The sequence below is a fragment of the Pedobacter sp. GW822-FHT03F06 genome, from assembly GCF_058801365.1.
The window spans coordinates 1-57671 of the sequence record NZ_JBXANE010000015.1; the positions used below are offsets into that span (position 1 = coordinate 1).

42 protein-coding genes and 1 rRNA gene (1 of these 43 running past the window's edge) are annotated in these 57671 nt (G+C 38.7%); 12 read left to right on the plus strand and 31 right to left on the minus strand.

The window, feature by feature from the left end; translation table 11 throughout:
• The first annotated feature begins 76 nt into the window (after positions 1-76).
• Positions 77-188, plus strand: a 5S ribosomal RNA gene (rrf, locus tag AC1RJ8_RS21760).
• Positions 189-1013: 825 nt separating this feature from the next.
• Positions 1014-1994 (plus strand): acyl-ACP desaturase, encoded by a 981-nt coding sequence (locus AC1RJ8_RS21765; protein WP_440826554.1) that lies wholly within the window; start codon positions 1014-1016, stop codon positions 1992-1994.
• A 61-nt stretch (positions 1995-2055) separates the two neighbouring features.
• Here the strand turns inward: AC1RJ8_RS21765 and AC1RJ8_RS21770 are convergent, their stop codons facing one another.
• From AC1RJ8_RS21770 to AC1RJ8_RS21785, 4 genes are all read right to left on the minus strand, one after another.
• On the minus strand, positions 2056-5451 hold the full coding sequence (locus AC1RJ8_RS21770; RefSeq protein ID WP_492955638.1) for a methylmalonyl-CoA mutase family protein: 3396 nt from the start codon (positions 5449-5451) through the stop codon (positions 2056-2058).
• A 130-nt stretch (positions 5452-5581) separates the two neighbouring features.
• Positions 5582-5950: a VOC family protein gene (locus AC1RJ8_RS21775; protein ID WP_492955639.1), complete on the minus strand. Its 369-nt coding sequence runs from the start codon at positions 5948-5950 to the stop codon at positions 5582-5584.
• 114 nt (positions 5951-6064) lie between these two features.
• The gene (gene pafA, locus AC1RJ8_RS21780; RefSeq protein WP_492955640.1) at positions 6065-7723 is read right to left on the minus strand and encodes an alkaline phosphatase PafA; all 1659 of its coding nucleotides are present in this window, start codon (positions 7721-7723) and stop codon (positions 6065-6067) included.
• Positions 7724-7791: 68 nt separating this feature from the next.
• A complete protein-coding gene (locus AC1RJ8_RS21785; RefSeq protein WP_492955641.1) occupies positions 7792-9081 on the minus strand; it encodes a bifunctional folylpolyglutamate synthase/dihydrofolate synthase in 1290 nt (429 codons plus the stop codon).
• Positions 9082-9459: 378 nt separating this feature from the next.
• On the opposite strand from AC1RJ8_RS21785, the gene AC1RJ8_RS21790 reads away from it, so the two are divergent.
• Positions 9460-12141, plus strand: coding sequence for a T9SS type B sorting domain-containing protein (locus AC1RJ8_RS21790; RefSeq protein WP_492955642.1), 2682 nt, complete (start codon positions 9460-9462; stop codon positions 12139-12141).
• A 513-nt stretch (positions 12142-12654) separates the two neighbouring features.
• Here the strand turns inward: AC1RJ8_RS21790 and AC1RJ8_RS21795 are convergent.
• The 8 genes from AC1RJ8_RS21795 to AC1RJ8_RS21830 form a co-directional block, all read right to left on the minus strand.
• Entirely contained in the window at positions 12655-13494 is an 840-nt protein-coding gene (locus tag AC1RJ8_RS21795) for an energy transducer TonB (RefSeq protein ID WP_492955643.1), read from the minus strand.
• Positions 13494-13895 (minus strand): ExbD/TolR family protein, encoded by a 402-nt coding sequence (locus AC1RJ8_RS21800; protein ID WP_025144642.1) that lies wholly within the window; start codon positions 13893-13895, stop codon positions 13494-13496. Before AC1RJ8_RS21800 ends, AC1RJ8_RS21795 begins: the two co-directional genes overlap by 1 nt.
• The gene (locus AC1RJ8_RS21805) at positions 13895-14599 is read right to left on the minus strand and encodes a MotA/TolQ/ExbB proton channel family protein (RefSeq protein ID WP_029279915.1); all 705 of its coding nucleotides are present in this window, start codon (positions 14597-14599) and stop codon (positions 13895-13897) included. The genes AC1RJ8_RS21800 and AC1RJ8_RS21805 overlap by 1 nt, the downstream gene beginning before the upstream one ends.
• On the minus strand, positions 14599-16374 hold the full coding sequence (locus tag AC1RJ8_RS21810; protein WP_492955644.1) for an HU domain-containing protein: 1776 nt from the start codon (positions 16372-16374) through the stop codon (positions 14599-14601). The genes AC1RJ8_RS21805 and AC1RJ8_RS21810 overlap by 1 nt, the downstream gene beginning before the upstream one ends.
• Positions 16375-16822: 448 nt before the next feature.
• The gene (locus AC1RJ8_RS21815; protein WP_492955645.1) at positions 16823-18445 is read right to left on the minus strand and encodes a LamG-like jellyroll fold domain-containing protein; all 1623 of its coding nucleotides are present in this window, start codon (positions 18443-18445) and stop codon (positions 16823-16825) included.
• Positions 18446-18529: 84 nt separating this feature from the next.
• Positions 18530-20170: a SusD/RagB family nutrient-binding outer membrane lipoprotein gene (locus AC1RJ8_RS21820; RefSeq protein WP_492955646.1), complete on the minus strand. Its 1641-nt coding sequence runs from the start codon at positions 20168-20170 to the stop codon at positions 18530-18532.
• An 11-nt stretch (positions 20171-20181) separates the two neighbouring features.
• Positions 20182-23292 carry a SusC/RagA family TonB-linked outer membrane protein gene (locus AC1RJ8_RS21825; RefSeq protein WP_492955647.1) on the minus strand — a complete coding sequence of 1037 codons (3111 nt, stop codon included), beginning with the start codon at positions 23290-23292 and terminating at the stop codon, positions 20182-20184.
• Between the two features lie 132 nt (positions 23293-23424).
• The gene (locus tag AC1RJ8_RS21830; protein WP_492955648.1) at positions 23425-24321 is read right to left on the minus strand and encodes an ROK family protein; all 897 of its coding nucleotides are present in this window, start codon (positions 24319-24321) and stop codon (positions 23425-23427) included.
• Positions 24322-24471: 150 nt separating this feature from the next.
• On the opposite strand from AC1RJ8_RS21830, the gene AC1RJ8_RS21835 reads away from it, so the two are divergent.
• From AC1RJ8_RS21835 to AC1RJ8_RS21850, 4 genes are read left to right on the plus strand one after another with little or no spacing between them, the layout of a single operon-like run.
• Positions 24472-25113 (plus strand): RNA polymerase sigma-70 factor, encoded by a 642-nt coding sequence (locus AC1RJ8_RS21835; RefSeq protein WP_492955649.1) that lies wholly within the window; start codon positions 24472-24474, stop codon positions 25111-25113.
• Between the two features lie 46 nt (positions 25114-25159).
• On the plus strand, positions 25160-26173 hold the full coding sequence (locus tag AC1RJ8_RS21840) for a FecR family protein (protein ID WP_492955650.1): 1014 nt from the start codon (positions 25160-25162) through the stop codon (positions 26171-26173).
• Positions 26174-26205: 32 nt separating this feature from the next.
• A complete protein-coding gene (locus tag AC1RJ8_RS21845; RefSeq protein WP_492955651.1) occupies positions 26206-29307 on the plus strand; it encodes a SusC/RagA family TonB-linked outer membrane protein in 3102 nt (1033 codons plus the stop codon).
• Between the two features lie 3 nt (positions 29308-29310).
• Positions 29311-30912, plus strand: coding sequence for a SusD/RagB family nutrient-binding outer membrane lipoprotein (locus AC1RJ8_RS21850; protein WP_492955652.1), 1602 nt, complete (start codon positions 29311-29313; stop codon positions 30910-30912).
• Between the two features lie 71 nt (positions 30913-30983).
• Here the strand turns inward: AC1RJ8_RS21850 and AC1RJ8_RS21855 are convergent, their stop codons facing one another.
• The 7 genes from AC1RJ8_RS21855 to pyrR all read right to left on the minus strand — a co-directional run bounded on the left by AC1RJ8_RS21855 (position 30984) and on the right by pyrR (position 39878).
• Complete coding sequence (locus tag AC1RJ8_RS21855; protein ID WP_492955653.1) at positions 30984-31484, minus strand: hypothetical protein; 501 nt, start codon at positions 31482-31484, stop codon at positions 30984-30986.
• An 84-nt stretch (positions 31485-31568) separates the two neighbouring features.
• Complete coding sequence (locus AC1RJ8_RS21860; RefSeq protein ID WP_492955654.1) at positions 31569-32126, minus strand: hypothetical protein; 558 nt, start codon at positions 32124-32126, stop codon at positions 31569-31571.
• A gap of 26 nt (positions 32127-32152) precedes the next feature.
• A complete protein-coding gene (locus AC1RJ8_RS21865) occupies positions 32153-32860 on the minus strand; it encodes a DUF2071 domain-containing protein (RefSeq protein ID WP_492955655.1) in 708 nt (235 codons plus the stop codon).
• Positions 32861-33079: 219 nt separating this feature from the next.
• The gene (locus AC1RJ8_RS21870; RefSeq protein WP_492955656.1) at positions 33080-34777 is read right to left on the minus strand and encodes a TonB-dependent receptor; all 1698 of its coding nucleotides are present in this window, start codon (positions 34775-34777) and stop codon (positions 33080-33082) included.
• A 4-nt stretch (positions 34778-34781) separates the two neighbouring features.
• On the minus strand, positions 34782-37805 hold the full coding sequence (locus AC1RJ8_RS21875; RefSeq protein WP_492955657.1) for a tetratricopeptide repeat protein: 3024 nt from the start codon (positions 37803-37805) through the stop codon (positions 34782-34784).
• A gap of 592 nt (positions 37806-38397) precedes the next feature.
• Positions 38398-39327, minus strand: coding sequence for an aspartate carbamoyltransferase catalytic subunit (locus AC1RJ8_RS21880; RefSeq protein ID WP_029279355.1), 930 nt, complete (start codon positions 39325-39327; stop codon positions 38398-38400).
• Positions 39328-39329: 2 nt separating this feature from the next.
• The gene (gene pyrR / locus AC1RJ8_RS21885; protein WP_190326340.1) at positions 39330-39878 is read right to left on the minus strand and encodes a bifunctional pyr operon transcriptional regulator/uracil phosphoribosyltransferase PyrR; all 549 of its coding nucleotides are present in this window, start codon (positions 39876-39878) and stop codon (positions 39330-39332) included.
• Between the two features lie 361 nt (positions 39879-40239).
• Between pyrR and AC1RJ8_RS21890 the strand changes: the two genes are divergently transcribed.
• Positions 40240-40641: a thiol-disulfide oxidoreductase DCC family protein gene (locus AC1RJ8_RS21890; RefSeq protein ID WP_492955658.1), complete on the plus strand. Its 402-nt coding sequence runs from the start codon at positions 40240-40242 to the stop codon at positions 40639-40641.
• Here AC1RJ8_RS21890 and AC1RJ8_RS21895 read toward each other — a convergent pair.
• From AC1RJ8_RS21895 to AC1RJ8_RS21905, 3 genes are all read right to left on the minus strand, one after another.
• Positions 40638-40844 (minus strand): hypothetical protein, encoded by a 207-nt coding sequence (locus AC1RJ8_RS21895; RefSeq protein WP_492955659.1) that lies wholly within the window; start codon positions 40842-40844, stop codon positions 40638-40640. The genes AC1RJ8_RS21890 and AC1RJ8_RS21895 overlap by 4 nt on opposite strands.
• 317 nt (positions 40845-41161) lie before the next feature.
• Positions 41162-41536, minus strand: coding sequence for a DUF779 domain-containing protein (locus tag AC1RJ8_RS21900; RefSeq protein WP_190326337.1), 375 nt, complete (start codon positions 41534-41536; stop codon positions 41162-41164).
• 109 nt (positions 41537-41645) lie between these two features.
• Positions 41646-43151, minus strand: a complete 1506-nt coding sequence (locus AC1RJ8_RS21905) for an aldehyde dehydrogenase family protein (protein ID WP_492955660.1) — start codon at positions 43149-43151, stop codon at positions 41646-41648.
• 335 nt (positions 43152-43486) lie between these two features.
• Between AC1RJ8_RS21905 and AC1RJ8_RS21910 the strand changes: the two genes are divergently transcribed.
• Complete coding sequence (locus AC1RJ8_RS21910) at positions 43487-44413, plus strand: AraC family transcriptional regulator (RefSeq protein ID WP_492955661.1); 927 nt, start codon at positions 43487-43489, stop codon at positions 44411-44413.
• Here the strand turns inward: AC1RJ8_RS21910 and AC1RJ8_RS21915 are convergent.
• A complete protein-coding gene (locus AC1RJ8_RS21915) occupies positions 44410-46077 on the minus strand; it encodes a beta-N-acetylhexosaminidase (protein ID WP_492955662.1) in 1668 nt (555 codons plus the stop codon). The genes AC1RJ8_RS21910 and AC1RJ8_RS21915 overlap by 4 nt on opposite strands.
• A 79-nt stretch (positions 46078-46156) precedes the next feature.
• On the opposite strand from AC1RJ8_RS21915, the gene AC1RJ8_RS21920 reads away from it, so the two are divergent.
• Positions 46157-46288 carry a hypothetical protein gene (locus tag AC1RJ8_RS21920; RefSeq protein WP_492955663.1) on the plus strand — a complete coding sequence of 44 codons (132 nt, stop codon included), beginning with the start codon at positions 46157-46159 and terminating at the stop codon, positions 46286-46288.
• Between the two features lie 321 nt (positions 46289-46609).
• Here the strand turns inward: AC1RJ8_RS21920 and rpsA are convergent, their stop codons facing one another.
• The 6 genes from rpsA to cmk all read right to left on the minus strand — a co-directional run bounded on the left by rpsA (position 46610) and on the right by cmk (position 54613).
• Positions 46610-48544: a 30S ribosomal protein S1 gene (rpsA, locus tag AC1RJ8_RS21925; RefSeq protein ID WP_057933658.1), complete on the minus strand. Its 1935-nt coding sequence runs from the start codon at positions 48542-48544 to the stop codon at positions 46610-46612.
• 656 nt (positions 48545-49200) lie between these two features.
• Positions 49201-50181, minus strand: a complete 981-nt coding sequence (locus AC1RJ8_RS21930) for an SH3 domain-containing protein (RefSeq protein ID WP_492955664.1) — start codon at positions 50179-50181, stop codon at positions 49201-49203.
• Between the two features lie 140 nt (positions 50182-50321).
• Positions 50322-50978, minus strand: coding sequence for a signal peptidase I (lepB, locus tag AC1RJ8_RS21935; RefSeq protein ID WP_492955665.1), 657 nt, complete (start codon positions 50976-50978; stop codon positions 50322-50324).
• A 20-nt stretch (positions 50979-50998) separates the two neighbouring features.
• Entirely contained in the window at positions 50999-52501 is a 1503-nt protein-coding gene (locus AC1RJ8_RS21940; RefSeq protein ID WP_492955666.1) for a TPM domain-containing protein, read from the minus strand.
• Positions 52502-52561: 60 nt separating this feature from the next.
• Positions 52562-53392: a 3-keto-disaccharide hydrolase gene (locus tag AC1RJ8_RS21945; protein ID WP_492955667.1), complete on the minus strand. Its 831-nt coding sequence runs from the start codon at positions 53390-53392 to the stop codon at positions 52562-52564.
• Between the two features lie 540 nt (positions 53393-53932).
• Positions 53933-54613 carry a (d)CMP kinase gene (cmk, locus tag AC1RJ8_RS21950; protein ID WP_492955668.1) on the minus strand — a complete coding sequence of 227 codons (681 nt, stop codon included), beginning with the start codon at positions 54611-54613 and terminating at the stop codon, positions 53933-53935.
• A gap of 130 nt (positions 54614-54743) precedes the next feature.
• On the opposite strand from cmk, the gene AC1RJ8_RS21955 reads away from it, so the two are divergent.
• Together AC1RJ8_RS21955 and arfB are read left to right on the plus strand one after the other, a co-directional pair.
• A complete protein-coding gene (locus tag AC1RJ8_RS21955; RefSeq protein ID WP_492955669.1) occupies positions 54744-55268 on the plus strand; it encodes a ferritin in 525 nt (174 codons plus the stop codon).
• A 38-nt stretch (positions 55269-55306) separates the two neighbouring features.
• The gene (gene arfB / locus AC1RJ8_RS21960) at positions 55307-55717 is read left to right on the plus strand and encodes an alternative ribosome rescue aminoacyl-tRNA hydrolase ArfB (protein WP_492955670.1); all 411 of its coding nucleotides are present in this window, start codon (positions 55307-55309) and stop codon (positions 55715-55717) included.
• A gap of 67 nt (positions 55718-55784) precedes the next feature.
• On the opposite strand, the gene AC1RJ8_RS21965 is transcribed toward arfB, so the two are convergent.
• Both AC1RJ8_RS21965 and lon read right to left on the minus strand, forming a co-directional pair.
• A complete protein-coding gene (locus AC1RJ8_RS21965; protein ID WP_492955671.1) occupies positions 55785-56735 on the minus strand; it encodes a lipid A deacylase LpxR family protein in 951 nt (316 codons plus the stop codon).
• Positions 56736-56819: 84 nt separating this feature from the next.
• On the minus strand, positions 56820-57671 hold the final stretch of the coding sequence (gene lon, locus AC1RJ8_RS21970) for an endopeptidase La (protein ID WP_492955672.1). It continues 1620 nt past the right edge of the window; only the last 852 of its 2472 coding nucleotides appear in the window; its start codon lies off the right edge, out of view; the stop codon is at positions 56820-56822.

Below are 57671 nucleotides of genomic sequence, written 5' to 3' on the forward strand. Positions count from 1 at the left end.
AAGGCCGAAGGTGGAAAGGCGGAAGGCAACCCTCCCTCCCTTAAACCCTCGCTCCCTCAACCTTATTTAAAAATATTTAGGTGCCTATATCGGTGGTGTCCACCTCTTCCCATTCCGAACAGAGAAGTTAAGCCCACCAGAGCCGATGGTACTGCGGTAACACGTGGGAGAGTAGGTCGGTGCCAGATCTTAAAAGAAACCCTTTAACAGCAATGTTGAAGGGTTTTCTTGGTTTATAGCCATTCGGTTCCTGCCGTTATTTTTTTACCGTTAAGCAGTTGAGAAAAGTCGGGCTATAGCTTTGCCCTGGTTTTCTTAATGGCCTTAATTCCTTAATGGTGGAAAACTGTAACGGGGCTTATTACTACCGTTTTAAGGAGTTCAGAAAAGTTAAGGGCCTGTTTACGCAGATTACGCTGATCTCCGCTGAGTTTTACACTACTGGCCCAGGTTCAATAGCCCTGATGGCAGCGGAAATCGTTTTGGGCATAGGTAGCTTGTTTATCATAAGGGGTTTCCCAAAAGGATTGCAGCGGATAGCAGGACGGAACCCGACCTACGTTTTACTGCTATTGCGCTCCAGATCGTTAAAATATCAATCATCTGATAGTAAGGAGGAGTTAAGGTTTTGTTCCCGCAGATTACGCTGATCTCCGCTGAATTTTACACTACTGGCCCAGGTTCAATAGCCCTGATGGCAGCGGAAATCCCTTTTGGGCAGCGGTAGATTGTTTATCCAAGGGGTTTCCCAAAAGGATTGCAGCGGACAGCAGGGCGGAACCCAACCTACATTTTACTGCTATTGCGCTCCAGATTATAAAAATAATAACCCATGAGTAAACACTTTACATTTCTTCCTTAAACAATTTGTATACAATAAATAAAACCATATGTGTCAATGTTGATAATTTCAGCACTATTTAAAACTGATTTAGCGCTAAATATGTTAATATCATAAGGTTTGCCACAATATTTGGTTATCTTTGCTTTTAACAAAAATATAAGTATAAGTAATGAGTTTTTTTGCAGATAAAAGAAGAGAAGTAATGTTGCATATTGAAAAATATATGCTGGAGTCGATGGGAACTTATTTGAAACCGATCGATACCAATTGGCAACCTTCTGATTTTTTACCAGATTCTACTAGTGAAACATTTTATCAAGATGTAAGAATTCTAAGGGATAATGCAAAAGACCTTTCTTACGATTTAGTAGCCGTTTTAATTGGCGATACCATTACCGAGGAAGCTTTACCAACATACGAATCGTGGTTAGCCATGGTTGATGGACATAGCAGAGACGAAGAAGGTGGCTGGATGAAATGGGTTCGCCATTGGACTGCAGAGGAAAACCGTCATGGTGACTTACTAAATAAATATTTATACCTATCAGGTCGTGTTGATATGCGCCAAATGGAAATTTCAACACAATATCTTATTGCTGATGGTTTCGATATTGGCACTGGACATGATCCATACCGTAACTTTATCTATACCTCTTTTCAAGAACTGGCTACCAATGTATCGCACAGACGGGTAGCTTCTTTGGCTAAAAAAGACGGCGATACGTTATTGTCTAGAATGTGTGGTGTAATTGCATCAGACGAGGCCAGACACGCAAAAGCTTATAAAGATTTCATGAACCGTATTTTTGAGGTAGATCCTAATGAAGCAATGTTGGCTTTTGAAGATATGATGCGCAAGAAAATCGTGATGCCGGCTCATTTCTTACGTGAAGTTGGTTTAAAAATTGGCCAAACATTTGGCCACTTTACAGATGCTGCACAACGTTTAGGGGTATATACTGCGATTGACTATGTTGAAATTATGCAACAATTGATTGAAGACTGGAAAATTGAGGGCATGCGCGATTTAAATGAAGCTGGTGAAAAAGCCCGCGATTACATTATGGCTTTACCTTCACGTTTACTACGTGTTGCCGAGCGAATGAAAAACCCTACTATAGATTATAAATTTACCTGGATTGCTGGTTAGATATTTGAATCTTTAATTAAAATTATAGTGAGCCCTTATCAATTTGATAAAGGCTTTTTTATTACATGTTTCTTCTGTATTGGCCGCCAACTTCGTAAAGTGCTTTACTGATCTGGCCTAATGAACATATTTTACAAACCTCCATGAGCTGTTCAAAAATATTGTCGCCGGCAATAGCCGATTTTTGAAGCTGTTTTAAGAGATCTGCTGCACGGTCTGCATTACGATCCTGGAACTTTTGTAATGCTGAAATCTGATATTGTTTTTCTTCTTCTGTAGCACGGATTACCTCACCGGGAACAATAGTAGGGGAACCATTCTTGTTTAAAAAGGTATTTACGCCGACAATAGGGTATTCGCCTGTATGTTTAAGCGTTTCGTAATACAGACTTTCTTCCTGAATTTTTCCACGCTGATACATCGTTTCCATGGCACCCAAAACCCCGCCGCGATCATTGATGCGTTTAAATTCGGCAAGTACAGCGTCTTCTACCAGATCGGTTAATTCTTCAATGATAAAGGCGCCCTGCAATGGGTTCTCATTCTTGGCCAATCCCAATTCTCTATTAATGATCAACTGAATGGCCATTGCTCTCCGAACTGATTCTTCAGTAGGTGTAGTAATGGCTTCATCATAAGCATTGGTATGTAGCGAATTACAGTTATCGTAAATGGCATAAAGGGCTTGTAAAGTAGTGCGGATATCATTAAAATCGATTTCCTGCGCATGTAACGAACGGCCAGAAGTTTGTATATGGTATTTAAGTTTCTGCGAGCGATCATTTCCCTTATACTTGTTTTTAATGGCTTTGGCCCAGATCCTTCTGGCTACGCGACCGATAACGGCATATTCCGGATCGATACCATTGGAGAAGAAGAAAGATAGGTTAGGTGCAAAATCATCAATGTGCATGCCCCTGCTCAAATAATATTCTACAAAGGTAAATCCATTGCTTAAAGTAAAGGCAAGCTGCGAAATTGGATTAGCACCTGCTTCGGCAATGTGATAGCCTGAAATGGATACGGAATAGAAATTCCTTACTTTTTCATCGATGAAATATTTCTGGATATCGCCCATCATCCTTAAGGCAAATTCTGTAGAGAAGATACAGGTATTCTGTGCCTGGTCTTCTTTTAAAATATCGGCCTGAACCGTCCCTCTAACCGAGCTGATGGCTCTTGCCCTAATCTTAGCATAAACATCAGCAGGTAAAACCTGATCGCCGGTAAGGCCCAAAAGCATTAAGCCCAAGCCATTGTTTCCTTCTGGTAAAGCACCATTATAGGTTGGTCGCGTTATATTTTTTGCTTTATAGATTGAATTAATTTTGGCCTGGATTTCTTCCGTTAAATCATTTTCGATAATGTATTTTTCACATTGCTGATCGATCGCAGCATTCATGAAAAAGCCTAACAGCATCGGAGCCGGGCCGTTAATGGTCATGGATACAGAGGTTGATGGCGCACAAAGATCAAAACCCGAATACAGTTTTTTAGCATCATCCAAAGTGGCGATACTTACACCAGAATTTCCGATTTTTCCATAGATATCCGGCCGGATGTGCGGATCTTCGCCATAAAGGGTAACCGAATCGAAAGCAGTGGATAAACGGTGCGCTGGCTGACCTAATGAAACATAGTGGAAACGTTTATTGGTTCTCTCGGGGCCGCCTTCTCCTGCAAACATCCTAGTCGGATCTTCTCCTTCTCTTTTTAATGGGAATACACCTGCCGCATATGGAAATTCGCCCGGAAGGTTTTCGGTTAGCAGCCACCTTAATATATCACCCCAATCTTCATACCTCGGCAAAGAGACTTTCGGTATATTCAGTTTTGAAAGTGATTCGTAAAATAAGGGTTGTTTAATCTCTTTATCGCGGACTTTATAAATGAAAAATTCTTCTTTGTAAGCTCTTTTGGTATCAGGCCATTGGCGTAATAAACGTTTGCATTCGCCATCTAATTGTTCTTCGAAGAAAGCATATGTTGTATTTAAGTTTTTTAACACCCCGTCCTGCGGACACCCCTCTAGGAGAGGGGAATTAATATCGCCAGCCAGATCAATTACACCTTTCAATTGATACATTTTGCGGGCGATAGTAGCCTGTTTATCTACCCATTCATTATACGTTTGACTGGATTCAGCAATTTCTGCCAGATATCGGATGCGATCGGGAGGTATAATGTAAATTTTCTCTGATTGATCTGAAGTGAGTTCCATTTTGGCCTTAAAATCAGTTCCGGTCTTTAACTTGATCTGCTTCATTAAAGCAACAAATAAGTTATTCATGCCCGGATCATTAAATTGCGAAGCCATGGTGCCATAAACAGGAATTTCATCATCCTTTGCATCGAAAATATTGTGGTTGCGCTTGTATTGCTTGCGCACATCGCGCAAGGCATCTAAAGCACCTCTTTTATCAAATTTGTTAATGGCTACCAAATCAGCAAAATCCAACATGTCTATTTTTTCCAGTTGCGTGGCTGCACCAAATTCTGGGGTCATTACGTATAGGGAAACATCACAGTGTTCGGTAATTTCGGTATCCGACTGGCCAATTCCAGAGGTTTCTACAATAATTAAATCGTAACCAGCGGCTTTGCAGATATCGATACTTTCCTGAACGTTTTTGGATAGTGCAAGGTTGGCCTGCCTGGTTGCTAAAGAACGCATGTAAACCCTAGGGTTATTGATGGCATTCATCCGGATACGATCGCCTAATAATGCGCCTCCAGTTTTTCTTTTTGATGGATCGATGGAGATAATCGCTAAGGTTTTATCTTTCACTTCTACCAAGAAACGACGAACAAGTTCATCTACCAAAGATGATTTTCCGGCGCCACCAGTACCTGTAATGCCTAAAATAGGGGCGGTATTATTTTTTGATAATTTTTTTAATTCATCTACAAATTTTTGTGCGCCTTCGGGATCATTTTCTGCAACGGTAATGGCTCCTGCAATAGCTTTGATATCTTTTGTTGGGATGGTTTCGAGTTCATTGGTGATGTTGGCTGTGGTGATGAAATCGGTTTGTATCAGCATATCATTGATCATGCCCTGCAAACCCATCTTACGACCATCATCGGGCGAGTAGATTTTAGAAATCCCATAAGCCTGGAGTTCTTCAATTTCGGAAGGTAAGATTACACCACCGCCACCTGCAAATATTTTAATGTGACCTGATCCTCTTTCTTGAAGAAGATCGTACATGTATTTAAAATATTCAATGTGCCCGCCTTGATAAGAAGTCATTGCAATTCCCTGAACATCTTCCTGTATGGCACAGTTTACCACTTCATCAACCGATCTGTTATGGCCAAGGTGAATAACTTCAGCTCCTGAAGATTGTAGGATTCGGCGCATGATGTTAATGGTTGCATCGTGTCCGTCGAAAAGTGAAGCAGCGGTTACAAAACGGATTTTATTTTTAGGCTTATAGATTTCTACTTGTTGCATACTATGGGATTTTAGGGGGCGGTATTCGCTGATTACCGATCCTTGTTTCCAAATATATTTGGTATGCAAATGTACTAAAATAAGCAGCTTAAATAGCGAATACCCTATACCGTTATGGCTTTTGGTTCAGCTATAAATCCTGCCCGAACTGCAGTAAATAACCGTTATTGTCGTAAATGGCAAATTCCCTCATGCCATATTCGAAATCTTCGAGTGGGTAACAGATTTTGCAGATATCTTTTAAACTTTCCCAGAGGGTTTCTACTTCGTTTGTTTTAATGTAAAGTGAGCCACTCATAATCGCTTTGGAGATATTGCGATGGGCATTGGGGATAGAGAACATGATTTCTATATTGTCTTTTTGCAGGCTTAACCAGCTCAGATCATCGAATTTTGCCGCACAAGTAAAGTTTAAAGCCTCTGTGTAGAATTTTAGCGTTGCCTGCATGTCATGCGATTCGAGCATGGGTGTAAGCTTGGTTGCAATATAGTTTGGCATGATGTTAAAATAAGAAAAAATCTAATTACCACCTAAGTCATCTGAGACCATTATAGTAGTTAGTCTAAATGTGTTAAAACAAAAAAACTACGCTGGTGAGCGTAGTTTTTTAAATTATTTATTTGTGATCTCTGTGATCGGTTCTCCAACATTACCATTCGGCATCTGAATATGGAGCAGTGCTGCCAGCGTTGGTGCAATATCGGTCATGTAATGCGTTTTATTAGAGGCTCCGGCTTTGATTCCCCAGCCCATAAAAACCAATGGAATGTGCGAATCGTATGGGTTCCAGTTTCCATGCGTGGTGCCTGTACTGCCACCGTTAAACCAGTTTGGTTGTAAAACATAGTAGATATCGCCACTTCTACGGGCATTGTATCCGTTGGTAATCATTTTTTTCTGAATTTCCTGAAGTGTGCTTTGTGATATTTTAGCAATATCTACAGCATTTTGGAATCCATCCAATCTTTTTAAGAATTCTACCGATGCTGATTTAATCACATCGAAACTCACATCACCTTTATCGGTTTTATCATGGTCGAAAATGATCTGGTTGTTCTGAGATTTTAAAACCAGATTGTTTACTTTAAATTTATCATTTAAGTAAGTATTTAATTTGTTTGCAATATCACGGTCACTTACTACGCCGGAAGGTAATTTGTTCTCTTGCATAAAGCCTGGTACATGCGCGGCACCATGATCAGCAGTTAAAAATACCGTATAATTTCCTTTACCTACTTTTTTATCCAGGTAGTTGAAAAATTCTTCGAAATCTTTGTCTAAACGTAAATAAGTATCTTCTGCCTCTACTGAGTTCGGCCCATAAGCGTGACCAACATAATCAGTAGATGAGCAGCTTACGGCTAAGAAATCGGTAATGTTATCTTGTCCCAGATCTTCTGAAAGGACCGCTAATTTGGCAAGATCTAAGGTGATGGTATTGCCGTAAGGTGTGCTTCTGATGGCATCGAAATTTTTATCAATATTTTGGGTAAGCTGATGAGGGAATGTGCTTGATTTGCCTTCGTAAGCTTTCTCATCTGCTGTACTATTAACATAGCTATTCATTGGATACAATGTTTCCCAGTTCTTTGCATAGAACTTGTTTGCTAATTTCAATTTATTGTAATCGGCGATCCAGGTTGGCACTTCTTTCATATAATAAGTGCTGGTAATCCAGTTTCCGGTGCTGCCCTGATACCAATATGCTGCATTTGCCGCGTGGCCAGCTGGAAGGATTGAGCCTCTATCTTTTAATGAAATACCGATTACTTTACCTTTAAAGTTTGTGGCTAACCTCAACTCATCAGTAATGGTAGTGGTCAACATATTTTTAGGAGACATATTTCCTTCAGATGAAGGCGTACTGCCAACAGTTGATACTGAGGAATCTTCTGTACAATATACATTTTTTTTGGTTTCAGGATCGTACCAATCGTTACCAATAATACCATGAACAGCTGGAACCGAACCTGTATAAATGCAGGTGTGGCCGCATGCTGTATAAGTCGGCGTATAAGGAATAAAAGTATTTTCTACAGAAAAACCTTCATTAATTAATCTTTTAAAGCCACCATTGGTATAGCGGTTATAATAGCGGTATAAATAATCCCAACGCATTTGGTCAACCACTAAGCCAACTACCAATTTAGGGCGGGCAACTTCGGTAGCAAATGCTTTAGGCTGTGCTGTAGTAGGTTTTTTAGTTTGGGCTGAGGAGAGTGCGATCGAAAAAATAGAAATGGAAAAGATTAGACAGAATATTTTCTTCATTGTGTTTTAGTTAAAGGGCTAAAGTAATAACTTTTAAGTGAAGATATTTTGAAGTTTATGTAAAGATTTTATATCGCTTCGGCTACTACAAATGTACTTCCACCAATAAAAACCAGGTCTTTTGGATCGGCAGATTGTATGGCCTTTTCTTTTGCTTCGGCTACCGATGCATAACTGCTGCCATTTAGATTAAATGTTGCTGCCTGTTCTTTAAGCTCATCTGCTGCCAAACCGCGTTCTAAATCTGGCTTGCAGAAATAGTAAGTGGCATTTTTTGGCATTAGGGATAAAACTTTCGAAATATCTTTATCCTTTACCATTCCAAAAACAACATGTAAGTTTTGATAAGGGGTTTGTGCGATGTTTTTAATCACCTCTGTAATTCCTGCTTCATTGTGGCCGGTATCACAGATGACCAAAGGGTTTTTACTCAAGGTTTGCCAACGTCCCTGTAAACCTGTTTGTTTTTTAACCTGGCTTATTCCTTTGTGAATCGCTTCCTGATCGATTTTAATTTCCGTTTTCTCGTTAAGTAGAGTGAGGGCTTCTAATACGGTTAAAATATTTTTGTGCTGATAAACACCGGTAAGATCGCTTTGAAGACCCTTATATTTGATCTCACCGTTCTGATAAACAGATAGGGAAAGTTTATTGTTCCTGATCTTAAAATCCTGAGCAGTTAATACGGCGTCAGCAAAAACAATTGGAGCAGCCACTGCTTTAGCTTTATTGATAAAAACCGGAGCTGATTCTTCCTGTGTTTCGCCAATAACGACTGGGATATTCTTTTTAATGATACCTGCTTTTTCGCCAGCAATTTCTGCAAGTGTATTGCCTAGCATATTCATGTGATCGAGGCTGATATTAGTGATGACCGAAATTTGCGGGGTAATGATGTTGGTCGAATCTAACCTTCCGCCTAAACCCACTTCAATTACAGCCACATCTACCTCGTGTTTAGCAAAATGATCGAATGCCATGGCAACGGTTACCTCGAAAAAGGAAGGCTCGGTTTTTTCGATCAATTTTTGTTGGCCTTTTACGAACGATACAACTTCAGTTTTACTCATCATTTTTCCGTTGATGCGGATGCGCTCTCGGAAATCTTTTAAGTGGGGAGAAGTGTACAAACCTGTTTTATATCCTTGTGCCTGCAATACCGAAGCAAGCATGTGTGATGTTGAGCCTTTTCCATTTGTACCCGCCACATGGATACTTTTAAATTTATCCTGCGGATTACCCAGGGCTTCGCAAAGAATAATGGTATTGGTTAAATCTTTTTTGAAAGCAGATGCGCCAACGCGGGTAAACATGGGGAGTTTACTGTATAAAAAATCAAGCGTTTGTTGGTAGTTCATAATATGTGTCAAATATAAGTTATTGAGGTTTGAAGTTCAAATTGGAGTTGCAGACGGACTTCTCAATTTTGATGATGGATTGCGTTAGTGAAACCTTTTGTGAGTCCTTAGTTAGATTTTATTATGGTGTTGTATGCTTATGTTGTTATATTTGCGGATTATTTAACGGTCTCAATAATAGTGATTAATAAAATCAATCTAATTCTTTTAGTACTCCTGGTCTGTTGCTTCAAACTCGCAGCTCAAACTTTTTATGTAAGTTCTATGGACTATTCTAAAGGGGCAAGCGACCTTTACAAGGTTGAATTTACAAGCGAAGGGGTAAAATCTACAAAAATAGTGGGATGTTCACCTGGTGATCAGTATTTTTCAATCGCAATGAATAAGAATAATTTGTTTTGGTTCAGAAATTCTGAAATATACACTGCGGATGTAAAAGAAAATGGTATTGAAAATTGCAGGCGTTTATTTTTAGGTATGTCAGGCTCAAATTCACTAACCCTTGGTGCTGATAATAAGTTATATTATTGTTCTGGTTATTTATTCAGTACAGATATTAATACGGGAAAGTCAGAGGCCTTAGGTTTACTGAATTATTCACCTACAGGAGATGTCTGTTTTTATAAAAAAGACCTTTACATGGCGGCCTACCAAGGGATAGTAAAGATTAATGTTAAAGAACCTAATAAAAGTACCCTTCATATTCCATTGCCTGGAAATATCCCCCTTTATGGGATCGTTAGTGTTTCATCTGGTGTTAAGAAAAATACGGTTTATGGGTTACAATATTTAGGTACCCAAACCAATATAATTGAGTTCGATATAGAAAACCAAAAAATGGTTGGCGTGGTGGGAACACTTCCATATACAGTTCTTGATGCCGCAAGTATGGTAGAAGATGGAAGTATTATTGGAATAGAATTCGAAAGAGTAGATATTAATCAAGATTGCAATTCTGGAAATACAGCAAATGTAGATGTTATTACAGCTCCTCACCTTGAAGATTTTACCTATACTTTGAATGGCGTTACCAATACGACAGGTAAGTTCGTTGGTTTATCCAAAGGTCAGTATACACTTTCTATCAGTTCTGCATCCGATTCCTATACCACAACTGTTGATGTGCCTGAGGTTAATTTGATAAAACCTATTTACAGCTGGCAGATCAAAAATCAGCTTTGCGAAACGCTGGGTGAAATTACTTTTAGCTCGCCCGACCAGAACAGTGGTTACCAGATCAAGTTAGATGGAAAGTTATATCCACTTAATAGTACTATATCTAATTTATTAAGTGGCAAATCCAATCACTTTGAAATTGTAAATAAGTATGGATGCAAAATTGATGAACGGGATATTGTTGTTGGGCGGGATAAATGTAAAATCCAATTTGATCAGGTTGATGTAGTACAACAGTGTGATGCTTTTCATCAGGGTATTATCAATGTATTAACAAAAACACACACTGCAGCCTATACCTACACGATAAATAATACAATTAGTAATTCTACCGGGATATTTAAAAATTTAGCTTCCGGCGCTTACACCCTTAAAATTAATTCGGATGAAGATGAATTTGAAACTACTGTAACTGTGCCTGATTATAAGCAGTTACAACCAAACTTTTCTTTTACCAAAGTAAATCCAGCTTGCTCGAGTAAGGGAGCTATACAATTTAATTCTTTCACAGGTAGTGCTAATTATAGAATCAAACTCAAAACTGATATTTTACCCTACGATCATAAATTTACTAACCTGGAGGTGGGGAACTATCATTTTATTGTGCTGAATAAAGAGAACTGCCTAATTGATGAGTATGATGTAGAATTGGTTTATGAGCCTTGTCCAATCGTAATCAATAATATCGAAATCCTTCAGGAATGCAATGTTTTGGGAAAAGGGTTTATCAAAATTAATTGTCCGCCAATTCCAGAAACTTATACATTTACCCTTGATAATTCGGTATCCAATAGCAGCGGTGTGTTTAATATGCTTAGCCCCGGAATTTATGTCGTTGAAGTAAAAGCATCTGGCGGGGCAGCCTCAGTTACCAGAACGGTTATGGTACCCGATTATTCATTAACGAAGCCTGTTACTAAAATTAATGCTAAAAACCCTGCCTGCGACATGAAGGGAGAGATATCATTTTCTATAGGGACAAATTCTGCTGATTATAATGTAAAACATAAGGGAATGGTTTATCCCGGCAACCACGTTTTTTCAGGTTTGATTGAAGGAGATTACCCTTTCACAATTTTAAAACTTAATGGCTGTATTGTTGATGAAGTAAATAAAACGCTGGTTTATGAACCCTGCCCGATTGTAATCAATAATATTGAAATCATGGCTGAATGTAATGTTCTTGGAAAAGGCTTTATAAAAGTTAATTGTCCACCAATTCCAGAAACCTATACATTCACACTTAATAATTCAATATCAAATAATACCGGTGTTTTTAATATGCTTAGTCCGGGGAGCTACGACATTGAAGTAAAAGCATCTGGTGGTGCACCAGCAGAATATCGAACTGTTGTGGTTCCAGATTATTCATTAACCAAACCCCATTCGATTGTTAATGCTAAAAATCCTGTTTGTGATTTAACTGGGGAAATCTCATTTTCTATTGGTAACCGTTCAGCAGATTATAATATTAGGTATAATGGAGTAGTCTATCCAGGTAATTACGTTTTTTCGGGATTGTTTGAAGGGAATTATACTTTTTCTATTCTGAAACCAAATGGCTGTATTGTTGATGAATTTAGTGTTTCCTTAGAAACAGAAGCCTGTAATGATATCTCATTCCCTACTGCTTTTAGCCCAAATTCTGACAATGTGAACGATAGCTTTAAAGCAAAAGAAGGAAGTAGGGCTTTTAATTTTCAGATGCAGATTTTTGACAGGAGAGGAGTAATTATCTTTTCTTCAAATAAATTATATGATGCCTGGAATGGGGATTACAAAGGACAGCTAGTTCCTGTTGGGGTTTATTTTTGGATTGCATCTTTTACTACTCAGGAGAACAAAAAGATAATTAAAAAGGGATCGGTTACTTTAATTCGATAGCTCGTTAATTGTGTTGATTAATTATTTTAGCGAGTAATTGTTAAGATGTTGGACGTGCTGTCAGATGTTACCATCTGACTGGTAATCAGTTTATAATTGGTTATAATTGTTTACCGAGAATTTTGGTGAAATTGCTAGATAGCAGATAAGTCTTATGTCAGATAGTAATATCTAACAGAACAATAATAAAAAATCAAGCGTTTGTTGGTAGTTAGTAATATGTGTCAAATATAAGTTGACTGGAGTTATTATGAAACGAAATGAGAAGATTTCTTCCGAAGTTTTGCTGACTTGTGTTGGGGAAACTTCGGAAGTCTTTAATTTATTTTGATGGCCTGTGATACACAGATCATGGTAGATGTGCAGTCAGATGGTAACATCTGACTGGTATTAGGTATAATTGAGAATAATCCTTTATTGAAGAATTCCATTATTGATTACCAGATCTGAAATAAGTCTTCTGTCAGATAGTAATATCTGACAGCATAAATAATAAAGACCATGGATATTTTTTTATTTCACTTTAAAGTTGAACATTACAATCCCCGTTTGTACATCTGGTGCTGATTCCAATTTGTTTAAACTTGCGCCTAATACAGCCTGTTCACATTTCCGCCAAAGTGCTAAATCAGATAAGGTAGTGCCTTTTGCACCTGCACGGGCCTGAACCACCTTACCATTTTTATCCACCCGGATTTGAACGGCAATTTTTCCTGCGCTTTGTCCATCATCCTGTATCCTTGGAATATCGATGAATTTTCTGCTTGCCAATGATAATTGTACATTGCCATTTCCAGAACCACCTTCTCCATAATTTGATGCCAATGGATCGCCATCTTTATCACCTTGGTTTCCTGGTGTTTTTCCAGTTCCATCTCCCTGACCCTGACCAGTATTTTTTTTGCCTTTGTAAAGCGCATTTTGGTTAATTACCGGTTTAGATGGCTTATCTTCAGTTACCGGAGTTGGTGCCGCTGTAGTCGGTTTTGTAGGTTTGGTATTTACGGCAATGGCATCTTCCGTATTTTGTGTCTGAATTTCCTTTTCAGTATTTTCTGTAGAGGTGGTTGGGGTTACTTTTTCTTCCGGCGTTACCTTATCAGGCGCTTTGCCATTGGCATTTGGATCTGCCGACGGTTCTTCAATACTGGTATAATCATCGCCCATTCCTTCTGCAGAAGTTCCATAATTTACAACCATACCACCCATACCCACTTCTTCAGGTGGCTGGAACGAGCCAATCACGATAAAAAAGCTGATTAACAATAAAAAGCCCATAATTCCGCTTGCTATGGCAATGGCCTTAGGGTAATTATTTTCCTCGTTAGGTACGTTTTGTGCTTTGTGGTTCATTATTTTTTAGGCTCAACGGCTACAACAAGTTTTAATTTTAATTTATTGGCAATATCGTTTACTACAAATCCATCCTGATAAGTTACGTTACGCGATACATATAAAAGAATGGTCATATCTGGAGCCAATTTTTGGTATGATGCCAGGGTTGGCTCTAATTCTTCAATGCTAACGGGTTTCTTTTCAACGAAATATTTTAAATTTTCGTCTATCGTAACGGTAACTGCTTTTTTGGCGGTAGATTGCTGTCCGCTAGATGATTGCGGCAATAATAACTTAACCACGGTTGGATTTACCACGGCAGAGGCCAATAGGAAAAACAACATCAGGAAGAACATAATATCGTTCAACGCTGAAGTATGTACTTCTACCGATCCTTTTGTTCTTTTGCGTAAATTCATTATTTGCCTGGTTCTTCTAGTAAATCAATAAAATCAATTGCATCGGTTTCCATTTTAAGGATGATTTTTTCAACCATAATGTTTAAAATGTGATACAGTACGTAAGCAATAATACCGATAATCAATCCGGTTGCAGAAGTAATCATTTTGGTATATAAACCACCAGAAATGGTACCGATTTCGATCGCACCTTTTATTGATACCTGGTGGAAAATGGTAATTACCCCCACAATTGTACCGACGAAACCAAGCATTGGTGCAATACCTGCAACAATACCCAATATACTGATGTTCTTCTCTAATTTGGAAACCTCTAATTTACCAACATTTTCAATCGCACCTTCGATATCTTTAATCGGGCGACCAATGCGTTTTAATCCTTTTTGCAACATGCGCGAAAGGGGAGAATTATTATTTCTTAAAAGCGACATTGCACCCTCTAAATTTCCCGATTGGATATAAGACCTGATCTGACCCATTAGGTTCGATTCGTCTTTAGTTGCTTTTTTAATGGTTAAATAACGTTCGAAGAAAATAACTAAGGCTAACAAAGCTAAAAAAGCCAATGGAACCATTACCCAGCCGCCTTTAAAAAGCAGATCGATAAAATGTAGTTCTGGCTGTGGTTGTGTTACTGCTTGGTTAACCGCATTTGCTGTGTCTTGTAATGCTTGTGTGGTGTCCTGAATTAATAAAGTTATCATTATGGTTGTGTGTTGTTAAATATTTGTTGTACGTAAAACCCTTTTCCTTTTAGTTTTTTCTGTAAAATATCTTTCTGCTCCTCAGCCTCTTTTTGTGTTTTAAAACTCGCAATGCTTACTTTTTTCCATGGGCCTGCCATATTTGCAATTTTAGCATTTAAACCTCGGGCTTTAACTATGGCAATATATTTTTCGGCTCCTGCAACGGTTTTATAAGATGCAGCAATAACATCAAACGTAGAAGGACCGGTGTTTGGTACAACTTTATTTTCTTTTGGTGTTTCGGTAGCTGGCTTAACTACAGGTTTTACCTCTACTTTTTTGGCTGTATCTGCTTTTTTCTGAACTTGGTTGGCTTTTAAAATACTATCTGTTTTGGCTATTGAATCCTGTTTTGCTTTTAGGGTATCAACAACAACCTTTGGCGAATCAATAATTACTTGTGCTGGCTTTACCGCTTCGGTCGTTTCACCTGTAAATAATTCTGGTTTAACCAAATAGGTTATTGCTGCAATAACAACCAAAGCTAACACTGCAATGGTAATCATCAACCAGGTAGACATACCTTGTCGCGTTTCGTCTCCATGTTCAATCGGATCGTGACCAAAACGGTTAGGATGCTCTGCATGTTGTTCTTTTATAAATGCGGGGGCTTCAATTACAGGTTCTTCTTTTTTAGCTTCCTCTTCTAAATTGATATATGTTTTAGGTTCCTCCGTTTCCGACCTAAGAGAAAAACGACTTGAAGGCTCATTTGGTAGAATAACTGTTTCTGGTACCGCTATTGTATTGGCTTCTTCAGGCGTTGAGGTATTTTCTGTAGCAATTATTTCATCTTGAACATCGTCAGATTCAGGTGTCTCAATTGTCTGGTTTTCGGCAGCGATATTTTCTACTTCCGATTCTGGCGTATGACCAAAACGGTCTGGATGCTCTTCGTGCTGCGCCACAATTGATTCGGGAACTTCCACTGCTTCAGGTTCGGCATTAGTATTTTCTACCTCTTCTTCAGGTGTATTTTCAATTGTATTTGCTTCGTTTTGCACCTCATCAGATTCAGGCGTTTCAATCGCATGTTGCTCAGCGGCGATATTTTCTACCTCCGATTCTGGTGTATGGCCAAAACGGTTTGGATGTTCTTCGTGCTGTTCTTTAATAAATTCTGGCGCTTCAACAATTTCTTCTGTAGGATTTTCTGAATGTTTTAAGGTGTTTTTAAGATCATCTTTAACTTCATCCAGTTCTACATTTTCGATTACCGGAGCCTGGTATGATTTATTCTCAAATGGTGATGCTACCACTGGTGCTTCAGCAATTTCGTCGTAAACCTCTTCCTCTTGTTGAGGTGAATCGATTTTTGTTTCCTCAATTGCGGTTTCTGCCAATGACGGAAGCCCATAAAATTCAGAACCATAGTTTATATTTTTAACCGGTTCGAAACCTAATCCTTGTTCGGTAAAAAATAAGCGGCCAGTATTTTGAAGTTCGGCCTCATGATCTAATTCTAGTTTTTGATTTACTTCTTCAACAAACTGGGCAATGTGATTGCGGGCATCTTCTGAGGTGCTGTTTGTTTTAGCTGAAATGAAATTGGCTAAAGCGTCTTCTTCTGTTACTTCTGCTGAAAATTGCAGCGTATATCCGGGAGGCAAAAACGTTTGTTTTTCCTTATCGTATCTTCCCGGGTATTTCTTTTTATAAAATGTGCCCAAGCCGGTAATACCAACTTCTTTGCGTTGCTGCAAGAGTTCTAATAGGTATGATAAGATATCCATTCGGGTAAAATTAAGCGTTTAAAATTAAAAATTATATTCTACCTTCAAATAGTGTCTATGGGTGCTATTACACATCCTATTCCAAAAAGGGGACAAAAACGAGTACAGTTTTGTTGTTTTAATCATGAAAAATCACATTTTTTTAACCTAAATCTGTATTCGTGCAAAGATAACGGTTACAAAGATAGAAATGGTATGCTAGTAAGCAAATCGCTAAATTGATATAATATCGAATTTGAAGCTAAAGCCTAAGCTATAGAAACGCTTTACCATAGAAAAGCGTATGTAGAAACGATGGGGGAAAATTTAAAAGAGGCTGTATCATAATGTTAAAATCGATTTGTCCTTCGATAAATTCTCCGAAGGAGTCCCTCGGACAGGATGACAATTCGATATTTATGATACAACCTCTTAGGTTTTCCAGTAATTTAACTGTTTTGAAGAGGGCCTATAAACATGGAACGGTGGTAGACCAATCGGTGCTCTCCATGTTAAGCAAGCTTGCGGTGTGGCCATGTCCGGTTGCATCTGCAATGGTGGTTCCAGTACCTTCGTCGAATTTCCAATAGGCCTCTAAGTTGGTACTTGTTGCACTTACACTGCATTTATTGGCCGAAATTGTCGACTGTGCCAATGCCGATTTCCAAACCCGTATTTCATCAAACTGACCGTTAAAACCTCTATTGGCGTCCCAGCTTCTCGAAATCTGGAATGTGCCGTTAGCAGCAATATTACCAGTTGCGCTCATACTGGCATCTAAAGTACCATTGATGTAGATTTTCATGGTCGACCCATCGTATGTTGCTGCAATATGATACCAGGTATTGGCACTTAGCGCTGTAGCAGAGTTTAATTTTTTAGGTGTTGTACCTCCTGTGTTCAATACAAACTGTACTTTATTATTGGCTAAGGAAGCATCACCTAAACGGAGCAGAGCCACATTGGCATCGCTCACTTCTATACCCATAATGGTGGAAATATTTGGAGCGGTAGCTTTAAAGGCAGTTGGTTTAACCCATGCTTCATAAGTTAAACTGGTGCCTGCAAGATTGAAGGTATTCGAATTTAAGTATTCATTGGTACCGTCGAAAACCAATGAACGATTTCCCGCTGGTGGTGTACCTCCAGTGCCATCAATACAGTTTGGTTTTACAGCAGTTGCCGATCCATAAAGTACGTTAGACATGGCCGATAATTTAGTTTGTGAGTTGTTGGCCACATTATAAACCATGGCGCTGGCCAAACCATTATTTTTCACATAAGTGGCTACCGCTGCCTGGTCGCTATTGCCTAAATCTGTCCCTAAACCTAATTTACTTTTAGGTACACCAGCATTGATGTAAGGCTGTAAACGACCAGCATAATTTGTGGAGAAGTAAGTTTGCTCAAATACATAATCTAAAATATCGCCCAGTTTTTGGTTGTTATAAGTAGAAGTAAAATAATTGGCCTGATTAAATGCAGCCATGGTGATGAGTTTATCGGCACCCATACGCGCCCTAAGTGCTGCTGCTGCAAGCACCAGCGAACCATCATTGGCCGTACAGGCAGAATACTCGTCATCAATGTCAATTCCATCTAAACCGTATTGTTGTACAGCGTTGGCACATTGAATGGCAAAGGCATCGGCCTTGGCATAAGTGGTAAAACAACCCCAGCCTGCATCCTGATGGTTTCCAAGTACATCGAGCACTACTTTGATACCTAATGATTTAAGGTAAGCTACCTTGCCCGAATTTAAGGTTTCCTGCACCTGTGGATTGAAGTAGAGCGTAGGTGTGCCATTTACCGAATTGATATTGGCAGCGAAAATAACAGAAACACCAAATAACTGAGTGGCAGAAGTTCCATAGGTATAACAGCCCGGATTTACAAAATTGTTGCTGTTTACCTCTACATAGGCGGTCATGAATGGAGCAGTTAGGGCCAGCGCAGTGGCATTGGTAGCGGCTCTGGCTGTACTTTTGGTGTTTAATTGGTTGTCTTCTTTTTCAGAATTGGCTTTTTTACAAGCGTACAACAGGGCGAAAGCTGTTAACAGCAATACGCCGAAAACGGTTAGTTTTCTCATAGGTTTAAAAATTTTTGGTTAGAAATTGGTTTAATATAAAAAAGGTAGGATAACTAACGTCACCCTACCTGGTAAATTTGTGTGTTAAAAATTTGATTTATCTACATCCCACCATAATCTGGTACCTCCGTTATCAGGGCCACCAAGCAAGGTTACGGCTTTACGTACCTCATCTTTATTTCCATTGCCGTATTCTGCTGTTGGATATGGCAATCTGCGAATCTGCAACTGGGTATTGATTGTACCACCGCTATTGTTGTTGGCTACTGTAAACAGTTTTGGGTAACCTGTTCTACGGAAATCAGCCCAGGCCTCAGCTCCGTCAGGAAAAATAGCCAACCATTTTTGCGTAATAATCCGCTCTAATTTCACTTCATTAGATGCCGCCCCATCCCATTTAATGGTGATGGTACTTACTGCTGCCGCATTGTTAGCTGGGTTTTTCGGATCTACATAAGCGGTTGGTTTGCTTACCGCATCGGCCAGGTAGCCACCAATACTAGCGCCCCATTGTTGCATTGATGTATTTATACCTGTTTCATAATTACTTTGTACATCTCCTGCACCTGTCCAACCTCGCAAAGCCGCTTCAGCTTTTAAAAACCAAACTTCAGCAGCGGTCATTAAAATTTGTGGTGCTTTTTGTCCGATAGGTGATTTTGAATTATCTGGGAAAGAAGCATTTAAGCTCGAATAGGTTTTGTACCCAGCTTTGCCCAAACCGTTAAAAGAAGTATTCGCTCCCGATCTGATTCCTACATACTGTCCTGCAAAAAGAGGATCGGTAGCTGGTGTACAGTATATGGATAAACGTGGATCAGAATAACCAACCAGGTAAGATTGTAATGCAGCGCCCATTGCGTTATCGCCATCGTAATTTACGGTTACATTCCAAAGGTCGTTATTTCTGTTTCCCGATTGCGTAACAGCCGCATTATCACTTGGTACAGTCATTAATCCACCTGTTGCAGCCATTGCTTTTTCTGCCTGCAACTTTGCTGTAGCCGGATCAACTTTAACAATGCGCATGGCTAAACGTAACCTTAGCGAATTGGCTAATTTAAGCCATTTAGCAACATCGCCACCATAAACCAGATCGCCAGAATCGTAGTAGGCTTTTTTGCCAGGGTTTGCTGTGATAAAAGCCTGCAGGTTATTTGCTGCTGTATCAATCTGTTTAAAAAATTCGGTATAAACCGTTTTTTGGTCGTCGTACGCTTGCGAAATTAATGATTTACCTGCCTGTGTGTAAGGAATCGGGCCAAACTTATCGGTTACCCTATTCATCGCAATTACCTGTACTAGAAGCGATATACCCCACGATTCTGGTGCAGTTGCTTTTAAAGGCGATATGGCAATTTTAGAAATTGGCGCCATAACATTGGTATATTGATCGTTAAAACCGGTTTCATTCCAGCCATTATTAAGTGAATAGTTCATGTTATTAATACCACCGCCAAATGGTGTTGGAGCCATCATGTACCCACTAAAAGCATCAGAACTTAAATTCTGTGCAATTTGGTAGTTAGAAAATATATTTTGCTGAATAGGACCAATTGCCGATCGCAATAATGCTAAACTTTGTTCGGTAGTCGGTAAATTATCGTTGGTGTTAAAGCTTTCAAAGTTCTTTTTACAACCCTGGTTTACGCCAGCAACGGCTAAAAGTAAAACTAACGACAAGCCTTTAATTTTATGTTGAGATGAATGATATATCGATTTCATGTTTGTTCGGATTAAAATAAAACATTAAGGTTAAAACCAAAACTTCTGGTAACTGGTTGGTTAAAAACATCTATTCCCGATAAGCCGTTACCGGTAGACATGGTAACCTCGGGGTCGTAAGGTGCTTTTTTGTAGAAATAGAAGAGGTTTCTACCAATTAATGAAAGGCGCATGCTTTTAAATGTTCCTTTTAAAGGTAAATTATAACCTATCGAAGCTTCGCGCAAGCGCACCACAGTAGCACTGTACACATATTCGCCAGTTACACCGTTTCTGTCGCCTAAAAATGAATAATAGCTTTGCGGGTTGATGGTAGCCGAAACTGCTTTTCCGCTGGCATCTACACCATCAATTTTAACACCGCCCTGCGCTCTTGCATCACCCGATGCTTTTGAAGCTCCTGCCTGGTCCATTAATGCTTCGGTTAGCGAAAGTACTTTGCCCCCAAACTTACCATCTACCAGGAAGCTTAAGCTAAAATCTTTGTAATTGAAACTGTTGTTCCAACCCAACTGAAATTTAGGGTTTGCATTTGCAATCAGGCTATAATCTGCACTTTTAACCGGAAAGTATGGGTTTGTAGCAGTTCCATCACCATTTAGTATGATACGGCCATTTGCATCTCTTTGTAAGGTGTAGCCATAAATATCACCATAAGATCCACCTGCGGCTATACGCGAGATATAGGCATTGTTTCCGCCACCTGTTAAATCGATCGAATTTAAACGTTGCGCTGCCGCTACATCAATAATTTTGTTTCTGTTCAACGATCCATTAATGGATGTATTCCAGTTAAGGCCATCGCCTTTTAATACATCTGCCCCTAAAGTAAATTGTATGCCCTGATTTTGAACATCACCTGCATTTAAGTAGCCTGTTGCAACAAGTCCAGAAGGAGCTGGCTTAACAGGAATGTATTGGTTTTTGGTGTTTGTTTTATAATAGGTAAAGCTAAAGTTTAAACGGTTGGCTAGAAAACGCATATCAGTACCAATCTCGAAAGATTTTGTTCTTTCTGGTTTTAGCTCAGCAAATGCCCTGTTGGTGTTAATGGTAAGTGCACCACCATTACCCAAAGTATTTTGGATAAAGGTTAAGTATGCTGGCACGGTGTTACCCACTTCTGCATAAGTACCTCTTATTTTGGCATAAGTAATCGCCTCTGGTAATTTAACCATTTGCGATACGATGAATGACAAACCTACAGATGGGTAAAAATAAGAAACATTTGGGGTGAATGACAGGTTTGAAGACCAGTCGTTTCTACCTGTTAAAGTTAAAAATGCCCAATCTTTATAGGATAAATTCGCGTTTGCAAATACGGCTTGCAATTGGCTGTGGAAAGCATCATTTGCTTTTGTGGTGTTCAATACATCAGAGGTATAGGTGCCTGCTGTTGCCACAACGGTATTATTTGGGGTAAATAAATCAACTGCACTCAAATCGCCCGCTAAAGATAATCCCGCCGTTTTCTGATCGTTAATACTACCACCAATTAATCCATTAATTTTAAAGTCAGAATCTTTCATCGGCACCGTAACGTTTAATATCGCATCGGCATATTTCTGTATGTAAGTTTGAGTATTCTGAGATAAGTATCCTCTACCGTTTGAGTTAAAGTTTCCGTTTATGCCCGAATAACGTCTGTTTTCGAAATCATCTGTAGTACGGTCTATATTTCCCCTTACCTGAAGATTTAACCATGACGTAAACTCATATTTCACATTCCCACTTAATAAAAAGCGGTTTCTGATGGCGGTATTCGGATTAAGGTTGGTTAAAAACCATGGGTTCTGGTTAATATCTGCAGAACCACCTAACCAGTTCTGGCGCGCAGTACCTACATTTCCTGATAACAAATAATTGTCTTTGTACGGTGTAATATCAACTCCTCTTGGAAAAAGGTAGAGACCAACCAACGGGTTGTTGTATAATCCGATTGATGGACTATTGTTTATACGCTGGTTAATGTAACTTACATTTCCATCAACCGTTAATTTGTTGTTTAAAAACTTAGCTGTTTCGCGCAGGTTAATATTATGCCTGTTTAACTTGTTACCTTCCTGTATGCCACTTGCATAAGTATTGGCATAAGAAAAATAAGTTTGGGCAATTTCCGATCCGCCAGAAAAATTGATCGAATTGGTTGCATTTGTGCCGGTTTGGAAAAACTGATCGACATTGTCAGTAGTGTTGTTAATTGCTGTTCCCCAGCTGTCTCTGGTTGTGGTAGATGCAGGGCCATAACTGTTTTGAAATTCGGGTTTGTAAGCAATTTTATCAAAAGTTAAACTCGACGAAAAACCAATCTGTGTTTTGCCTGCTTTACCCTGTTTGGTAGTGATTAAGATGACACCATTTTGTGCCTGGCTACCATAAAGAGCTGCGGCAGATGCGCCTTCCAGCACGGTTAAACTTTCGATATCATCCGGGTTTAAGTTTGATATACCATCGCCGCCATCCTGGCCGCCACCAAAAACGCTATTCTGCTGTGCATTGGCATTACCGTTATTGCTGATTGGTACCCCATCTATTACATATAAAGGCTGGTTGTTACCGCTCACCGAACGGCTACCCCTTAATATTACTTTGGCGGAACCACCAACACCCGAAGAACTCGGACTAATCGTCATTCCGGCAACTTTACCATTTAACGAATTTACCAGGTTAGAACTTTTTACTTTATTCAGTTCCTCGCCCGATACTTGTTGGGTGGTATAAGTTAAAGATTTTTCCGATCTTTTTACCCCTAAGGCTGTTACCACTACGGTTTCTAGATTTTTAGAATCAGGGGTTAAAGTTATATCAATGGTATTTTGCGTACCAACGGTAACTTCTTTGCTTTGGTAACCGATAAACGAGAATACCAAAACATCACCCGTTTTAGCCGTTATGCTATATTGACCCGAAGTATTGCTTTGCGTGCCGCCCTGTGCACCCTTTATCGTAATGGTTACACCCGGTAATGTAGCACCGGTTTCATCTTTTACGGTTCCTTTAATCACATCCTGATAAACAGCGTGGAAAGAAACAGCACGATTAAAATGATCAATTGGTGCAGCTGCATACAAGCCGGTTGATGCATAAAGCAATAAGCTGGTGAGCTGTAAAGATTTTTTCATATTCATTATGAATAATTTTGAATAAGTATTTGGTTAATTGTTTACCGCCTTAAGGATTCCACCCAGGCTGTTTTATAGATAAGAGTATTTTGCTTACACAAATTGCCTACAAGAAAATTGAATTTTTTTTTGTTAGATTTTTTCGATCTTTTTAAAGGTCGGTGTAGCCCAGCAACCTGCGGCCCCTACAAGAGCCGCATCTTCATTCAATTTCGAAATATGTATTGGAGAAGTAATGCCCTGTGAATGGAGGTATTTAATTACATTGGGCACAAAACGATCGGAAGCGTTGGCAATATTACCACCGATTACAATGGCTTCAGCCACATTATCCTGTTGAAATTTTTTGAGGAAAAGCCCAAGGTTATGGCTAAACTCAGCAAATATCTTCCGTACTGTCTGGTTCTCATCATAAAGCATAGTCAATTCGCGAACATTTAGGATGTTTAACCCCGTGAGTTCATAATAACGTTTTAAAAACCAGCGTGTAGAAAGATAATCTTCTGTTATGCCAGCTAAAAAAGGAGCACACCATAAATTGGCATCATCAACTTTTCCCTCATGATAAACCGCACTTCTTAAACCTGTTCCCAATGTAATACCAATCAGGTGCTGATAGGCACTTGCCTCACCTGCAAATACTTCTCCAGCCAAAAAACAAGCAGCGTCGTTGTTCATTAAAATCTGATCGCGGTCGATCTGAAGTTCACTGGCCAGCATATCTTTTATGTTTAGGCCATAAAAAGCTGCGTATTTATCATTGCCCGCGATATAGGAGATGCCGTTATCATAATCGAAAGGGCCTGGCATTGCAATACCCAAACGGCCAATTTGGATATCAACCTTTCGATATGCTGCTGTAATTGCATTGCACCAGGTGTGGATAATCTGTTCTGTTGAACCGTGAGAGTCGACACGTTCGCGCGTATAGGAATTTTTAAGAATGTTCCGCTGCTGCATATCGAGTACGGCAGCCGTAATGTGCGAACCCCCGATATCAATGCCCATTACATATTTGTTTTTATTCATCGTTTTCTGCTTCAATAGATATATAAATGGCTTGCGCCTTATTATGGCACCGAATGAAGAGTCCTTTTTTTGTTAAATTGCCTACAGCGGGAAGATTTTTTTATGAAATATTTTTTATTACCTTACATTTGATTCACCAAACTAACCAAGTTGAAAGCAGCTAAGCCAGATCTAGTCGTTTTATGGAATAAGATTTGTCTCGAGGATGACATAAAATCTTTTGAGCAACTTTACCGCTTTCTGTACAGTAGGTTAATCAAATTTTCTATTTACTATGTGGTTGATAAACAGGCTGCAGAAGACCTGGTTACCGAGGTGTTTGTTAAATGTTGGGAAAACCGCGCAACAAGTACCCATGTATTAAATCCCGAAAGTTATTTTTTTATCGCGGTAAAAAATCAATCACTTAAATACCTTAAAAAAAATTCTTCAATTACGTTTATCGATTTAGTTGACGCTGAAGAGAATATTTCGGTAACAGCACAAACGCCAGACTATATTTTGGAAACCAAAGAACTGCACCGGCAACTTGACTTTGCCATTGCTGGTTTGGCGCCTCAGGCAGCTACTGTTTTTAGATTGATTAAAGAAAGTGGAATGAAATATAAGGAAGTGGCAGAACTGCTGAACATTTCGCCCCGAACGGTGCAGACCCAATTGTTCAGGGCCATTGCAAAACTCCGCTTAATATTACAGCCCTTACAAGACAAAGGACCGGATGAAAAAAAACTTGGAAAAATGATCTCTCTGATTATCTTAGTGGGTACTTTATCTTTTTTTTATTTCTTGTAGGCAATTTTAACAGAAAAAGGAACATACAATAAAGGGCGGAAAAAAAATGACAGATCAAAGATTTACAGAATTGCTTGGAAAACAATTGGCTGGTGAAATTTCGCCGGATGAATCTGTTGAACTGAAATCGATTTTAGCCGATAACGAAGCGCTTAGAACAGAATATAAACAGCTACAAACTTATTTTGAATCTGAAACCGTTGAGGATGAAAATATTGATCAGGTTTTTGATCGGATCAAAGCTCAAATTACCGTTCCTGGAGCGTCTGGTTTTACGGTGGCCAAAAATAAATCTTACAGCATCTGGTTAAAAGTTGCTGCGGTTATCGCTATTGTTATTGCAGGTACATTGATATACAATAGAGCGGTAATTTTCTTCAATAAAACAAATCAGTTGGTATTAACTCAGGCGTTAACCAAAGCCGCAGAGGTGAAAACCATTGTACTGGCCGACGGCTCTACCGTGAAAATGAATTCGGGGAGTAGTTTGAAATACCCTGAACATTTTAGTGGCGATACCAGAAATGTTTACCTATCGGGTGAAGCCTTTTTTGAAGTGAAAAAAGATGCACAACACCCCTTTATTGTACACACGGAGCAATTGGCCGTAAAAGTGCTGGGCACAGCGTTTGACGTTAAGGCCTACCAAAACGATGCTTTTACCGAAACTACCTTAATCAGGGGAAGTGTTGCTATCTCGCTTAACAATAATACCAGGCAAACTTTTATCTTAAAGCCAAACGATAAATTTACACTTCTTGGTGGTAAACCAAATTTGAGCCAGCTCACCCATTTTACCGGAACAGGGAACGACAAAGTAATGGAAACCGCATGGACAAACCACGAACTCATTTATAAAAACAACCGTTTTGATGAAATTGCCAGGCTTTTTGAGCGATGGTACGATGTTAAAATAACCTTTAAAGAAGATGAACTTAAAATGGTGAAATTTACCGGGCATGTGGATAAAGAAACCATCACCGAAGCTTTAAATGTGCTAAAACTGATCGAAAATTTCAATTATTCGATAAAGGGGAAAAATGTCTATATCTACCGTTAGCACAAACAGTTAAGCAATGTATATTTGTAGCCATGAATTGTGCGCAGAGAATCATATTGTTAATTGGATTGATTTTTCCGCTATGTGCCAATGCGCAAACTAAAGTAACCTTAAATTTTAACGGAGCAAATTTTGAGCAGGTTGTAGAAGCTATACAACAACAAACTGTTTATCATTTCGCGTACAGTGAATCTAAAATCCCTAAACATCAGGTATCCATCAAGGTAGAAGAAGAGGAGGCCATAAAGGTGATTGATCAATTGCTGCGCAATAGCGATTATACCTATTCTCTTTTGCCTAATAATTTAATCGTAATCAGAAAAAGTACCGAAGGAAAAATGGGTTCTGATAGTGTCCGTTTTTTAAAAGAGGTGGTAATTACGGCTTTGGGTATCGAAAAAGACAACCAGAAAGTTGGCTATGCTTTAACTACCATTAAAGGTTCTTCCATCGCCAAGGCAAGAGAAAGTAATATGATTATGGCGCTGCAGGGTAGGGTAGCGGGGCTTAACATTGCAGGTGTAAACGGTGGCCCGGGATCTGCGGCACGCGTACTCATCCGTGGTGTTTCTAGTATGACTGCTGCCTCTCCGTTATTTATCGTAAATGGTGTCCCCATTGATAACAGCATTCGTGGAAGTGCAAATGAATATGGCGGGGCCGATTATGGCGATGGGATCAGCAATATCAATCCTGATGATATTGAAACCATTACGATATTAAAAGGTTCGGCTGCTTCGGCTTTATATGGCGCCAGGGCTGCAAATGGCGTAATCCTCATTAACCTCAAAAGCGGAGGGGAGAATACCAAAGCCAAATTCGAATACAATACTAACCTGGCCTTCGATGTGCCGGTTAATTCTACCGATTTTCAATATTTATATGGTCAGGGTACACAAAATAAACGTCCTGCTGATCTCTACAATGCAATTACCACGGGGTTGTTGAGCTGGGGAGAACTTATGGACGGTAAATTAAGCCCTCAGGTAGATGGCTCTATGCGGCCTTATGCTCCTGTTAAAAATAACATCCAGACTTTTTACCGGACTGCTCCCGCCTTTATTAATACCCTTTCATTGGTTGGTGGAAATACCAATAATAACTATCGTGTTTCAGTTTCCAATTTAGATTACAATTCTGTTTTAAGCAATGGAGCCTTAAACCGGAAAACGTTAAATTTTTATGGTACAGTGGCTCTAAGTTCCAAAATATCGTTAAGTTTCACTGGGAACTACATTTACGAAAGAAACAAAAACAAAAGTTACCTCAGCGATGGCCCTTTAAATCCAAATTATGGCATTTCAGCTTTGGCCACCAGTTTAGATCAATCGATCTTAGCTCCAGGTTTTGATACCGGAACAGGCTTTGAAACGCGTTGGAATGCGGATGAATATAAAACTAATCCTTATTTTTTAATGAACAAACAGGCCGATTATGCCAATAGAAACCGTTACATCACATCAGCCGTATTAAAATATAAGCTGGCCAGCTGGGCATCACTGCAAGGCAGAATTGGCTACGATTCTAGTAAAGATGAAGTAGTCAGTATTTTGCCCACCGGAACTGCTTTTTCTATCAACCGGCAGGGCGGTATAAATGCCTATGATCAAAACCATACTGCAGAACTCAATAGCGATATTTTGTTCAGTGCAACCAGAAACCTGAGCGATAAACTGAACCTCGAATTTTCAATGGGCGCAAATTACCGCGAAAGAAAGGGCAATACCGAAAAACTGAAAGGATCGCAGTTTAAAGTGCCGTATCTGTATGTGCCAGAAAATCTGATTACCAGTACCAAAACATTGGCCATATCCAGAATTGTAACCGAATCGGCCTATTATACTGCCGATCTCAGCTATCAGCGTTATCTTAACTTCTCTGTTACCGGGCGTTACGATATCTATTCTACCTTGCCTGCTAACAACCGGGGCATATTTGTACCCGGGGTATCAGGCAGTTTTATTTTTTCAGATCTGCTGAATTTGAAAGCCCTCGATTTTGGTAAATTGCGGTTAGATTTTGCCAAAACCAGTGGCGAACCCATTGTCCCGTACACCACGCAGATCTATTATACGGTAGATAATCAGGTAAACGGTGTGCCAGTAGGTGGTTTTTCAGGAGATTTACCCAATTACAATTTAAAACCGTTTACCCTAAATGAAATAGAGGCCGGTCTAGACCTTAAATTTTTCAATAGCCGTTTGGATATCGATTTTACCTATTTCAACCGCATTACACACAACGAAATTATTAATGCAAAACAATCGGTTACCACAGGTTTTACCTCTGCCTATGTTAACCTTGGCGAAACCCGGAATGCAGGGATAGAACTTGCTTTAGGCTACACACCCTTGCTTACTACAAAGGGCAAATGGCAGATTAACTTTAACATGACTAAGGTAAAGAATACCTTGCTTTCTATCGATGGCAACAGTAATTATACGCTTACGGGCACCTATCGGCCATTAAATGCCAATACGGCACTGGTGGTAGGCAAACCGATTACGCAGATTATGGCCTATGATTATCTGCGGGATGCTAATGGAAACATCATTATCGGATCGGATGGCATACCTAAACGGGGTAATTTTATTCCAATGGGTGGCACCATGCCTACTTTATACGGCGGGATAACCAACAGTTATAACTATAAACAGTTTAGTTTTTCCTTTTTGATCGATTATCGCTTTGGCAATAAAATCCTATCCGCAACAGAATATTACAGTTATGTGCTTGGTTTAAATAAAGCCACCTTAATCGGTAGAGAAACAGGTATTGTTGCCGATGGGGTATTGGAAAATGGGCAAAAAAATGCCATTAACGTTCCCGCTTATGCCTATTACCCTGAACTAGCCACCAATATTTCTACATTATCGGTACTCAATGGCAGTTTTGTAAAGCTCAGGCAGGCCACATTAGGTTATAATTTTAACGAACATTTTTTTAAAAGAACACCTTTTAGCAGTATAGGGATAGATCTGGTGGCGCGGAACCTGTTTACCTTGCTTAAATACACTAAAAATATAGATCCTGAATCGCAGTTTTCGCCTACTTTGGGTTACGCAGGGATAGAAGGGGCTTCATTGCCTGCAACACGTACATTTGGGATTAATTTTAATTTTAAATTCAAATAAAGGATGAGCCGGAACAAGTTATATTTCATGGGTATGTTCTTCCTGGTTTTGATGGGCAGTTGTTCTAAAGCGAAACTGGATGAGATTAATACCGATCCGACCAGACTCACCGAAGAAAATTACGATCCAAACAGCCTACTCGCACAGGCACAGTTAAAATATGCCAATTTAGGTTATTATCAGCTGTTGTATCAGAGTACCATGATGCAGCTACTGGCCTCTACGTATTACTATTACAACAATGGCGATAAATATATCAATGTAGGCAGTTTTACCGATTATCAGGGGCGTATTTTTGATGAAGGTTATGCCGATGCCGCTTATATCAGAGAGATGCAACGACTAGCCAGATTAAAAGATCCAGTGGGTTATAAAAACCTGATTGCGATTGGTGATATCATGTTTGTGTTGATTTTGCAACGGATTACCGATACTTATGGCGATGTGCCCTATACACAAGCTGTTAAAGCTATGCAAGGTATTAAATATCCGGTTTACGACCGTCAGGAAGATATTTACACCCAAATGCTGAACGATCTCGAAGCGGCTACTGCGCAACTGGATGCCGAAAAACCCGGGCCAAGCGCTGATCTTTTTTATAAAGGGGATATCGGTAAATGGAAAAAATTTGGTTATTCGTTAATGCTTAGGATTGCCATGCGGTTAACGAAAGCAGATCCAGAGAAGGCCAGAATTTGGACCGAAAAGGCTGCGGGCAAAACTTTTACCAGTATTAACGACAATGCGATTCTTTTAACCGATGCTTCCTCTTTTAACAGTCAAAATGGAACATCGCTTGCTTTAAGAACATTTTCCGACTATCTGGAAGTACGTTGGAGTAAAACCTTAATTGATCAGTTAAAAAATACCAACGACCCCAGATTGGGTGTGATAGGTGAGGTACCAAAAGACGGACTGACCAGAAATGCGGATCAGAATTTAAGCGGAAATACCGATGCAACTGTTCAGCTTGGGTTGCCAAATGGATACGATCTACAGGGTGGAACGACCGATATCAGTCATTCGCCAAACTATCCAGGTGGAACGGGTAGCGGAAGTGATTTTGCTCCGCTTGGAAAATATTCCAGACCACGCACCGCGATGTACCTTAAATTAGGCGGGCCAATTTTTATCCTGAGTTATGCTGAAATTGAATTTTTGCTTGCAGAGGCTAAAGTGAGGGGATGGAATATAAATGGAACTGCAAACCTGCACTACACCAATGGCTTAACCGGTGCAATCCAATCACTTGCGCAGCTGGATCCTTTAGCTGCGGTTGATGCCAATAAAATCACTGCATTTGTAAACCAGAATCCACTTGATGAAAGCAGTACACAAAATGCACTAAGCGCAATCAATACACAATACTGGGTAACTACAGGAACGGATTTTAATTTCATAGAAGCCTGGCTAAACTGGAAAAGGAGCGATTATCCAAAGCTTATTCCTGTAAATTACAAAGGCAACGTTACCAATGGCACTATTCCCCGCCGGATGATCTATCTTTCAACAGAGGTACTGAACAACCCTCAAAATTATAAAGATGCGGTAGCCAGGATAGCGGGAGGCGATGTGCTTACAGCTAGGGTTTGGTGGGATAAGTAATCAATTGGAGAAAACCCTATCAGTATGCATTGCTGGATAAGAGCGGGTTTTATTAGTAGAAGCAGGTTGTGTTAAAACTCGTACATATTGTTCGCCCGTAAGTTTTCGATTGCTAATTTGGCATCGGCCAGTAGCGGCTGTTGTTTTCGCGTTTCTTCTTCAATTGCGATTAAGGGCTTATGTCCGTATTGATTAAAAAATGATATGGTATGCGCTTGATAATCCCTTAAAAAATCAGTTAAGGAAGTTATATCAGCAGCTAAGCCTTCACTTTCAAAGTTAAACTGACAAGAGCTTTTGTAAGAGATAAATACCTCGCCGCCAATTGAAAATGAAACATTAATGTCCCATGTGTTTGGCCCCGTGGGGCTAACAATTTCTTTATCATCTGTGATTGCGTCTACACAGTAAAGGATGTCGAAAGTGATGAACATTATGTTTATTTCTCCAACTTTCTCTCCGGTAATTTCAAAGCCGGATTGATAATCGTATGATGTTTTGCTTTCTTTTATATATTGATCATTGTAGGTGTATTCATTTATTGTGATGGGCTGTATATTAAATATTTTCATTGGAGCGTATTTTTAAGGGTGTTAACAGTCGGTTTTTGAGGCTTATCCTCAATTTATATCGGCGAAACGCTAGTAAATCTTCTCTCAAATTTTACTAACTAGTTTCAGCGTTTTTAAGTCGTAAATTAAAATTTCGCTTTTATCCGTTTTGTCGTACTTGTTATTGTTGTTGGAGTCAGTGTGCCCTGTTACAACCATCATTCCTGTTTGTTTATTCACAACCCAGGTCCTTACGAAGAGTTTGTTATCTGTTAACTGTGTTCTTTTTTGTCCGTCAGGTGATAAGATGATAATCTGTTTTGGGTCGTTCCAGTCAATTCCCTTTTTTTCGTCAAGGTCGATCGTTTGAGCAGAAATAATAATGTGGTTAATCCCTAAATTATCAATCTTCACTTGTTCAATTTTTTCGAAATAACCATCAGCCGGGAAATCTACCTGTTTGCTTTGTCCGTTTTTAGTATTAATGAACAATAGGTATTTGTTTTTGGCATCAGCTATTTTTCCCCAATTTTCAACGCTCGCAATCACATAATCTGTCCCTTCAACTTCTGTTAATTTATTGAAATGAGTATAATTGTTTTTATCCTGGCCATAAGAGGTAAGGGCCATAATGGTAAAGATGGTTATGAATAGTTGCTTCATGCTTGTTTGATCTAAAATGTTTATGGTTATTTGTCTGTTTCGCTTTTCCACTCATGCTCAACGTTTGTCATAAGTAGTGCATTGTCAAAAGTCACCGATCCTGGGGGGAAAAGATCTTCGTTTTCAAAAAAACTCGATTTTACTTTCAAAACCTCAAGTGGCCTAACTTTCCAATGGTATGCTTTTAATCTCAGACCATCAAATTTGTCTTTATTTGGTGAATATCCAAGGTCGCCGTTTTCAAAAAAGTCAGATGCATTTTCTAGTGTTTTAAAAATTGATTTATTATCAAACAAAGAAGTCTCATTAGCATCAATTAATATTTCGGTATTATCTGAGCTTTTAAAGCTAATTTGATAATTTCCGTTTTCTTCTCCTACATTGAACTTTGCATGAAAGTGTTTGCCGGGAAATATTCGTCCACCAATGAGCGCATTTAATTTTAGCGAAGTATCCCGACGTGGTATATAAACTCCTGATTTTGTTACGCCATCCTCGTCCCATTCGACTGCAATTCGATGCGCACCATTTTCAGAATTTACGCCCATAAAGTTTGGTAACCCTTTTGGTTTTATATTTTTTAGTCTGATTAGGCATATTCCAACAATAGCCTTTTCCATATAAACTTTTGGCCTAAAAGGAAAGGGAATCAGTTCTTTCACAATCTTTGGGTCGGCTGTGAAGTTGATTAAGATTCTTCTGTCAATATATCCGTGTATTGTTGGGATTCTCATTTCGCTTTAATTTTTCCGCTAACTGAAGTAAATATAGTCGAAATCACAATAAAATAATGTTGTTCAATTAAGAGAATATGTGCTAATAATTTTTTCTGGAAATAATTATCTTAAAACTGTTTTGCTAATGATCGGCCGACCTAAGCCTACAAAAAAATATGCCTTTAAGGTTAAACTTAAAGGCATATCAGATAAAAATGAATTTTACGATTTAATAGCTTAAAACGAATACGTCAATCCTCCGAAGATATTAAATCCGTTTACTTGATAGTACAAATATTTGCTGTAGTTTGTATTTAAGATGTTGTTTGCTTTTGCAAAAACGGAGAACTTTTTGTTGATCCTATAATCTGCACCAAGCCCCAAATCAACATAACCTTTTACTGTTTGAATTTCCTCTATCAACGGATTTGGGATCACATATTGTGCAGGATTAACTGGGTTGGAAATGTTTACTTTTGCTTTAATATCATCCTGGATTACAACACCAGCGTTAAAGCTTAGTTTTTTATTGTAGGTATAAACAAAGTTAGAACTTACTTTTAAACCCGGTTTAAACCAAGAGTAGGTTTCTGAAGCAGGCTTCCAATCGTCGATGTTTAATTTACCTGTCCATTTTAAGGCATCACTTACCTGAACGGAAATCTCACCTTCTAAACCTGTTAATTTCGTTTTACCGAAATCATATATTACATCAAATTTGTTAAAATCAGTATAGTTGTTGATGAACAAAGGCATATCATCAAACTGTTTTACATATACACGCGCTTTGTAACCAAAACCCGGGCCACCGGTACCTTTAATACCCGCACTGAAACTTAACTTTTCAACTGTGTTTCTAACCACGATATTGCTGTTTAACCAAGGGTTTTCATCGGTAAAGCCCTTTAATGAGTTTCTGTTTACATCGCCTTTAACTTCTCCGAAAACCTGTAAATAATCAGGAATTAAAGTGAAATCGGCAGTAACGGCAGGAAAGATTCTAGAGCTGCTATATGCGCCAAACTCCTGTACAAAATTAATCCCCGCTGTAATTTTAGCGCCTTTAACCTGTAAGCGGATGTACGGATTTAAGCGCAACAGGTTATTGCCAACACTGGTTAAAGCATCTTTGCTATTACCGAATTCGGTTGATGCGGCTAAACCTAAGTTTAACGAATTAATACGTTTGTTTACATAACCGTTTAAGCTCAGGTAGTTTTCTTTTGCGCTAAATTTATCATTCCAGATATACCCATTGGCTTTTAAAGCATAACTAAAAGCATCTTCATCTTCAGTAAAGTTTTTTACCAGCTCACCTTCCAGCTCAATGGTGGTTAAGGCTTGTTTATCAGGGTTAGGGTTTAGCGTAGGTCTGGCATCATCTATACCATAAAAGTAGGTGCTGTTGCGTTCAAAATTAATGCGGCCACTCACGGTATTCTGCTCTAAAATACTACGGCCAAAAACACTTAATTGTTGGTTACTGCTATTCTGCTTGTTCAGCTTTCCTTCCTGACTAAAATGTTTAAAGTATCCACCAACCTGTAAACCTTCATCTTTACCGGTATTGAAATAAGCTTCACCCAAAAGAGTAGCCAACGACCCGAATGCACCTTTTACGTAATTGTTAACCAATATGCTTTCTTTTTCTTCGGCTAGGGCTTGTGCCTGTAGCTTTTGGATATCACTGTTCAACTCCAGCTTTCTATCCAAAATACTGTAGTTTAATTTTGCTTTGTAAGTTTTAACATCATCTAAATTCGGGCTTCTTCTCAGCTTTACAGCCTCAGCCAAAATTGGTTTATATGGACGAACTACTTCAATTTCTTCGTTTACTACTGCTTTTTCATCGGCCTTTTTATCCTGCGCCTGAGCAGTCGTTAATCCGGCAGCTAAAAAAAACAGTGAACTATATATATATTTAATCGATTTCATAATGCTACTTCTTCTGGTTTAGTTTTTCTAGTTTTTCTTTGGCTGTAGGGATAATATCATCCTTGCCTTCGTAGTTATCAATTATACTGAGAAGTGTACTTTTTGCCTGTAAATTATCTTTCAGGGCCACATAGTTATCAGATAAAAGGATAAACGCCTTTGCTACCCAGTAATCGTAAGCAGCCATGTTGTTAATCAGATCGAAACAGGTTTTAGATGAAGTTTTGAAATCACCTTTATTGTATTCCAATAAAGCTAAATTATATTTCGCTTCGGCTGCAGCAACGGTTTTTGTTTTGGCCACTACATTTTTAAATTCCTTAATTGCCGTGGTGGTATCGCCTTTTAACAAGTAAGCCTTGCCAGAGAATAAACTCGAACTGTTTTTTTCTTCCTCAGAAGCTTTTTCCGATTCTCTGGTCAGCTGTGCATATTTAAGCATGTCATCAGGCATGTTTAAAGCGGTGTAAGCCTTTAACAAATTGTTGATGGCAAAACTATAGTGCGACTTGTAATCGGTTGTAGTTTCTAATCTTTTCAGGTAAACAATCGCCTCATTGTATTTCTTCTGATTTAAGAAGAGTTGAGAGATGCTTACCAAAGAACGTTCGGTGTAATCACTTGTCCAGTCGTTTAAGATAAACTCGTAATCAGGAATGGCTTCATCGGGCCTGCCCAGTTTTACCAGCGATTCTGCCCGGATAAATTTAGCCTCTTTTTCGTGGTTGGCTTTAGGGAATTTATCAAAATAAGCATTTACAGCCTGGAATGCCCCGTTGGCATCGCCTTTTAAGTAGGTGTTGTTGGCTGCAGCAAAAACGATATTATCCTGTTCTGAGCCCGAGTAATTTCCGAGTGGGGTAGTAGCAGCATAAGCAATAAAACCATTTGCATCGCCACGGTCTACATAAATGTTCTTGATCGATTCCATTGCCTGTTTGGCTTCATCGGCAGTAGGGTAATCGCGGATTACTTTTTTAAACGATTCTAAAGCGGCATCGTCCTGATCCTGATTGTATTGAACCAAGCCAATGGTAACCAAAGCTTTTGCTACATAACTACTGCGTGGGTATTTAGCAACCAATTCTACCAGATCTGATTTAGATTTATCGAAATCGCCTTTGTTGAAATAGGTGTATGCGGTTTCGAAACCAGCATCATCTGCATAGTTTGAGTTAGGAAAAGCCTTCAATAAACTCTGCATGGTTGCAATTTTTGCATCGTACTGGTTTTCCAATCCCTGGATCATTCCTTTCTGGAAAGTGGCATAATCTTCTGAAGTGGTTTTGCGACTGATGATCTTGTTGTAATTCGCCATTGCATCACCATAGTTTTTGTTTACGAAATATGAATCGGCTAAACGGATGGTGGCATCATCAATCGTTTTCTGGTCTTTATCACTACCCGCGAGGAATTTTTCGAAATAAGTAGCTGCCTTGCTGTATTTTTCATCTTCGAAAGCCGCATAAGCCAAAGCATAATTCGCGAAATTGTAAACCCCGGTTTTATCTGCATCTGGCATCTTCAAGAATTTCTCGAAAGTGGTAACCGCTTCACCAAACTTACGCAACTCGTACATCGATTCTGCTTTCCAGTAAGTGTTTAAAGCATTAATTTCATTGTCTTCTGGGAACTTTTCAGAACGTAAAAACATCGATAATGCATTAGGGAAAGCTCTTTCATTATAAAACTCTAATCCACGGAAATAAGTCACCTTTTGATAAGCTTCTTTAGCCTCAAGGTTTTTATCCGGAATAGGTTCTAAAATGTCTACAGCCGCCTGATAGTTTTTGGTGGTTAATAAAACCTCGCCCAATAAAGTTTTCGCTTCGTTTATTTTACGCGATTTTGGGAAAGTTTTTAAGAAACCCTGCGTAGCCTCTAAAGCCTGTTGGTGGAATTCTAATTCGTAACTTAATTTGGCATAATTTAACCAGGCTTCTTCCTGAATACCCTTATCAAAACTTAAACGCGATGCCCTGAAAAAAGCACTCTGCGCTTTTGGTTTATCGCCCAATTGAATAAAGGCCTTACCCAAAGTATGCATACCATTTTGAAGGTAAACATCATCGGTATTTAGTTTTTCTAAAACGGCAACCGACTCTTTGTACTTTTTATTCTGGAACAAAGCGTATCCGTACTGGTAAATGAAGAGGTTGTTTTTAGTTTCGCTTTTATCTTTTGAATAATATTCGGCGAAATACTTTTCAGCGTTTTTGAATTCAGATTTTGCAAAGTATGATGCCGCAACCAAACTCAACATTTCTGGTTCGAACTGTTGTTTTGTTTTTTGAATAGCTGCCAAAGCATAGCTGATTACATCATCGTAACGCTCGTCAAGGTAATACATCGAAGTGATGTAGTATGGATAACTCGCCTCATAAGTAGGAGAGCCCTTTAACTTTTCGAAGTTGGCCAATGCCGTTTTATACTCTTTGTTTAAGTAATTAATGTAAGCAAAGTAGTAGGTGGCACTTTCCTGGAAATCGCCTTCTTCTTTTTTAACTTTTTCGAATAAAGGCTCTGCTTTGTCGTAGTCTTTAAGTTCGAAATAGGCGTAACCCTGTTTAAACTGGTATTCGTTTCTTTGTTTGCCCGAAAGTGTAGAAGGATCTGTTTTTTCGAACCATTCTAAAGCTTTTTTATAGTTTTTCTGGTTGAAATAAGTTTTTCCAACGTAGAAATAAGCCAATTTGGTGTTTGGGTTTAATGGATAATCGCGGATAAATGCCTGAAACAAACTTTCGGCATCGCTATTGGTTAACTCTAATGCGCAAACAGCTGCATAAAATTTCGCATTCTCTTTCAGTAAAGATAATTCGGCATTGCTCTCCGTTTGGGTAGAAGGTTTATAACGTTGCAGCTCAACAAGTTTAAACTGCTGTGCCGCCGCTGTGTATTTTTCTTTGTCTAATAATTCTAAGCCCGTTTGATAGTTTTTGTTGAGGTTTTGCACAGCGCTAACCTGAGCGTAGGTGCTAAAACTTCCTGCTAAAATTAGCGGAATTAGTAGGTATTTTTTCTGCATTGGTTTCAAATATGGTTGGTACTAAATTAGAAATAGTATCAAAGCTTATCAACAGAAGTAATTAACATCTGTTAATAACACAAATTAACGATAGGATTTTTGGTTTGGTATTGAGGGCTGAACGAATGTGGAAAATTAGGTTCACTGGTCATTAGTTCATTCGTCATTGGTACCGCCACATCCCTTAACGGTTCATTGGTTCAATAGCCATTAGTTCATTGGTGCGCCGCCACATCCGGTAGAGGTTCATCGGTTCATTTGTCACTAGTTCATTAGTCCCACTATTGGTCATTGCGGGGTGGCCTTTTCTCAACCAAGCCTTCTTGCTGCTGATCGCAATTTTTATAGGAATCATTTAGATAGGCTGATTGACCGTTGTTTACATCCAGTAAACCGTTTGAGAGAAATTAATTATTATTAGCACTATAATGAACAATGGACTATACTGGGCTCGGTAACACGGAGAGATGAACAATTATTAATGCACGATACTGGTCTATGAAATATGCACTAATGAACGATTATCAATGTACTATGCTAGTTTATGAACCCAGTACTAATGAACCAATGACCAATGAACTATTGAACTAACCTACCCCTGACTTGCCAATAGATACAGCACAGCCATTCTCACAGCCACTCCGTTTTCTACCTGTTCTAAAATGATTGATTGTTTGCTGTCGGCTACATCACTGGTAATCTCAACACCTCTGTTTATTGGGCCAGGGTGCATGACAATGATTTCTTTATCGAGGTTATCTAAGATCTGTTTGTTTAAGCCATACATCATGGCATATTCCCTTAACGAAGGGAAATATTTAATGTCCTGACGCTCCAATTGGATACGTAGCATGTTTGCTACATCGCACCAGTTCAGCGCTTTAATTAGGTTATGCTCAACTTTTACTCCAAGTTGGTGGATGTGTTTCGGGATTAATGTAGTAGGCCCGCAAACCATTACCTCTGCGCCTAAACGCTGCAGGCAAAGGATGTTTGAGATCGCTACACGAGAGTGTAGGATATCGCCCACTATTACTACTTTTTTGCCGGCTACATCGCCCAGTTTTTGGCGGATGGAGAAAGCATCAAGTAAGGCTTGTGTTGGGTGTTCGTGTGCACCGTCTCCGGCATTTACAATCTGCGCTTTAACATGTTTACTTAGAAACTGACCAGCACCCGCATAAGGGTGGCGCATCACCACCATATCAACTTTCATTGATAAGATATTGTTTACAGTATCGATCAGGGTTTCGCCTTTGCTTACTGATGAAGATGAGGCAGCAAAATTGACCACATCGGCCGAAAGCCTTTTTTCTGCAAGTTCGAAAGAAAGTTTGGTACGGGTAGAGTTTTCGAAAAAGATATTGGCAATGGTAATATCACGGAGCGAAGGGACCTTTTTTATCGGTCTGTTAATCACTTCCTTGAAATTGTCTGCAGTTTCGAAAATCAATTCAATATCATTCCGGTTAATATCTTTAATGCCTAAAAGATGTCGGGTTGATAGTTTTTCTGCTGCCATTTTTATTTATTATTTTCGGATATTAAAATCACTTTGTCTTCACTTCCTTCGCTCGCCCAGGTTACTTTTACCTGTTGCGAGTTTAAACTATCTACCTGATGCCCAATGTAATCGGGTTCGATAGGTAAATGTCTGCTAAACCTGCGGTCTATTAAAACCAAAAGTTCAACTTTCTCTGGGCGGCCATAGGCAAGTAGGGCATCAAGTGCTGCTCTAATGGTTCTGCCGGTCCAAAGTACATCATCAATTAAGATTACTTTTTTGCCTTCGATAATAAAATCGATCGAGTTGCTGCTTGCGGTAACCAGCCCGTCTTTACGGCGGAAATCATCTCTAAAGAAAGTAATATCAAGGTTTCCCTTTAAAATTTTCTTGTTTTTTAGAATCTGTTGAAGATCCTGATGAATGCGATCTGCTAAAAAAATACCCCTTGGCTGGATGCCAATTAAAACGGTATTTGCGAAATCGTCGTGGTTTTCAATTAATTGATGGCAGAGCCTCTTAATTGTAATCTGAATTTTTTGTCCGTCAAGAAGTGTTTTCTTTTGCATTGAAGAAGGATTGGGCAAATATATAAAAATGTTTTAAGGTAAGAAAGTTGAAGCTGGATTGTTTTATTTTTTGAATGCTAAATTGTTCTGTTACAACATTTAAAAATCTATTTTTCATTTGCAATGCTTTTTGGAAAGCAATGGCTGTTTTTCATCTTAATGTTGGTCTGGCTGTACACTATAGTTCCGGTTTTCAATCGGAAGCTGCCGTTTCCATCCGGTTTAGGTGGCCAGTTTCTGCAATTATGGGAAAAACTAACGTGTTATATTCATCAGATATTTCTGCCTCCGCTTATCAACTAATGGTTATTAGACATTCCTCAGATATTTATTAGCTTAAAAAACTTTATTTTTATAGCATATGATCGGGCAACCTGTAATCTTCTTTGATGGCGTTTGTAATCTGTGCAATGCATCGGTTCAGTTTGTTATTGCACACGATAAAAAAGATCAATTCAAATTTACGGCGCTACAAGGTGATTACGCCAAAGAAGTGCTGTCGAAATTTAATGCTGATCCTCAGAAGTTAAATACCATTTTGTTATTACAGGAGGGAAGGCTTTACACCAAATCATCAGCGGCATTGCGGGTAGCCGGAAAACTTAATGGATTGATTCCGCTACTTTATGTATTTCTCCTGGTTCCGAAATTTATCCGTGATTGGTTTTACGATATTATTGCTAAAAACCGTTACCAATGGTGGGGCAGGCAGGAAAGTTGCTGGGTGCCAACACCTGAGTTGAAAAGTAAGTTTATCGCTTAGTTTTGTTGACCATTTTTCTTTCTACCTGGTGACCAAAGCCAAAGTGTTAAAATAAGCAACGGTATAGTAATACTTAAGGCAATTACAATCATGATTGCTTTTTGCTTAACTATGTCTGCCTCAGTAGAAGTAAATACATATACCGTTTCTTTGATAGCAAATAGGGTAATGATGGTAGAAAGGACGGCAAATAGTTTACGCATGGTTTAATTTTTAATGCAAAGATTGCATAAATTTTTAAAATTACACATGCTTTTTATTAGCGTGATCTCAAAGCTTTTTAAACAAAAGATATTAGAAATAAGGTGAAATGATGGATGATATATCACAGAGGTCGTCATTTCGAATAGAGTGCAACGAAGTCGAGAACCAGGTAGTGCGCAGTGAAACTAAATCTATCGAGGTAGATCTCTCCATTTCACTGCGTTCCAGTCGAGATCGCGATTTAATTATAGAATATATAAACAAAAAAGTTAGCCGGATTTCTCCAAACTGACCTGTGTTTACCAACTAACAATATTTATTCTGCCGTTTTAACGGGCTCAAGATCTTTTAGTTCTTCTTCAGAGAACAGTCTGTAGTGAATTTTAAATGTTTTTTGAAGCGGGGTTTCTAAAGAAAAACCACCTACGCCAAATCCATCCAGCACATCTAAAGTAAAGTGCGAGAATTTCCAGTACTCGAAAAGATCCCGGTCTACCCAAAACTCGCAGCCTTCTATTTCACCCAAACAAACATCGCGCATCCGCAGGTAGTAGCCTCCTTTTTCGAAACATTGTGGCTGTGTACCCTCGCAACATCCACCAGCCTGGTAAAACATCAGTTCTCCGTGTTTTTCTTTAAGTATGGCAATCAGCTCTTTTGCTTTTTCTGTACTGTCTATACGCTTGATCATGATCTGTTTTTTACATTGAAATGGAACTTTTTTTGAAAACCGCAGATCTTTAAGACCTGCGGAAATCGACAAAATCAGCGGAACTAGATTTGTAAATCTTTATTTCCTGTTAAAAGAAACCTAATTTATTTTTATCGTAAGAAATGAGCATGTTTTTAGTCTGGCGGTAGTGGCCTAACATCATTTTATGGTTTTCTCTACCCACACCTGATTGTTTGTAGCCACCAAAAGGAGCACCTGCAGGGTAGGCGTGGTATTGGTTAACCCAAACACGGCCAGCCTGAATGGCTCTTGGCACTTGATAAAGCTCATGTGCATCGCGGGTCCACACACCAGCACCTAAACCATACAAAGTATCGTTTGCAATTTCAATGGCCTCTTCAACTGTTTTAAAGGTTGTAACGGCCAATACCGGCCCGAAAATTTCCTCCTGGAAAATCCTCATTTTATTATGGCCTTTAAAGATGGTTGGTTTGATGTAATAACCACCACCCAATTCGCCAGGTAGTTCATTAATTTCTCCCCCAGTCAAAACTTCAGCACCTTCTTCTTTACCTAACTTAATGTAAGCGGCAATTTTTTCGAATTGTATTTTGGAGGCCTGAGCACCCATCATTACGGTTCTATCCAATGGACTACCTATTTTTATTGCTTTAGTTCGCTCAATTACCTTCGCAATAAATTTTTCGTAAATATCTTCCTGGATCAATAAACGAGATGGGCAGGTACAAATTTCGCCTTGGTTTAAGGCAAACATTACAGCTCCTTCTACCGCTTTATCTAAAAAGGCATCATCTTCGGCCATTACTGAGCTGAAGAAAATGTTAGGCGATTTTCCACCAAGCTCCAGTGTAACGGGTATAATATTTTCGGTAGCATATTGCATGACCAATCTGCCTGTAGGGGTAGAGCCCGTAAATGCAGCTTTCGAAACTTTAGGATTCGTAACCAATGCACGGCCAAGCTCTGAACCAAATCCGTTTACCACATTTACTACGCCCGGCGGCAATAAATCGCCGATTAAATCCATTAAAACCATAATCGAAACTGGGGTGCTTTCTGCTGGTTTTAAAACCACACAGTTGCCGGCAGCCAGGGCAGGAGCCAGTTTCCAGATGCCCATTAATAGTGGAAAATTCCATGGAATAATCTGGGCCACTACACCAATTGGTTCGTGTACAATTAACGAAACCGTATTCTGATCGAGTTCTGATAGAGATCCTTCCTCTGCGCGGATGACCCCTGCAAAGTACCTGAAGTGATCTATACCCAGCGGTAAATCTGCCGCTAAGGTTTCTCTAACCGCTTTTCCATTATCTATGGTTTCAACTGCTGCCAGATATTCGAGGTTATCCTCCATCCGTTGTGCAATCTTGTTTAAAATGATGCTTCTTTCGGTAGAGGAGGTTTTGCTCCAGGTTTTAAATGCTTCGTGGGCAGCATCAACGGCTAACTCTAAATCCTCTTTGGTGGAGTGTGCTGCTTTGGTAAAAACTTTACCATCAATCGGCGATATGTTATCGAAGTAAGCGCCTTTAACTGGTGCTACAAATTTCCCCCCGATGTAATTATCGTAATGAGTTTTGAATGATGGTTTCTCAATTAAATTTTCCATAATTATTATTGATTATTAAATTCTTAAAAACCATCATGAGCGGTTTAGGTATAGGATTTTAAAGAAATTGCTCATCATGATTTTTGCGGTTATAAGATTTGGTTAATACAAACCTAATGGCAAAGCAGACGGGGCAGATAGTATAATCGGATCAATTGATAGCACTATTGTTTCAGCTTATGTAATCATATTGAAACGCTAAACGATCCCCGTGGCCGGCCAGCTAAGATTGAGGCCTGTGTAGCTAGAGTAGGTGTTTTGGTGGTGAGGTATAAACAGATGAAATAGTTATATTTGATTTATAGCAAATATTTCTAACCAAATTATTTCGGTTTATGCAACATACATTAGATCAGGTAAAGCTTAGTGCTTCGGAAACGTTGCAAACTTTGGTAGAGAACAGAACCTCATACACCTTAGAGCGATGCGAATTAAATGTTTTCGAAACCTATACCGAATCGTATAAAGTTCCGCTTACTTTTAACGATTTTGTAATTACGAGTATGTTGAGGGGGAAAAAAGTGATGCATTTATTCGATAAGAAAGGCTTTGATTATTTTCCTGGTCAAACCGTTATTGTTCCGCCGGCCGTTACCATGGAAATTGATTTTCCTGAAGCTTCTAACCTTAATCCTACCCAATGTATTGCTCTGGCGATCGATCAGGAGCAGATTCAAAAAACAATTGCTTATTTAAACGAGTTTTTTCCAAAAGAAGGAAGCAACGAAAAATGGCTGCTAAATTACGATGAATACCATTTTTATAACAATGAAGAGATTGCCTATCTCATTAATAAAGTGATCAGGATCTGCTCAGAACGAACAAAAGAAAAAGATGTTTTGGCCGATTTAACCTTAAAAGAACTGTTGGTCCGCATTATGCAGACCCAAAATCTTAAAACCATTAGCGATGATGGTTATAACCTCAATCAAAATCCGTTGGCTTTTGTACTGAACTATATTAAATCAAATCTCAATGAAAAGATCAGTATCAATAGTCTGAGCGATAAGGCCTGCATGAGCAAAGCCACATTTTACCGGTTGTTTAAGCGCGAGCTTGGTATCAGTCCAAATGATTTTATTTTAACCGAAAAGATTAACAAAGCCAAACTTTTACTGGCCCAGCCTGGGGCTAAGGTAGCATCAATCAGTTACGAGCTTGGTTTCAGTGATGCCAATTACTTTATCAGGGCATTTAAAAAGAATGTCGGGATTACACCAGGAGCATATCAATTACAGGTGGCAAATCAGCTAATCCACTAATTTTCTAAATATCTTTTCGAATAGGTAATCCCTATTAAATCGTATCGTTTAAACTGTGTTTTTAGCCTTTTTTGAAAATCTGGATAATTCCGTTTTTCTTTCGGACTCCACAAAACTTCGCTCAAGGCATCTAATCGGGGAAAGATTAAATATTGCACTTTTGCCGGATTGGTAATGTATTCACTCCACAAACAGCCCTGCGCGCCCCAAATGTATTTTGCCTGTTCGGCATTTAATTCTGCTGGTATGGGTTCATAATTGTAAACATTAATTAAAGGCGAAAATTTGTTTGCGGTTAAACTGTCTTCTTTTACAAATTGACCATGATTGAAATACATCTTATCTTCGGGTGTCATAATGGCCTTGTGGTTTTGTTTTGCGGCATCTATACCGCCTTTTTCTCCTTGCCAGCTCATTACAACTGCATTAGGGGCTAAACCGCCCTGTAAGATTTCGTTCCAACCGATAATGGTTTTGCCTTTGCTATTTACAAATTTTTCCATCCTGCGAATGAAATAACTCTGTAGCTCACTTTCATTTTTCAAACCATTAGCTTTCATAATCTGTTGCGAAACAGCAGATTGTCTCCACCATACTTTAGAAGCTTCATCACCACCAATATGGATGTATTGCGAAGGGAACAAAGCCATTACCTCAGTTAATACATTTTCCAGAAACTTAAAAGTTGTGTCAGACGCTTGAAGTACATTGTTGTATTTGTTCATCATTCCCCAGGTTTCGGCAACTGCGTATTTTTTATCTGGCCTTGTTCCCAATGCTGGGTAAGCAGCCAATAAGGCCATGCTGTGTGCAGGCATTTCTATTTCAGGAATAATGGTGATGTAACGTTTAGTAGCATAATCAACCACATCCTTAATTTGTTCTTGGGTATAATAACCACCGTGGCGGATACCATCGGTTTTAATAACGGCATCTTTTGGCGTAATTTTTACATCTGCCGGCAATACCTGATATTTTATATGCTCGTTTCCTTGTCCGGGCCATAAACCAATGATGCTTCCATTTCTCCATGCTCCAATTTCCGTAAGCTTAGGATATTTTTTAATCTCTATTCTCCAGCCATGGTCATCAGTTAAATGCCAATGGAAATAATTCATTTTATGAAGCGCTAAATAATCGATGTACTGTTTTACAAAAGCAACGTCAAAAAAATGGCGACTTACATCCAGATGCATGCCGCGATAATCGAAGCGTGGGTAATCGGTAATAGAAACCGATGGGATTTGAAGTGGAAGTGATTTTGAAGTTGGTAATAGTTGAATCAAGGTTTGAATGCCTTGAAAGATAGATGTGTCAGAAGTAGCGCCTATAATTATTGATTTATTCGTAACCGTTAGAATGTATTCTTTTGGATTAGAAAACTTTTCGGCGATTATCAGATTTATAGCGTTAGTTCGACTTATGTCTGGGGTTCTATTTATTTTGAGTTGGAAATTATAATTCTTACTAAGGTAATTTTGAAGAAAAGTTATTGATGGACTAGCCAATGAATCATTTGTATATATTACGGTAGTGCTATCTATTTTAAACGGCAATTCTTTTGATTTTATTTCCAGTTTTGCAGGTTGCGGAATAATATTCACTTCCTGTGCTGAAAGTTTAAACGAAATAATTGATAAAAACAAAAGGATAATTTTTCTCATGCTGAAAAGGGTAGGTTACTTTTTCAAAAGTAATAATTATAGGTGGTCGAAAGGAAAGGTTTGATAGAACGAACTACATATGTTACATAAACCCGATAGGATGAATGCCGTTTTTCATGGCAGAAAGTATAGCGGGGCAGGAGTTACCGATGAGCAGTTGCTTTGGTTTTCTAGTTATCATTTACCATATAAGGCATTTGAGAAAATATAAGCTTCTGTCTTGTTTTTAATTGCGTTAATGAGATTGCTTCGTCGGCTGAAAAAGCCTTCTCGCAATGACGATTCATTGAGGAAATCCGTGCACTCCGTGTTTCCGTGGCTATAATACCGATGAGCGGTTGCTTTAATTTTCGCAAAATAGATTAACTCTATAAACTTAAAATCTAAGATAGGGTTAAAAGCACTTCCTTAATTTCCCTCTCTTCAAGGATAGGGAAGCAAAAAAACAAAAATCTCTGCCTTTAATAGGGAGAGGTCAAAAAAAATCCCGATAACTTTCGCTATCGGGATTAATATGATCAGTTAAAAAGAACTAGCCTTTTTTAGCTTTGCTTTCTTCGCCTTCTAATTGCGATTTCAATTGAGCCAATACGTCTAAATCTCCTAAAGTAGATTTCTCTACAGAATCTTTAACTTTTTTAACAGCAGTTACAGCAGCTTTAGCTTCTTTTTTCTTAGTTGCTCTTTCTTCTGCTACAGCTTCAGCTTTAACTTCTTCCCAGATACGGGCGTGAGAAACAACGATGCGTTTAGCTTCTTTGTTAAACTCGATGATTTTGAAGTCGTTAGTTTCTTCAGCTTTAACTGAAGTACCATCTTCTTTAACCATGTGTTTAGTTGGTACGAAACCTTCTACACCATATGGTAAAGCAATAACAGCACCTTTATCAGTTACTTTAACAACTGTTCCTTGGTGAACCGAATCTAAAGTGAAGATCGTTTCGAAAGTATCCCAAGGGTTTTCTTCCAATTGTTTGTGACCTAAGCTTAATTTACGGTTATCAACATCAAGTTCTAAAACAACTACGTCTAATACATCACCAACTTTAGTGAATTCGTTAGGGTGGTTTACTTTTTTAGACCAAGATAAATCAGAGATGTGGATTAAACCATCAATACCTTCTTCGATTTCAACAAAAACACCGAAGTTAGTCATGTTTTTAACAGTTGCTTTATGCTTGCTTCCAACTGGGAATTTAGCAGCAACTTCTTGCCATGGATCGTTAGATAATTGTTTAATACCTAAGCTCATTTTGCGCTCGTCTCTGTCTAAAGTTAAAACTTCAGCTTCGATCTCATCACCAACTTTTAAGAATTCTTGTGGATTTCTTAAGTTTTGTGACCAGCTCATTTCAGAAACGTGGATTAAACCTTCAACACCTGGGATGATTTCTAAGAAAGCACCGTAATCTGCAACAGTTACGATTTTTCCTTTTACTTTAGAACCAACTTGGATGTCGGTGCTTAAGTTCTCCCAAGGGTGTGGAGTTAATTGTTTTAAACCTAAAGCGATACGTTTTTTCTCATCATCGAAATCTAAAACAACCACGTTGATTTTCTCATCTAATGATAATACTTCTTTTGGATGCTCTATGCGGCCCCAAGAAATATCAGTAATGTGAAGTAAACCATCAACACCACCTAAATCGATGAACACACCGAAATCAGTAATGTTTTTAACAGTACCTTCCAATACCTGACCTTTTTCTAATTTAGAAACGATCTCTACTTTTTGGCTTTCTAAATCGTCTTCAATTAACACTTTATGAGAAACGACTACGTTTTTAAACTCATGGTTAATTTTAACAACTTTGAATTCCATTGTTTTACCCACGTATACATCGTAATCGCGGATTGGTTTAATATCAATTTGAGATCCTGGTAAGAAAGCTTCAACGCCCATGATATCAACAATTAAACCACCTTTAGTACGGCTCTTAACGAAACCATTGATGATTCTATCATTTTCAAGAGCCTCGTTAATTGCTTCCCATGATCTTTGGGTTTTTGCTCTTTTGCGAGAAAGGATCAATTGACCGTTAGCATCTTCTGGTGCTTCAACGAAAACGTCAACTGAATCGCCGATTTTAAGATCTGGTGTATCACGGAATTCTGAAGTAGAAACTAAACCGTCTGATTTGAAACCTACGTTTAATACTACATCTTTGTTGTTAATTGAAACAACGATACCGCTGATGATTTCACCTTTAGTGATCTGATTGAATGTTCCGGCATACATATCTTCAAACTTTTTACGGTCTGCGTCATTGTAATTACCGAAAACTTTTTCATCTGCATCCCAATCGAAATCTTCCGATGGTGTAGCCAATGATGATTTGATCGATTCGATCGAAACTGAATCAGCTTCTGATTCAATAGTTTCTTTTTCAGTCAGGCGTCCGCCTTCTCCCTGAAGTTCAGCTGTTTTAGCTGCTAATTCTTTTTCTGCTACTTGTTTTTTAGCCATTAATTAATTATCTCCTTTTTTCCCTATTTAGGGACTGCAAAGGTAAAAATATTTTAATTAATAGAAAAGATTTTTTTAATAAATCTTGCTGATTTTTAGCTCTTTATAATTCCCCTCCCTTGGAGGGGTGCCTGAAAGGCGGGGTGGTTATTTCAGTTTACCACATGTTTTTCCAAAATGTAGCTGGTTTATTTAGAGTTTAATCGCCTAGTTATGCTAATTATTTGAAAATGAGCGCCCAGTATTTCATCGGAAGCAGCAGTCCTGCTATCGCTTATAGTCCTCGCTACGCTCCGGGCTATTCCGCTCTATCAGGTTTAAAAATAAGGGGTTGTGCACAATGCTCACCAAACGTTCCTAGGAAATGATTTATTAAGTTAAGGTGAAAATAAAAAATATTGTCATCCTGAGCCTGTCGAAGGACAATCTCATATCTTTTCAGGAAATGACCTTATGATGTATATCATTCCGAAAATAACGAGAAATGCGATCCAAATAAATTGGCTATAATAATTTGCCATTGTTGGTCCGTTTCCGTTTGGGTCTTTCAACGAATGCGTTTTGTCTTTAATTCCGAAGAAATATATTTTATATGCAATTAAAAGCGCGCAGGTACCCAAAGAAAGGTATTCAAAATTCATCTTAATAAACTTAACCTATTTCTTCGTAAACGTTCCCCTCGTAAAACCTTCGCCAATTAATGTCTCATCATCTCTGATTAATAACATAATGGTATTCTGCTGATCGTAAAGTTTGATCATATCACCCTCAATAACATATTTCGAGGTGAAAATAGAATCAGTAAAGGCATCGGTAACGGTTACCGAATCTTTCGATTTAAAATTGAAGGTTTTGTACTGTATGTCTTCGTTGCTTGCAAAGGTACCTGTAACCACTTTTGCCTGTATAAAAGTAATGTAGCAGAAATACCCGGTTACCAGAATCACAATTACCGAAAAACCGATCAAAAATTTATTGCCGCTGGCATATTTGATCGAAAAGTATAAAATGGTAATCAGTATTAAGGCTACAACCACAAAAAAGATGATGTTCGTGTAATCTTTGTTTTCTTGAGGTACCGATGCCGCGATGCTTGTTTTTTCGGCAGCCGCTTTAACAGGAGAAATCCTAACTAAAAATTCTTTACTCACCCATCCTTCACCATTGGTAACCTTAATTTTATAAAAGCTTGTATTTGACGAATCAATCACGGCAACATTTTCATCTTTAGGTAGATATCCCACAATTTTGCTTTTCGGATCAGCTTTTTGCCTTACGCGTAAATCGTCGGCAGTTACACGATACATATCGGCGCTTGCTGCCGTTTGAGGGCTAGTGGTGGGCTGTGCAGTATTTGCCTGAGGAGTTGCTGGTTTAGCAGCAGAAGCAATTTTTTCGATGAAATCTTTGCTTGCCCAGCCTTCGCGGTTTTTAAACTTTACTTTGTAGAATTTGGCATTGCTGGCATCTAAAACCGTAATGTTTTCATTTTGAGCAATATTTCCAATAACCTTACTTTTCGGATCGCTACTTTCCCTTACACGCAATTTGTCTGCCTTAACACGATAAGTTTCTTGTGCACTTAAATGGTTCGTGAAAATAAAAAGAGCGATGAGGAGGAAGAAAATTCTATTCATAAGTATTGGATTTCTGCGAAACGGTTTAATCGGTAATTGCAAACACGCTATAAGCAAACACCGTGCTAAGAGTTTCAAAATTAGAAAATACTTTTAATAGGTAAGGATAAGATTGAAAAAAGGCTACAAATCAGCTCCATTTATAGTATTACACCCAACAGCTCACTTTTTTTGACAAAACCAATATATCTAGAGTCTCGGGCATTGTTTCTATTGTCTCCTAGTACAAAAAAACTGTCTTTTGGAACTAAGACAGGGCCAAAATTATCCACATTCCACTTATTTGACCATTGTTGCTCAATTTGCTCATCCCGGAATACAGGCATTTTTACTTCTTTATATTGATAAATGCCAGCTTTTTTAGCCTCAGCATCAATAAGCTCCATATGTATTTCGCCTCCAAGAGCATACATAGTTTCTTCTGATTTTATTTTGCCTGAACCAACTAAGTCGTTATATATTTCATTACTGAAATTATAGCTGTGTTTGGTGTCGTAATTCTGGACCATCAACTTACCGTTTAAATAAACTTCTCCCATTTTTACTTCAATTTTATCTCCAGCTAGTGCACAAAGTCTGTAAATGCAACGCTCACCGCTGGTTTTTACCACAACAAGATCACCTCTTTTGGCTTCTTTTAAATTGGATGCCATTACCAGTTGATCAACGGCAATGTTAGGTTCATTAGCAGCAGAAACATTTTTGTAAGTGTTGAAAATGCCCAAAAATCTGATGCTAATCCATAAGCATATAAGAAGGATGAAAAACCCTGCAACGATGATGATGATCTTTTTCATAGTTTATTTTTTTAAATAAATTACCAGCTTCCACCAGTACCACCGCCGCTGCTACTGCCACCGCCCCAGCTACTGCTTGATGAAGAGGATGAGCTGCCGCTTGATGAAGAGGAACTTGATGACGAGCTCGATTCGACCAACATAGCCAATGTGATCCACTTTATAAATTCTGTTTTTTTACAAAAACTACATTCGTTTATCAGCTTTGCCTGCCCTTCGTGACTGTAAGTGGCCTGTTTAACTGTAATGCGTTCATTCAGTTTGTATGTCCTAAAAGTGCATTCGGGGCATTCGGTATAACTATTGTATTTTTCCGCTGGCCATGCCTTAATCATATGTTCTTTATGGTCAGCACTTTCCCAGATATCATAATCATAAGCTAAAACAACTTCCTCTTTACGTTGTCCTGCGGTTAAAAATGGTTTTCCTTCTATATTGATATCGCGATCTACTCTGATCATCGGGTTATTTTTACTATCCAAAACTGGCTTGAAACGATCAATCGTTTTAACGCGCTTGATGAGGTGGAGTATAATTGCAATTAAAATTATAGGAGAGAAAAGAACTAACCACCAGTTCTTTTTGTGGAAAGCCACAACGGCATCAAAGAAATTTTTGTCGTCCTGGTGCGCTTTTCTTAATGCCGACAAATAGAAAAGGTACCGAAAGAAAAGCAATATGGCCAGGATAGAAAAAAGAATGTAAGGGATATGTGCTAATTTTATCTTTTCGAACAGCTCAAAAGCACCAGTAAAAACAAAAATAAAAATAGAAACAAACACAATAAAGAAAGCCACTCCGCAGCCTTTAGCTATGGTGGCATCATAACTATTTTTATTCTTGTCAAAGCCTTTTGGATTTAAACCATTTTTGGCTTGCCTGTTCACAATTTTGAACACCCCGAAAAATGCCAGTAGGATAATTCCTGTAGGAAGCCAAAAATTTTCGAGTGAACTGTTGCTTTCGTGTTGGGTGAAAAACTGATTGAGTTCTGATTTATGTTCAGGGTTTAAAATAATTACACCAATTGCATTAATGGTATTCGTTATCCCGGTGCTGAAATCATTTTGCCTGAAAGCTGGCAGGAGATTCTGCTCGGCAATATGCTTAAGCTTTACATCTGGCAATACACCTTCAATCCCCGTTCCGGTAATGAACCGGTACTTTCGCCGATCTTTTGAGATAAATAATAATAAGCCATTATTGCTGGTTTTTGAGCCAATTCCCCAGGTGTTAAAAAGCTCAAATGCAAAATCGAAATCTTCTTTATCATGGTCGAAATCGTTAACAATCACCACTGCCACCTGAACATTGGTTTCATGTTCAAACTGGGCAATGGTGTTATTTAAATCAGAAACCGTACTGCTTCCTAAAATGCCATCAGGATCACTTAGATAACCTCCACCATTGTTTTTTGGGTTTGGTATGTCTTTTACTTTGTAAGCAGTTTGCCCAAAAGTAATATGGGCAACTAAAAGAAAGAATAGTAGAGCAATGGGTTTAAACAAACGGGTATTGAGCATTGTATAAATTTAGGTACCAGGTTTTTACATCAAGATCTAACAACCAGGTAGCGATATGGTTTACTCTTTTAATATTTTAGCCAATACCCTATTCAGTTTTGCTTTATCTTTCATGTAGGCTTCCAGATCGTAAAGTTGCACCGTTTTGAATTCTATCGGGTGACTTTCGCTCTGTAATGAAATATAACCTGATGTTAATGCTTTGCCATCTATTTTAACTTTCGGGTCGAAATTAGAAACGCTGCCGCCACCAATTTGAGGTTTGGTATATTCTAAAACCACTTCGCCTGCTATAATGTGTTTGATAACCGAATCACCTAAAACTAAAAATTCTGCGGTTACCCATTGGTCGCCTGCATAGGTTTTCGATTTGGAATCTAAGCAGTGCCCCGTAAATAGTTTTCCATTATAATCAATTAGTGTTCCAGGTGTGCATACGTTACTGGTATGGCGTTCATGTTCACCATCTCCGCCAAGAATTTGGGCTTCAATCGAAATGGGAAAATCCTGGTTTTTTAACATCGTTGCCGGATCCTGGCAATGTAACATGGCACCACTGTTTCTGGTTGCCCAACCTTCGCCACCTTTAGCCTGATCGCCAACAAAACGGTAGGTTACTTTTAAAAGATAGGCCGAAAAAGGTTTTTTGTAGAAAATATGTCCGTATTGTTGGTCAAATTCTTTATATCCGTCATAACTCACCTTCATTACGCCATTTTCTACACGAAAAGTATTGGCATAATTTTCTTTGTATTCGTGTTTGGCAATTTTAATGTTCCAGTCTTTTAAATCTTTTCCATTAAAAAGATTGATCCAGCCTTTCTGGGCATTGGCATTGAGGATAGTAAGCGATAAAAATAATACCGCAAGATAAATTGATTTTAATTTCATAGTAACATTTGGGTTGGGTGCTAAAAATATGAAATTTTTTCTATCTCAGGAAACGGCTGGGAAGTCGGGAGTCTTCAGTCGGGAGTCCGAAGTTTATCGTGAATAGCCGGGTAGTTCATGATTGATAGTCTTGTAGCCCATAGCTTGGAACCAGTTAACCGATTAACAATTAACCTTAGAGATACGTCATTTCGACTGGAGCACCGCGGAATGGAGAAATCTATTTAGTCTAAATCCCTAGTCTTAAGACGATTAACTAAGCTATGCATTTGGGATGCAGCGATAGATTAGAGATACGTCATTTCGACTGGAGCACGGCGGAATGGAGAAATCTATTTAGTCTATAATCCCTAGTCTTAAGACGATTAACTAAGCTATGCATTTGGGATGCAGCGATAGATATCAGTTAACCGATTTAAACAATTAACCAGTTAACCAAACCTTTGTAATATTTTTCGTCGCTTTGTAGTAACCAATACGGCCATCAACTATCAACTAATAAACCATGGACCAATGAACTAATGACCAGTGAACTACTGACTAATGAACCAAAAAAGGATTAACCTTTTCCAACGCAAAAGCCAGTTGTTCTTCCTGTGTAAGATCGGTATTATCTAAAATAATGGCGTCATCAGCCCTAACCAACGGACTTTCCTTACGGGTGGTATCGGCATAATCACGATGGGCAAGGTTTTCAAAAACCTCTTCCAGGGTAGTTTCGTTATTGCCTTTGCTCTCCAGTTCCTTAAATCTGCGTTCGGCCCTGATTTTCGGATCGGCCGTCATAAAAAATTTCACAGGGGCATCAGGGAAAACGGTAGTGCCAATATCACGGCCATCCATGACGATGTTTTTCGATTTACCCATGCGCTGCTGTTGCTTCACCATTTCATGACGCACAATTTTATGTGCCGAAACCTCGCTTACATTTTCAGAAACGGGCATTAAGCGGATTTCGTCAGAAACTTCTTCACCATTAAGGGTAATATGGGATTCGTAATCGCGGGAGTGAAAGTTCAGTTCGATATGTTGTAAAGCATCAGCAACTTTAGCATCGTTAGAAATATCGACGTTGTTCCTTAAGAAATATAGTGTAACGGCACGGTACATCGCTCCGCTGTCTACATAAATGAAACCTAATTTTTTAGCCAGTGCTTTTGCTAAAGTACTTTTTCCGCAAGATGAGTAGCCATCTATTGCTATTACCAGGTTTTTCTTCATCGTAGCGCAAAGGTAAAAAATAGAAACAGAATGCTGAATTTTTTTAAAGGTATAAAGATAGATTCTAAACAAGACAATGCTAAAACATTGATTTGCTGGATGTGTTTAATTATAAAATAAATTCACAATTATGTTGTTATCTGAAAGAATGTTGGCGGCCCTGAATAACCAGGTTAAACTGGAAGCCGAATCGTCGCAAGTTTACCTGGGAATTGCTTCATGGTTAGAAACCCAGCCGGGTTTAGAGGGCTATACCGAGTTTTTTTATCGTCAGAGTGAAGAAGAACGCCATCATATGCTTAAGCTGATTCATTATATCAACGATCGTGATGGACATGCCATAATTACTGCGCTTGAAATGCCCAAAAATTCTTTCGGACAGGTTATAGAGGTATTTCAGGATTTTCTGGATAATGAATTGTTGGTGTCAAAAAGCATTAACGATTTGGTAGAACTTTCACTGAATGAGAAAGATTATCTTACTTTTAAATTTTTGCAATGGTATTTGGATGAACAGCTGGAAGAGGAAAAAATGGCGAAAACGATGTTAGAGAAACTTCAATTGGTAGGCAGCGATAGGGGAGGCATTTACCAATTGGATAAAGATATTGTAGGGTTGCGCACCAAGGTAAGCGAATCGAAAGAGGGAGAATAATCTGTTTTTATTAGATCCCAAATTATTACTTTTGCAGCATGTTGCCTACAAGAGATGAAATTTTACGGTCTGTTACTTTCAAAACTTCCAGAAGCGGAGGTAAGGGTGGGCAAAATGTAAATAAAGTTTCGAGCAAGGTAGAGCTTATTTTTAGTATCGATACTTTCGAGCATTTTAGTGACGAAGAGAAAGTACTTTTGAAGGAAAAACTCCAAAACCGTTTAGATTCTGAAGGACTGTTACATATTGTCTCGCAAGAGGATAGGAGCCAGCTACTCAATAAAGAGAAAACAGTTGCCAAGTTGATTGAATTGTTAAAACGATCGCTTCAGGTTCAGAAGAAAAGAAAAGCAACAAAAATCCCTAAAGCAGTTATTCAAAAAAGATTGAAGAATAAGGCTGTAAATGCAGATAAAAAGGAGAGTCGCAAAAGACCATCAATTGATTAAAGCCTACGGCCTGATTTCTATTTTAGTTCCAATGCAAACGCTCAATTAACCAATTTAAACAGTTAACCTAACGCTTCCCAAACCTATAATACAAACTTAAACCACCGTAATTCTGTGCTTTAGCCACACTTTTAACTTCTTTGGTTTTAAAAATGATATTAAAATCGGCAGTAAATCTTTTTGAACTATAATTTACACCAAACTGTTGCTCAAAAACAATCGGTTTTACCCCAAAAGTTAATGGACTGTTGTTGTTAAAAAGACTTCCCTGTATGGTAGCATCGTAGGCAACAAAGTTTAGCTGCGGTTTAACATAAAAGAAAAATTCTGAATTGTTTAAGCTTTTTGTTTTCGAATTTCCGATCACCGCGTTGTGATAAGCACTGTTGAACAATTGATTTAGTTTTCCGGCCCTAAAAAGCACTGATGCACCCAAACCCGAAAAAGTTGTACCTAAGTTGGCATAACCCTGGGCACTGATATCCACAATGGGATCTTCAGGTCTAAAAAGTAACTTGCTATAATTTGCGGCAAGGTTTACGGCCAGTTCATTTTTAATCTGGTAATCCCAACCTGCAGGGGTATAAAAACCTACGGTTTTATGTAGGAAACGTTGTGCGGTTTGGGCAAGCGAGTTCGGGCCAACCGTTCCCAATTCTACACTGGTTTTTAAAACGCTCTCATTTTTATAGAAAACAGAATATGCACCACCTGCATAAAGATAACCTGCAAAAGGCCTGTCCTGGTCCGCTTTGTTAGGAACCTGCCCCCAATAAGGCGTATACATTTTCTGTCCGGCAGAAATTTCGTAGATTTTTTTCTCTATTTTATCTGAAAGCTTTTCGGTATTAATGGCATGGCGGAAGTAGATAAATAATCCGTTGGTATAATATCGATCGTTTAAAGTAGCCAGATAAGCATCGTTTTCGGTTTTAAAACCGAATTCGTTTTTAAAAGATTGAGCGAAACTGGTTGAAACAACCAAACCAAAAACTATAGTGAATAAAAATGATTTCATAAAAAAAGCCCAGGCAATTTACCTAGGCTATAAAAGTATTTATTGTAATTGGATTTTTGATTGTTAATCCAAAAGAATTAGCAATTAGTTTACAATCGGCGCAATTTTAACACTTAAATCTAAAGGTTTTTTAACCTTGTTTTTGGTTAAAGCCAATTCAATTACTTCACTCATTTCGGTTACATAGTGGAATTTTAAATCCTTGATGTAACTCTCTTTAATCTCTAAAATATCCTTACGGTTGCTTTTGCAAAGGATAATTTCTTTAATGTTTGCTCTTTTTGCCGCTAAGATCTTTTCTTTGATACCACCAACCGGAAGTACTTTTCCACGTAAGGTAATCTCACCAGTCATAGCTAAATGCTGTTTTACCTTACGTTGTGTAAATGCCGAGGTTAGGGCGGTAAGCATAGTTACCCCAGCAGAAGGTCCGTCTTTTGGCGTAGCGCCTGCAGGCACGTGAACGTGAACATCCCAGTTGTCAAATAAACTGTAGTCTATATCAAATTCAGCTGCATGCGCACGTAAATACGCTAGCGCGATAACTGCCGATTCTTTCATTACATCGCCAAGGTTACCTGTTAAGGTGAGTTTGCCTTTTCCTGGGCTTAAGCTAGATTCGATAAATAAAATATCGCCTCCAACACTTGTCCAGGCCAAACCGGTAACTACTCCAGCCACTTCATTGCCTTCGTATAAGTCTTTATCGTAAATTGGCGCACCTAAAATACGTTCTACATCTTCATTGCTTAAATTTGGATCGTAGGTTTCTTCCATCGCAATTTTTGTAGCCACACCACGCACTAAAGAACCTATTTTTTTCTCCAAACCACGTACACCTGATTCTCTGGTATAATCTTCAATCACTTTTTCGATCAGCGGAGTTTTTAGGTTAATATCCTTAGTTTGTAAACCATGGTTTTCCTTTTGTTTAGG

What these genes read in the sequence shown, in the direction of transcription:
- AC1RJ8_RS21765 (WP_440826554.1), top strand. Translation starts at nt 1,014, where the DNA reads ATGAGTTTTTTTGCAGATAAAAGAAGAGAAGTAATGTTGCATATTGAA.
- AC1RJ8_RS21770 (WP_492955638.1), bottom strand. Translation starts at nt 5,451, where the DNA reads ATGCAACAAGTAGAAATCTATAAGCCTAAAAATAAAATCCGTTTTGTA.
- AC1RJ8_RS21775 (WP_492955639.1), bottom strand. Translation starts at nt 5,950, where the DNA reads ATGCCAAACTATATTGCAACCAAGCTTACACCCATGCTCGAATCGCAT.
- pafA (WP_492955640.1), bottom strand. Translation starts at nt 7,723, where the DNA reads ATGAAGAAAATATTCTGTCTAATCTTTTCCATTTCTATTTTTTCGATC.
- AC1RJ8_RS21785 (WP_492955641.1), bottom strand. Translation starts at nt 9,081, where the DNA reads ATGAACTACCAACAAACGCTTGATTTTTTATACAGTAAACTCCCCATG.
- AC1RJ8_RS21790 (WP_492955642.1), top strand. Translation starts at nt 9,460, where the DNA reads ATGAATAAGAATAATTTGTTTTGGTTCAGAAATTCTGAAATATACACT.
- AC1RJ8_RS21795 (WP_492955643.1), bottom strand. Translation starts at nt 13,494, where the DNA reads ATGAACCACAAAGCACAAAACGTACCTAACGAGGAAAATAATTACCCT.
- AC1RJ8_RS21800 (WP_025144642.1), bottom strand. Translation starts at nt 13,895, where the DNA reads ATGAATTTACGCAAAAGAACAAAAGGATCGGTAGAAGTACATACTTCA.
- AC1RJ8_RS21805 (WP_029279915.1), bottom strand. Translation starts at nt 14,599, where the DNA reads ATGATAACTTTATTAATTCAGGACACCACACAAGCATTACAAGACACA.
- AC1RJ8_RS21810 (WP_492955644.1), bottom strand. Translation starts at nt 16,374, where the DNA reads ATGGATATCTTATCATACCTATTAGAACTCTTGCAGCAACGCAAAGAA.
- AC1RJ8_RS21815 (WP_492955645.1), bottom strand. Translation starts at nt 18,445, where the DNA reads ATGAGAAAACTAACCGTTTTCGGCGTATTGCTGTTAACAGCTTTCGCC.
- AC1RJ8_RS21820 (WP_492955646.1), bottom strand. Translation starts at nt 20,170, where the DNA reads ATGAAATCGATATATCATTCATCTCAACATAAAATTAAAGGCTTGTCG.
- AC1RJ8_RS21825 (WP_492955647.1), bottom strand. Translation starts at nt 23,292, where the DNA reads ATGAAAAAATCTTTACAGCTCACCAGCTTATTGCTTTATGCATCAACC.
- AC1RJ8_RS21830 (WP_492955648.1), bottom strand. Translation starts at nt 24,321, where the DNA reads ATGAATAAAAACAAATATGTAATGGGCATTGATATCGGGGGTTCGCAC.
- AC1RJ8_RS21840 (WP_492955650.1), top strand. Translation starts at nt 25,160, where the DNA reads ATGACAGATCAAAGATTTACAGAATTGCTTGGAAAACAATTGGCTGGT.
- AC1RJ8_RS21845 (WP_492955651.1), top strand. Translation starts at nt 26,206, where the DNA reads ATGAATTGTGCGCAGAGAATCATATTGTTAATTGGATTGATTTTTCCG.
- AC1RJ8_RS21850 (WP_492955652.1), top strand. Translation starts at nt 29,311, where the DNA reads ATGAGCCGGAACAAGTTATATTTCATGGGTATGTTCTTCCTGGTTTTG.
- AC1RJ8_RS21855 (WP_492955653.1), bottom strand. Translation starts at nt 31,484, where the DNA reads ATGAAAATATTTAATATACAGCCCATCACAATAAATGAATACACCTAC.
- AC1RJ8_RS21860 (WP_492955654.1), bottom strand. Translation starts at nt 32,126, where the DNA reads ATGAAGCAACTATTCATAACCATCTTTACCATTATGGCCCTTACCTCT.
- AC1RJ8_RS21865 (WP_492955655.1), bottom strand. Translation starts at nt 32,860, where the DNA reads ATGAGAATCCCAACAATACACGGATATATTGACAGAAGAATCTTAATC.
- AC1RJ8_RS21870 (WP_492955656.1), bottom strand. Translation starts at nt 34,777, where the DNA reads ATGAAATCGATTAAATATATATATAGTTCACTGTTTTTTTTAGCTGCC.
- AC1RJ8_RS21875 (WP_492955657.1), bottom strand. Translation starts at nt 37,805, where the DNA reads ATGCAGAAAAAATACCTACTAATTCCGCTAATTTTAGCAGGAAGTTTT.
- AC1RJ8_RS21880 (WP_029279355.1), bottom strand. Translation starts at nt 39,327, where the DNA reads ATGGCAGCAGAAAAACTATCAACCCGACATCTTTTAGGCATTAAAGAT.
- pyrR (WP_190326340.1), bottom strand. Translation starts at nt 39,878, where the DNA reads ATGCAAAAGAAAACACTTCTTGACGGACAAAAAATTCAGATTACAATT.
- AC1RJ8_RS21890 (WP_492955658.1), top strand. Translation starts at nt 40,240, where the DNA reads ATGATCGGGCAACCTGTAATCTTCTTTGATGGCGTTTGTAATCTGTGC.
- AC1RJ8_RS21895 (WP_492955659.1), bottom strand. Translation starts at nt 40,844, where the DNA reads ATGCGTAAACTATTTGCCGTCCTTTCTACCATCATTACCCTATTTGCT.
- AC1RJ8_RS21900 (WP_190326337.1), bottom strand. Translation starts at nt 41,536, where the DNA reads ATGATCAAGCGTATAGACAGTACAGAAAAAGCAAAAGAGCTGATTGCC.
- AC1RJ8_RS21905 (WP_492955660.1), bottom strand. Translation starts at nt 43,151, where the DNA reads ATGGAAAATTTAATTGAGAAACCATCATTCAAAACTCATTACGATAAT.
- AC1RJ8_RS21910 (WP_492955661.1), top strand. Translation starts at nt 43,487, where the DNA reads ATGCAACATACATTAGATCAGGTAAAGCTTAGTGCTTCGGAAACGTTG.
- AC1RJ8_RS21915 (WP_492955662.1), bottom strand. Translation starts at nt 46,077, where the DNA reads ATGAGAAAAATTATCCTTTTGTTTTTATCAATTATTTCGTTTAAACTT.
- AC1RJ8_RS21920 (WP_492955663.1), top strand. Translation starts at nt 46,157, where the DNA reads ATGTTACATAAACCCGATAGGATGAATGCCGTTTTTCATGGCAGAAAG.
- rpsA (WP_057933658.1), bottom strand. Translation starts at nt 48,544, where the DNA reads ATGGCTAAAAAACAAGTAGCAGAAAAAGAATTAGCAGCTAAAACAGCT.
- AC1RJ8_RS21930 (WP_492955664.1), bottom strand. Translation starts at nt 50,181, where the DNA reads ATGAATAGAATTTTCTTCCTCCTCATCGCTCTTTTTATTTTCACGAAC.
- lepB (WP_492955665.1), bottom strand. Translation starts at nt 50,978, where the DNA reads ATGAAAAAGATCATCATCATCGTTGCAGGGTTTTTCATCCTTCTTATA.
- AC1RJ8_RS21940 (WP_492955666.1), bottom strand. Translation starts at nt 52,501, where the DNA reads ATGCTCAATACCCGTTTGTTTAAACCCATTGCTCTACTATTCTTTCTT.
- AC1RJ8_RS21945 (WP_492955667.1), bottom strand. Translation starts at nt 53,392, where the DNA reads ATGAAATTAAAATCAATTTATCTTGCGGTATTATTTTTATCGCTTACT.
- cmk (WP_492955668.1), bottom strand. Translation starts at nt 54,613, where the DNA reads ATGAAGAAAAACCTGGTAATAGCAATAGATGGCTACTCATCTTGCGGA.
- AC1RJ8_RS21955 (WP_492955669.1), top strand. Translation starts at nt 54,744, where the DNA reads ATGTTGTTATCTGAAAGAATGTTGGCGGCCCTGAATAACCAGGTTAAA.
- arfB (WP_492955670.1), top strand. Translation starts at nt 55,307, where the DNA reads ATGTTGCCTACAAGAGATGAAATTTTACGGTCTGTTACTTTCAAAACT.
- AC1RJ8_RS21965 (WP_492955671.1), bottom strand. Translation starts at nt 56,735, where the DNA reads ATGAAATCATTTTTATTCACTATAGTTTTTGGTTTGGTTGTTTCAACC.